Genomic DNA, 56,467 nt, shown 5'->3' with positions numbered 1-56,467 from the left:
AGTTCACCCGGCGCGTCGGGGCGCCCGAGGTTGACTCCCACGGGCAGTGTCCCGGCGGCCACGGCGCTCTCGGCATACCGCTTGGGCAGGTCCGCCCACCAGGTCAGATCGGGTGCGCACAGGGCGGCGCCGGGACCGAAGACCAGCAGGACGCCGTGCGTGGGCCGCTCGACGGCCGGCGGACCCTCGAACAGGTCGGCCATCTCGAACCCGGCGAGCGGGAGGAAGAAGGCGTCGGCACCGCCGTGCGGGGTGCACAGCCGCTCGACGGCCGCCGGTGACCAGCGCTCGCGCACGTCGAGGACGCCGACCTCCACGGACCGCGCCCGCAGGGCCGCGGCGATCCCTCGGGCGGCCTCGTCCCAGTCCAGGGCCGCGGGCCCGTCCACGGCGAGCACGGTCGGCCGGCCGGGCAGGGTCGCCACGGCGTCGTTCCACCCGCTGGTCACGGCGGCGGTGGCCGGGTAGCGGGGGTCGCGTTCGTACGGTCGGGGATCTGAGAGCACAGGTACTCCTGGAGAGGTGAGCGGGGCAACCGCCGGGATGGTATCGATAACCAAACGAGGGAACAAGGGGAGCACTTCCTCATGATGCGTAATGCCAGATCGGAGGGGGTAGCCCGAGGATTCTCGTCACGGAGGCTTGTTTCGACCAGATGGTGTCGTTAACATCCTCGCAATCCGAACCGCCACCGCCGTGCGGTACGGCGAGATCTCGCGGCGGACCCCGAGCTCTCCACCCATCGCACCCCCCAGAGCCAGGGATCTCCGCCGGGATCCGCAGGGAAGGGAACCCATGAGATCAATCGGCGGGGCGACACACTGGTCGTCCCACCCACTCGGCCGCCGCACCGTCCTGGCCGGCGTCGGAGCGGGCGCCGTGGCCTCGCTGGCCGGCTGCGCCCGGGGAGACAGCACCGCGGTGCAGCCCGGCACCACCTCGCTCGCCAACGACAACGCCACCTGGGACCAGGGCTACGTCGCGGCCGGGCGCGAGCTGAAGAAGCTCACCGGGTACGCGCTGCGCCCCCTGTCCAACCCGAACCCCACGTCGTACAAGCAGGTCACGCAGATCTCGCTCCAGACGACCAAGGCCACGGACATGATCAAGTGGGCCTCGGGCTACTTCCTCAAGTCACTGGCCCGCACCGGGGAACTCAGCGATCTCTCCTCGATCTGGGCCGACTGTGAACGCAAGGGCTGGATCACTCCCCAGACGCGTGAGGCGATGTCGTACCGCGGCTCCGTGTACGGGATACCGCTCTACGAGTCGTACTACGTGCTCTTCTACAACACGGCCCTCTTCCGCGAGCACGGCCTGAGGGCGCCGGACACCTGGGACGAGCTGCTGCACAACGCCGAGGTGCTGAAGAAGGCGGGCGTCGTCCCGTTCGTCGCCACGCAGACCGGCAACTGGCCCGCCTACGAGTGGTTCCAGGAGCTCGTCAGCAAGGTGGACCCGGAGTTCTACGCGGAGCTGATCAGCGGCAAGGCGCAGTACACCGACCCGCAGGCGCAGCAGGCGATGCAGATCTGGCAGGACTTCATGGACAAGGGCTGGATGACACCGGCCGACTTCGACCAGAACAACGGGCCCGCCGCGCTGAAGACCGGGAGGGTCGGCATGTTCCTGCACGGTTCCTGGCAGTCGCAGGGAATCGCGGCCACCGGCATGAAGCCGGGCACCGACTTCGACGCCTTCGTCATGCCTCCCGTCGACCGCTCCACCCGCCGCTCCGTGATCACCGAGTCGGGTGTGCTGGCCGTCCCGCGCAAGGCCGTCTCGCACGAGGCGGCGATGGCCAACGCCGCGCACTGGCTCGACCCGAGGGTGCAGAAGGTGTGGACGGACTTCCTTCAGGACGCCTCGGCCAATCCGCTGTCCGAGCCGGGCAACCCGGTGATGGCAGGTCTCAAGGACCGTGCGCTGAAGGAGCGTTGGACGCTGCTGCCCCGCTACGGCGAGTCGGGTCCGCCCAACCTCGTCCAGGGAAACACCGATGACCTGGGGAGCTTCATGACCGGTGCCGCTTCTCCGCGCGCCACGCTGCGCAGCATGGCGGGGCGGGCGTCGAAGGAGTGGGCCGCGTGGGAGAGGGACGAGGCATGAGTTCTTCCGTCGGACAGCGGCGCTCGCCGCTCCCCGCGTCACTGGCCCCGGCCCGCCAGGGGCCCGGCCGTTCCGCACCCGGGCGGCGTCCGGGGAGGCGGATACGGGAGAGGCTGGCGGGGGCAGGGTTCCTGGCTCCCGCCGTGCTCCTGGTGAGCGCGCTGCTGCTGTTTCCGTTCGTCTCGACCGTCTACCGGAGCTTCTTCGACGACCGGCGCGTATCGGGTTTCGCCGGTCTCGACAACTACGGCCTCTTCCTCAGCGATCCCGTACTGACGCGGTCGATCCAGAACACCCTGATGTGGGTGGTCGGCACGGTCGCGCTCCCACTCCTGCTCGGCCTGGCCATCGCCGTGCTGACGCACATTGGTGGCTGGTCCCGTGTGGCCCGCCTGGTCGTCGTCCTCCCCTACGCCCTGTCCGGCTCGGCCGTCGCGGTGGTGTGGAACTTCGTCCTGACCACCGACGGCGCCGCCAACCAGATGCTCACGGCACTCGGTCTGGACTCCCTCGCCCAGGGCTGGCTCCTCGAATGGCCCGGCAACACGCTGGTCATGATCGCCGCCAATACGTGGCAGTCGGCGGGCGTCGCCGTGATCCTCTTCCTGGTGGGGCTCCAGACCATCCCGCCCGAAACCCTTGAGGCGGCCTCGCTCGACGGTGCGGCGGGCTGGCGGAAGTTCTGGTACGTCGTACTGCCTCAGCTGCGGACGGTCTCGGTGATCGTCGTCGGCACCAGTCTGGTCAACGGGCTCAAGTCGTTCGACCTGATCTGGGTGCTCACCCAGGGCGGGCCCGGCCGGGCCTCGGAGACGCTCGCCGTCTCGATGTACCAGGAGACCTTCCTGGCCCTGCGCCCCGGAGCCGGCGCGGCCGTCGCGGTCGTCCTCACCACGATCGTGCTGGTCGCCTCGTGGCTGTATCTGCGCCGTCAGCTGACCCCGAAAGGCAACTGATCATGACCACCCCCGGCACCACACGGAGGTCCGCTCCCCGGGCGCGGCTCACGCCCGGCCGGATCCTGCGCAACGCGACCCTGGTGGTCATCTCCCTGGCCTGGGCCCTGCCCACCTGGCTGCTGCTGGTCAACGCCCTGGTGCCGGCCGCCGACTACGGCGGCACGCCGCACTGGTGGCCGCAGGGCTTCGGCCTCTACGACAACATGTCCCAAGCCTGGACGCGGGCGAACCTCGGTCCCGCCATGGGCAACAGCCTGCTGTACGCCGTCACCAGCGCCGGAGCGGCCATCGTGGTGGCCACTACGGCCGCGTTCGCCACCGTGATCATGCCGGTCCGGCACAAGGCGCTGTGGTTCTGGCTGATCTACTCGGGCACCCTGCTGCCGCTCCAGGTCTTCCTGCGGCCCCTGTTCCTGGCGTACGCCGATGCCGGGCTCTACGACGCCCAGTTCGGACTGTTCCTGGTGTACGTGGCCATCGCCATCCCGTTCGCCTACTTCATCATGCGCAACTTCGCGCTGACGCTGGCACCGGAGATCATCGAGGCGGCCCGGATGGACGGGGCGTCGTGGTGGCGGATCTTCTGGCAGATCCATGTGCCGCTGTCCCGCTCCGCCATGGTCGCCGCGTTCGTCTTCCAGTTCGTCGCCGTCTGGAACGACCTGCTGTTCGGCATCACCTTGTCCACCAGCGGCAACATCCGTCCCGTCATGGCCGCCCTCGCCGAACTCCAGGGCAACTACTCCAACGTCGGGCCGCCCGTCGTACTCGGTGGCGCGCTCCTCGTCTCGCTGCCGACCGTCGTCCTGTTCTTCTCCGCACAGCGCTTCTTCGTCAGCAGCCTCAAGCTGCACGGCTGAGCCGCATCCCGGCCGCCCCTCACCGATCCACCTTCCCGAAAGGCAGACCATGGTGAAAACACCCGCACGCGCCGCACTTGCCCTCGCCCTTCTGACCGGAGCGCTGTGGGCGAGCCCCGCCGCGGCGGCCGGCGACGAGCGGCGGGAGACCACGCCCGCCACCTGGGCCCACCGCGCCGAGGCCGGCTACGACGCCTTGCAGCGCCACCTCTACCAGGGCCCGCGGGAGCACGGCCTGTACCTGGAGAAGACACCCCGCGAGGAGGGGGAGAACGCCCACTCGTACCTGTGGCCCCTGCGGGAGGCCGCAGCCGCCACCGTCGACATGTCAGAACTCCCGGGCGTCGGCGCCCGCTACGACCGCGATGCCGCCGAGCGTTTCACGGCCCTGCGCCTGTACTTCAACCCCCGCGACGGCAGGCCCGGTTACGACTCCTACCTGCCCGCACCGCTCGGCCAGGGCGGCGACGTCTTCTACGACGACAACGCCGTCGTCGGGCTCACCTTCCTCGACCAGTACCGGGCCACCGGCGAGAGGCTCTACCTCGAGCGGGCGGCGGAGACCTTCGACGTCGTCAGCCGCGGCTGGGACGACGACCCCGCCAAACCCTGCCCCGGCGGCATGCACTGGGTCGACTCCCCCGGCAACTACATGCGCGCCGCCAACGTGACGGGCCTGTCCGCCCAACTGGCCGCAGAGCTCTACGCCACCGGCCACGACGACCGGTACCTCGCGAGCGCGAAGAAGTGGTACGAGTGGAACTGGTCGTGCCTGCGCAGCTCCCCGGGCCTGTACAGCAACAGCCGCGACGACGACGGCACCGTCAACGAGACCCTGTGGACCTACAACTCCGGAGCCATGATCGGCACCGCCGCCACGCTCTACCGCGCCACCGGTGACCGCGCCTATCTCGACCGCGCTGTCGAGGACGCCACCGGCTCGCTCGGCTACTGGAAGCAGGGCGACCGGCTGCACGACCAGCCGGCGATCTTCAACGCCTTCTACTTCGACAACCTCCGCATCCTGGACGAGGTGCGGCCGAACCGCGCGTACCGGGAGACGGCCGCCGCGTACGCCGAGCAGACCTGGAAGGACAACCGGTCGCCGTCCGACGGCCTGTTCCGCTTCCAGCCCTCCGGCGGCGGCGACCACGACCCGGCCGCACAGGCCGAGACCCTCCACCAGTCCGCCATGGTCCAGATCTTCGCCGGGCTCGCCACCGACCGTTCCTGAGCCCCACCCGCCCCCGACCAGCACCGCACCGCAGCACACCGCAGCGCACCGCACACGAGTGGAGACCTCTCCCATGCCCCGCCCCGCACTTGCCCGTCCCTCCTGGTGGGACTCGAACACGGCCCGCGACATCCTGCGGGACCGCGCGGTGTCCGCCGAAGGGGTCCTCGGCGGACACCGGATCCGGCTGGCCCCCGAGCCGCTGCTGCGCCACGACGGCGCGGGCGGCCTGCTCCAGTCCGTCCGCGTCACCACGGGCGGCCGAGCGGTCACCCGTGCCCGCGTCACCACCGTCGCGGGCGGTGCGCTGCGGTGCGACGTCCTGCCGGGGCCCGGCGGAGACGTCCGGCTCCTCGTCCCGGAGGTGGAGTCGCCCACACCCGTCCTGGTCGAGCTGCCGGAGCTGGCCGACGGGGAAAGCGTCGAGGTACGGCTGACCCCGCAGCGCCACTGGACGCTGCACCTCGTCCAGCACGCCCACCTGGACATCGGCTACACCGACCCGCAGAGCACCGTGCTCGCCGAAGGGCGCAAGTACCTCGACTCCCTGCTCGAACTCTGCCGCAGCACGGACGACTGGCCCGACACGTCGAAGTTCCGCTGGGCGGTCGAGGGATTCTTCAGCTACGAGAACTGGTCACAGAACCGTCCGCCGCGGCAGGTCGCGGAATTCCTGGACCGGGTACGCGAGGGCCGCGTCGAACTGGCCGCGATGCCCTTCAACCTGCACACCGAGACCTGCTCCACCGACGAGTTGCACGAACTGCTGCGCCCCGTCCGCGAGCTGCGGGACCGGCACGGCATCGACATCACCACGGCCATGCAGACAGACGTACCCGGCCAGGTCGTCGGCCTCCCCGACGTCCTCGCGGGAAGCGGGATCCGCTACCTGTCGGTCGCCCACAACTGGGCGGGGCGCGCGGTACCGCACCACACCGGTGGCCAGGACCTGCCGCGCCTGTTCCGCTGGCGGGCGCCGAGCGGACGCGAAGTGCTCGTATGGCGCACCGACACCCCGCACGGCCTCGCCTACATGGAGGGGTCGATCCTCGGCTTCGACGAGTCCTTCGAGCGCGTCGACGACCTGCTGCCGAATTACCTCACCGCGCTGGCGAACCACCAGTACCCGCACGAGGGCCGCGGCATCCCCGGATTCCCCATACTGGACGAGGAGTTCAAGGGTGACCCCTACCCGTGGGACATCCTGCACCTGCGCGTCCTGGGCAAGTTCGCGGACAACGGCCCGCCGCGCCGCGTCATCGCCGAGACCGTACGCCGGTGGAACGAGGAATGGGCCTTCCCCCTCCTGCGCACCTCCCGCAACGAGGACTTCTTCATCGACGCCGAACAACGGCTCGGCGACCGGATCGAGACGTTCGAGGGCGACTGGACGGACTGGTGGGTCGACGGCGTCGGAGCGGGCGCCGTGCCGCTGGCCGCCACCCGCGACGGGCAGGCGGGGCTCGCCGACGCGCAGACCGTCGCGGGATACGCGGAGATCCTGGGGGCGCCGGACGGGGTCCGGATCACCGGGGCCGCCCCCGAGGTGTACCGCGCCGCCTCGCTGTTCAACGAACACACGTGGGGAGCGGGCGACCCCTGGACGCACGGCGACCACGGCCACGCGTCGGGCGAGCGGCAGTGGCACTGGAAGTACGCCCAAGCCCTCCACGCCCACGACGGGGCCCGCACCCTGCTCGACGCCGCGAGCGCCGCGCTGGGGGAACGGCTCGCTCCGCGCGAGGGAACGCTCGCCGGTTACTACGTCGTCAACACGTGCAGCTGGGAACGGTCCGAGACGGTGCGGCTCTTCCTGCCCGAGAGCACCGTGCCCCTCGCCGACCCGGTGCGGGTCGTCGACTCCCGGGACGGAACCGGGCTGGAGGCGGTGGAAGAAGCGCAGAGCAACGAACTCCACCGCGCGGCGGGACGCTTCCTGCTGTTCCGGCTGCCCGCCGTACCGCCCCACGGGGCGGTACGGGTGGACATCGAGCCCGCTGCGGCCCCGTCGGCCGAGCCGGCGGCGGAAGACAGCGTCCCGGCCGAAACCTCCACGGTCCTGGAGAACGAATTCCTGCGCCTGCACGTCGACCTGGCGTCCGCGTGCATCGACTCGATCGTGGACAAGCGGACCGGCAGCGAGCTGGTCCGCCAGGACGCCACGGTCGGCTTCAACGGCTACCTGTACGACGAGTACGCCACGGCCGGCGGGTTCAACCACCAGTCCAGCAAGACCACCGCCGACGCATCGATGCACCTGCTGGCCACACGGAACACGGCGCCCCCGGCGGCCCTGGTGGAACGGACCTCGGACGCCACCGGCGAGACGCTGGTCTACGAGTGCGCCCCGGCGGGAGCCCGACGCCTCCGGGTGAGGGTTCATCTGCCGCACGCGAGCGCACGAATCGACCTGGAGAACCGGATCGACAAGACCGCCACCCTGACGAAGGAGAGCGCGTTCTTCGCCTTCCCCTTCGCCATGACCTCCCCGGTCGTCCGGATGGAGGCGACCGGCGGAGCCACGGGAACGGGACTGCCCACGGTGCCGGGCTCCGCCCGGCACATGCGGGCGATCCGCCGCTGGGTCAGCCTCCAGGAGAACGGAACCGGCGCGGCGCTGGCCACCCAGGACGCGCCGCTGATCCAGGTGGGCGGCATCGCCATCCCCTATGCGCCGTATCCGCCGTCACTGGCCCAGGAAGAGCCCGGAACGGTCTTCTCCTGGGTCCACAACAACATCTGGGACACCAACTTCCCTTCCCAGCAGGCGTTCGACCACGTGTTCCGCTACAGCGTCGGCTGGGAGGAGGAGCCGGCCGGCGCGGGCGCCGTCCTCGGCATGCGCACGGCCGCCGTCACCAGCCGGCCCCTGGTGCCGGTACGCGCGAGCCGGGCACCCGAAGCCGCTCCCGCCACCGCCCACTCGCTGCTGACCCTCGACGACCCGCGCGTACGGATCGTCGGTCTGACCGTGCCGGAACCGGCGCGGGTCCTCGTACGCCTGCAGTCCTTCGCGGAAGAACCCGTCGTCTGCCGGCTCACCCCGGGGTTCTCCGTCACCGGCGCGGCGACCGCCGACTACCTCGGCACCGTGGGCGCCACGCTGCGCGTCGAGGCGGACGGTTCCCTGCCGGTGCCGCTGCCCCGGCTCGGCACCACCGCGGTGTCGCTGACGACGGAGCGCCGCCCGGACCCCCGGTGAGGTGGACCGTGCGTTCAGGTCTCCGAGATCGTCACGCGTTCGAGCCGGACCGCCGTCGGTGACGAGGCGATAGCGACGACCACGTCCTTGGACGGGTCGTCCGCCACCTCTCCGAAGATCGTGTACTGCCCGCTCAGATGGGGCGCCGGTGCGAGAGTGATGAAGAACTGGGACCCGGTGCTGTCCCGGCCGAGATTCGCCATGGCCAGTCGGAAAGGCCGGTCGAATCCGTGGTCCGGATGGATTTCGTCCGGTATCCGGTATCCGGCACTGCCCTGTCCGGTGCCCAGCCGGTCGCCGCCCTGGACGACGAACCCCGGCACACGGCGGTGGAAGACCGTGCCGTCGTAGAAACCGCCTTCTCCGGTGGCTCCGGTCAGGGGGTCGGTCCAGGTGCGGCGTCCGGTCGCCAGGCCCACGAAGTTGTCCGCGGTGTAGGGGGCTTCACCGGGGCTCAGCTGGAGGTGGACGCCGCCCAGCTCGGTGTGCAGGACCGCGGCGAGGGACCGGTAGGTCCTCAGGGAGGAGGAGAAGGGACGGCGGGCGGGCGTCTGGCGGACCCGTACCGGGGAGTCGCGCAGCGGGTCGCTCAGGGGGTCGAACGTGTTCCGGTCGCCGCTGTCGCCGCTTCCGACCGTGCCCGGTGCGCTCCCGTGCAGGCCGGTCGCGCTCCATCCCGGTGGGTCGTCGCGGACCTCGGCAGGCGCGGCCGTGCCCGGCCCGAGCCACACCGGGTGGCCGTGCGGCGGTTCGGGGCGCCTCGTGCGCCACAGCTCCCGCGTTTCGGCCGAGGCGTGGGTCAGCAGCGTGTCGAGGTCGGTCGCCGCCTGTGCGTCCAGCACCTCACGCATGGCCGTCGTGTCGTGGTACTTGTCGAAGAGCGAGCCGTTGTTGTGCTCAAGGGTGAAGCACTGGTCGACGAAGACCCGGTCGGGCAGCTCGTGCAGCACGTAGCGCCTCACCATGGCGGCGACGGGAGCCCACGCCTCTCCGCCGAACTCGACGCCCGGACCGGCGAACGCGTCCGTGGCGAGCCGCAGCGCCCGGCCGTGGCCGGTCTCGCGGCGCAGCCGCTGCCATGTGACGCGGCTGTCCCCCTGGTTGATTTTGGTGATGAAGTCCGCCAGTTCCCTCGGGTAGTGCTGCGTCCTGGCTCGTTCGTAGTGTCCGAGTTCGTTGCCGATCACGTTGTCCAGATGTCCCGCCAGCTCGGCGCACAGGTGGGGCAGCCAGCGGAACAGCCGTGCTCCGGCCGTGCGGTGGCCCGCCGCGGTCAGCCACTCCAGCAGGTAGAAGTCGGCGGCCAGCGAGGACGGGGCGACGGAGTCGACGAACCAGCGCGGGCTGTGGGCGGCGAGTTCCGCGGCGATCAGGTCGAGGGCTTCGGCGCGGTCGACATCGCCGTCGAGGTACCGGGGCCAGTGACGTTCGGCCACGGTGTACAGCCGCGCGTAGCGCCATTTGGTGCCGAGCACATCGACACATGGTCGGTGCGCGGAGTCGACCGCGCGGACCAGATGGCCGGCCGTCAGCTCCACCAGGATCTTGGTGAGGGTGACCCGCAGCCGACGCTGGTACGGAGAGCTGCCGGGCAGACGGCGGACCAGCTCGCTGGACAGGTGGTTCCCGGGGAGGGGCCCGGATTTCAGCTGCGCCCAGCCCAGCATGGTCAGGACGGCGTCGGCGAGCGTCGATCCGCGGAAGCGGCGGCAGTCGACGTAGACGCCCGTGATCCTGCCCGCGTCGATCAGGAAGCCGGTCGCGGGCGGGGCGGGTGCGAGCGGCACGAGGTGGAGGTCCAGCGTCCGCTCGGTCCCGGCGGTGCCCAGCGCCGCGCGGAGGGGAGCCAGGTAACGCCCGGGCGCCAGGAAGTCGTCGATCGCCACGGCCGCCTGCTTGCGGACGTCCTCGAACGGGGGGAGCGCCTCGGCGAGGGCCGGCGCCGCCGCGGTGAGCGCGGTGGTGACGAGTTCCGTTCCGGATCGGAGGCGGTCGTCGTCGACGAGAGTGGTGAGGTCCTCCGGCCGGCCGGCGGCGGCCAGGAACGCGGGCAGGCCGGAACCGACGGTCCGCGCCCAGGACCGCAGTCCGTCGACGAACAGGTCCGTCTCCGGGGTGACCGGCCTGGGCAGGAAGTTGGGCTCCCAGGAGCCGGTGCGCCCGATCAGCTCGCGCTGCAGCGCCAGCGCGAGGTCGAGGACGGTGCTGCGTCGGTGACGGAACCTCACATCGCTCCCCACTGGCCGCCCTGTTCGGTGAGCAGACCCGCTTGCCGCAACTCGGTGGTGACGCGCCGGCACCGCTCCTCGGTGAGCCCGGCGAACGCGGGCGACTCCTTCGACAGCCGCAGCGCGTACTCGGTGACGGTCCGCGGGGAACGCCCGTCGCTCAGGCCCCAGACCAGCGCCGTGCCGGGCGGCAGGCGGAAGTGCCGGCCGGCGGGCTGGACGAGCGTCACCATGTCGTCGTAGGCACGAGGCAGGAACGCCGGGGACCTGCGCAGCGGACCGCTCCCCGCCGGCCAGGCGGGCCAGCGGGAGACGTCGACGCCCTGCCAGCCGAGGGTGGCCGTGGCGATCAGGCAGGTCTGGGCGAACGACGTCAGAGCGGTCAGGCCCGCTTGAGGGTCGACGGCCAGGGGGTCGTCCCGCAGGAGCCGTTGGAACTCCGGGAGGGGGAACCCGTCGGGACCACTGCGGGCGAGCTGCCGCCACACCCATTTCTCGCCGAAGTAGAGGTCCCCGCCCGCAGCGGCCAGTGCCTTGCCCGCGCACACGAGGGCGCGCCGGCCGGCGAACGCGGCCGGGTCCAGGTCGGACGGGTCGTCCGACCGGCGCAGTCCGAGGCAGTCCTCGGCCGCGAAGAACGCGGCGAGCATCCAGTTGTTCATGACGAGTCGGGACAGGCGCAGCGGGTGCTCGTCGAGTCGTCGGCGCAGCGCGGACAGCGCGCCGGAGTCGGTCACGACGTCACCGGTGCGCAGCCGGACGCACAGCGCGATCTCACGCTCCGACAGTGTCTCTCCCGCCTGGTCCGAGCGCAGTCCCGTACCGAGGACCCGGTCGACGAGCGACTCCAGGGTGCCCAGGGAGAGATGCTGTACGTCGACACGGATGTCGTCGGCGAACATCTGCCGCCGCTTCTCCCCCGCCGGGGCGCCGACCAGATAGACGTCGATGTCGCTGGTGGCGCTGCCCAGCCCGACCGACGAACTCCCGGCGAGGAACGCGGCGTCCGCGTGGGTCGACGCGGCCAGACGGGACGCCACGCTCCTGCCCAGGCGCACCCTGTCCCGGGCCGATACGACTGCTGTCATCCGCTCATCCCTCCTTGGCACATCCCTCTCCGGCACGGGGCCACGGCGGCTACCAGCCGGGGTTCTCCGGCAGTGCGAGCCCGAGGTACTTGCCGTCGTCCGACACCATCACGCCGGCGCGACAGCACTGTTCGAGGAAGGCCGTCACCTCGCCCTCGGAGACCGGCACGTCCCGTACCGCCGGCAGGCGGGCGATCACCGCCGCCGAGCGGGGCGCGTCTCCACAGGCTTCGTAGGCTTCCGCCTTCCAGCCCGTGAGGACGGCCCGCTTGGGCTGGTCGGTCCTGCGGTCGATCAGCGTCAGCTTCCCGGGCAGCCGCTGGTAGACGAGGCTGGGCTTCGACTCGGCGAAGCGGGTCCGCCAGGTGGCGACGGCGGCGTTCAGCAGGGTGACCGTCTCGTGGGACACGGTGCCGGACGCCTCGTAGTCGAAGAAGTACGCGATCTTCTCGGGGTCCAGCGAGGCCGGGTAGACATGGGCGTAGCTGGCCCGGGGCCGGACCTTGTCGATGGGGAACGACGGGTCGGTGAAATAGGGGCTGAAGCGTTCCAGCCAGATCCTTCCGCAGCCCCCGGGCGGCTGCAGATGGTGGAGAAGCGGGAGCAGGCGCAGCTGCTCGGCGTAGTCCTCCTCGGTCTCCCCCGGGAATCCCGCCAGGATGTTCCAGGCCACGTCGATCCCGTAGTAGCCGGCCCATTTGAGGAGCCGGATGTTGATCAGCTTGCTCGCGCCCTTGCGCATCAGCCGCAGCACATGGGTGCTGAGGCTCTCGATGCCGGGCTGGATGCGGAGGATCCCCGCGCTTCTCAGGGTCGCGAGCTGCTCCCGGGTGAGATTGGCCTTCACCTCGAAGAAGAGGTTCACGTCCCAGTGCTCTCGGGCCAGCAGCGTGCAGAGCGACGAGAAGTACCCCATGTCCAGGATGTTGTCGACGGTGTCGACATGCACCACCGGGTAGTCGCGCAGCAGCGCGCCGAGTTCGGTGAACGCGCGCTCGCCGGACTTGGAGCGGTACGCCATGCCGAGCGCGTTGAGACCGCAGAAGGTGCAGTGGTGTTTCTGGCCCCACCAGCATCCCCGGGAGAACTCGACCGGCAGTCGTACCGGCTCCCGGCCGAGCAGCCGGGCGCGGTCGAAGCGCTCCAGCCAGGCGAAGTAGTCCCGGTAGTCCGGGGTGGGAAGGTCGTCGAGGGCCTGCGGGCGCTGCGCGTCGGCCGCCTGCGGCGGGTGCGCGGCGGCGTGCCGCAGGACGCCGGCGATCGGGCTGTCCGTGCCGTCGGCGATGTTCCTCAGCAGGGCGGGGAACACGATGTCGCCCTCGCCGGCCACCACGTAGTCGAGCCAGGGCAGCTTCCTCACGTACTCGGCGCCCATCTCCCCGTCGAAGTTGGCGCCTCCGTAGACCAGGGTCACGCCGGGGTGGAATTCCTTGATCCTCCTCCCCAGCGCGAGGGACGCCGTGTTCTGCATGAACGTGGAGGTGAACCCGATGACGTCGTACTCGCCCCACACCGGTCTGGCCGCGCATGCGGCGATCCAGTCCGGCATCGTCTCGCGGCGCATCTCCACGAGGTCCTCGAGGCCCTTTCCGGTGAGCTCGTCCCAGATGGACTTCACTTCCGGATATTCGGCGAAGTAGTCCTCGTCCGGGGTCACTTCGCCGAACGCGGCGTAGGAGAAGAGCCACTCCCCCATCAGATGCAGCCGTTCCGAGGCGACGTTGGCGACGGTGTCGTAGGCCTTGCTGCCGAAGAAGGAGGCGAACTCGATGTTGAGGTAGTGGCTGTCGCACTCGTGCCCGGCCTCGCGGGTGATCGACTGCAACAGTCCGCACTGGATGGAGGGCGCGTGGATGCGCGCCCAGGGCATGTTGACCAGGGCGACACGCAGAGCCCTGCCGGGCGGTGAAGGGGACGCCGTGTGGTCCGCCCCGGTCCGCACGGCCAGGGGCAGGCGGATGATGCTCATCGGTTCCCCCTCGGGTCTGGGCACATCGGTCACTCGAAGTCGTCGTGGCCGTGTCTGCTGGCACGCCGGGCCTGGAGGAGGATCGACAGCGCGGCGAGGGCGGTGAACCCGAGACCGGCGGCGATCTCCAGGCCCAGGTCGCCGAGCCATGGCCGGCCGTCCATCCCCGCGCGGACGGCGTCCAGGCCGTGCCGGGCCGGCAGTACCTGGCCGATCGCGTCCACCCATCCCACCCTGCCGGGCGGGACGATCGCGCCGCTGCACAGCATGACCAGGTAGGACAGGACGTTCGGGGCCACCACGTCGGCCCGTTTGCCGACCGTCATCGTCGCCCCGGCCAGCCCCAGCACGCTGAGCGTGAGCGCGATCAGCGCGTACACCCACGCCCAGGGCAGCAGCCGCATGGCGAAGTCCGTCATGCCGAGCAGCGGCGCCGCGATCGCGCCCTGGACGACCAGGAGGACCCAGCCCATGACGGGGTAGGGCAGCACCCGGGCGATCTGGGTGACGGTGGGCGACAGCGCGCCGGTGCGGACCCGCGCGAAGGTGGCGTACTGCTTGTCCAGGACGGGCACGGCGACCACGCCGTGGACGTTGGTGCCGCTCAGCGCCAGCACCAGCGATCCGGCGAAGGCGTACTCGCGGTGTCCGGGACCCGCGAGGACACCCGCGAGCGTCGTGAAGAACAGGATCTGCAGGACCCCGCGCGGCAGGGTCGCGCCGAGCAGACCGGCGGGCGTCTGGAGCGCCCGGTACTCCAGCCAGCCCATGCGGGCCGCCTCGGCCGCCCGCCAGGCCGGGGAGCCGCGGGCGGGCTCCACGGCGTGCGAGGGGGCGGTGTCATGCGAGGTCAAGCGTCCCCTCCTTCCGGGACCTCTCGACGGACCGGCGGTAGGCGAAGCCGGCGGCGGAGAGGTAGGCGAGGGTCAACAGCGTCGCGACGCCCAGCGGGGCGAACGTGACGTCCCCGGTGCTCGCACGGACCAGACAGTCCTTGATCCAGTGCAGGCTGAGCAGTTCGGGCGCCCAGCGCAGCCACTCGGGCAGCGCGCCGGTGGGAATGAGCAGTCCGCCCAGGGCGAAGACCGGGTACATCAGCGCGTGCGACCACACCAACCCGTTGCGGGTCACCAGGAAGAGGCAGGACACCAGCGCCCCCAGAGCGGTGCCCGAGCAGACCAGCACCACGAGCGACACGACGGCCCACGCCGGGTGCGACACGCTCAGGGGCAGCCCCAGCGCCGCCGCGGTGACGCCGGTGCTGACGAGGATCGCCACGACGCTGGTGACGGTGGCACCCAGGCTCTTGCCGAGCAGCACCAGGTAGGGCGACCAGACTCCGGAGACACAGCGGGCCAGGGTGCCGAAGGTGCGCTCGCGGCGCAGGACTCCTCCGCTCATCCACACGGTGGAGCCCCACAGCGCGGTGAGCATCACGGCCACGACGAGTTCGGCCGCGCCCTGGGAACGGGGGCGGCCGGTCTCCACCGCGATGACCAGGAACACGGCGGGCAGCATGCCCGAGTTGACCAGCAGCAGCGGATTGCGCTGCATGGCCCGCTGCTCCATGCGGAACGCGGTCAGGAACATCCACGCGGCGCCCCTCACCGCGCCCCACCGACCTGGCGGCCGTCGGCCAGGAGCGCGGCCACGTGCGAGTAGACATCCTCGAGCCGCACCGGGTCGATGCGCACGTCCACCACGCTGACGTGCGCCAACGCCTGTTCGAGCAGGCCGAACGAGCCGATGCTCCAGTCGCGGACGTGCAGCCGGAGGGTCCACGACTCGTCGGCCACCTCGACGCCGCCGACGGCGATGTCGGGGGACGACAGGCCGCCGCCGTCGGGCGGGCTGCCGGTGCCGCGCACGGTCACCGTGGCGGTGTAGCCGGCCTGCCGGGCGAACTCCTCGACCGGCAGGTCCGCCGCCAGGGTGCCGTCCGCGAGAATGATCACCCGGCCGGCGAGGCGTTCGATGTCGAGCAGTTGGTGGCTCGTGAGCAGGACCGAGACTCCGGTGTCGCGCAGCCGGGCGACGGTGCCGCGCAGCCGTTCGGCCTCGACCGGGTCGAGGCCCACGGTCGGTTCGTCGAGCAGCAGGACGCGCGGCTCGGCGATCATGCCGATGGCGATGTGCAGGCGCTGGCGCATGCCCTTGGAGTACGTCTCCACCGCGCGGCCCGCCGCGCCGGTCAGGCCGACCTCCTCCAGCGCGGCGTCCAGCTTCGCGCTCAGGCCGCGCCGGCCCACGCCGGCGAGCATGGCGAAGAAGCGCAGGTTGTCGCGGCCGTTCAGCTTGGCGTAGAGGCCACGGTCGCCGCCCAGCACGACGCCGGTCATACGGCGTACCTCGCGCAGATCGCGGGTGACGTCGTGGCCGAAGACCCGGGCGGCACCGGCCGTGGGCAGCAGCAGGGTGGCGAGGATCTTGGTGAGGGTGGTCTTGCCCGCGCCGTTGCTGCCCAGCAGGCCCACGATCTCGCCGGCCCCGACCTGGAAACTGACGTCCCGCAGGGCCACGAGTTCGCGTCCGCGGTCGATGAAGGTACGGCCGAGCCGTTCCACGACGATCGCCGGCTCGCTCAACGCCCGGCCCCCGTCGGATGAACGTCCGCCGCTCCCTGTGCGACGGCGGCCCGCGCGGCGGCGAGTCTGGCCAGTGGGATCCGTGGCGGCGCGCACGAGACGTGGTCGAAGCCCGCCTCGGCGAAGAACCGCACGGCCGCCGCATCGGCTGCCTGCTCGCCGCAGACGCCGAGCGTGATGCCGGGGCGTACGGCCCGTGCCTCGGCGGCAACCTGGCGTGCCAGGGTCCCGACCGCCTCGACGTCCAGCCGGGCGAAGGGGGATTCGGCGAGGAGGCCCACATCCTCGTAGGCGGGCAGCAGGTGACGTTCGGCGTCGTCGCGGGACAGGCCCCAGACGAGTGCGGTGAGGTCGTTGGTGCCCAGGGACAGGGAGTCCGCACGGCGGGCGATCGACCCGGCCAGCAGGGCGGCCCGCGGGGTCTCGATCATGGCGCCCAGGGAGATGGCCGCCTGCTCCCGGGAGGTTCCCAGACGGGCGCAGACATCGTCGAGCATGCCCCGGACGAAGTCCAGTTCCGCCGGCACGCCGACCATGGGGACGAGGAGTTCGGGCCGCGGGTCCCGGCCGGCGCGGCGCAGCGCGAGGGTCGCTTCCACCAGCGCCTTGATCTGTACGGCCGTCAGTGCCGGGAGCAGGACGCCCATCCGCACGCCGCGCACTCCGAGCATGGGGTTGTGCTCGTGCAGGCGGCGCGTGATGTCGAGGCGGTCCCGGTCGGCCGGGGCGCCGGTCGCGGCCGTGGTCAGGGAGAGTTCGGTCAGGTCGGGAAGGAACTCGTGGCGCGGGGGGTCGAGCAGACGGATCGTGACCGGCCGTCCGTCCATCGCGGCGAGTATGTCCGTGATCTCCGCCCGCAGGAGGGCACGCACGGTGGCGAGGTCCTCCGTCATGTCGGGGCCGGGCCGAGCCATCAGGACCCGTTGGAGCACCTGGTGGCGCTCGCCGAGGAACATGTGCTCCAGTCGGCACAGTCCCACCCCGTCGGCGCCCAGTGCCCGCCCGGCGGCGGCGTCCGCGCCGGTGTCGGCGTTCACCCGTACGGAGATGCCGGGCAGCCCCGACAGCGCGTCGTCCAGCCAGCCGGGCAGCTCCGGGGCGGCCCGCAGTCCGGCGGTGTGCCCCGTGCGGACACCGAGGTGGATCACTCCGGCGTGGCCGTCCACCGTGACCAGGTCGCGGGCGCGGACGGTGTCGCCGTGCGTGGTGCGCAGGACCTCGGCGTCGGCGTCGAGGACGCCGTCGACGAGGGCGGCGACGGCCGGCAGTCCGAGTCCGCGCGCCACGACCGCGGCGTGCGACGTCTGTCCGCCCCGCTCGGTGACGACGGCCGCCGCGGCCAGCAGGCCAGGAAGATCCTCCGGCCTCGACTCGGTGAGGACCAGCACCGGCTGTTCGCCGTTCGCCTGCGCGGCGACGGCGTCGGCCGCGCTGAAGACGACGGCGCCGCCGGCGATGCCGGGCGACACGCCGAGGCCGCGCGCCGCCACGGGCAGATCGAGCGATCGCGCCGCCCCGGAACGCGCCTGTTCGACGTCCGGCGGCTCCACCAGTGACACCGCCTGCGCGGGGGTCAGCCGGCCGTGTTCGTACCGAGTGGCCACGGCACGCAGGAGAGCGGCGCCGCGCAGGGGTGCTCGGGTGCTTCTGACGATGTGGGGCCTGCCCTCTTCGACGAGGAACTCCACCCTCGCCGGCCAGTCGAGTTCGGCCTCGGCGGCGTGGACCGCCTCCCGTACCCGCGGGCCCCAGGGCCGATCGTCGATCAGTCGGGCGAGATCCTCGCCGCCCGCTGTCAGCAGCTGGGCTCCGGATCCCCCGGCGAGAAAGGAGCCGGTCACGCCGGGCCGACCGGTCGACGGATCGCAGGAGAAGGCGAGGCCGCTGCCTCCGTCGGGGCCGCACCACAGCGGCTGTCGCCCGAGCCCGAACTGGGCCGGACCGGTCACGCCCCTGGTCAACGCCCTTACCAGCGCGACCACTTGCTGGACCGGCTCGTCCGGCAGAGCGGCGCCGGGCTGCACCGTGGCCAGGGCGGCGGACAGTTCGGCCCTGCGTTCCGCGGCGAAGCCGCTACCGGCGAGCCCTGCCAGCCATCGCCGGCTGGCAGGGCTCATTCCGAGAAATGACAGGCAGCTTCCCTTAGGGCAGGGGAGCCACGCTGTCAGGAAGACGGGGTCGTCCGCGCTCCCGAGGCGATGGCCGGGATCGAGCGCGGCGATCGCCTCGGCAATGGTGTCGTCAGCGGCGCCGACCGGCAGCCACACCACTGAATCAGCGGAACAACCGGCCGGCAGACGCTCCATGACCACGCGCTGAATCCCCCTCCCCCAAGGGCGAGGTCCGGCACCGTTTCCGGTGGTGAACCTCTGGTGGCAACCCGCCACCGGCAGGCGGGGACGGGTCGACGAGCGGAACCTACCGGCTCACGAACTCCGCCCGGACACCGAGCAGGTACACACGGTCGTCCAGATCGGCGGCGTCCTCCGGGGTGATCGGAGAGAATTCCAGCTCGGCCAGGTCGGCGAGCTCCTCGACGTTCGAGTTGGTTTTGTCCATGTTCCGACGCTAACAGCGAACACTTCTGACCACAAGGTGAACTCCTGTTGTCCGAAAGGTAGTTGTCGACACTACGACTCCCCGGAACGCACGGGACTCCGGATGTCGCCGCCCACCCGGGAACACGCAGGGTGCGCCCGGCCGACATTTCCAGCCATTCGCCGAAGGAATGAGCAAAACCCCCGGACTATGATCACGCGAGTGCGGATCACCAAGTACACCCATTCATGTGTCCGGTTGGAACACGACGGCGGCGGCACGCTGGTCATCGATCCCGGCGTCTGGAGCGAGCCCGGGGCCCTCAGCGGCGCGGACGCGGTCCTGGTGACCCACGAACACGAGGACCACGTGGACCTGTTGCGGCTGAAGGGACTGGGCGTGCCCGTCTACGCCCCCGAGTCGGCGCGTATCCCGGGCCTGGACTTCACCGGCGTCGTCGCCGGCGAGGAGTTCACCGCGGCCGGCTTCCGGGTGACCGCCCACGGCGGGCGGCACGCGCGCATCTACGGCGGCCTCCCGGACTGCGCCAACCTCGGATACCTCGTCGATGACGCCCTCTACCACCCCGGGGACTCCCTGCACCTTCCCGACCGGCCGGTGGAGACCCTGCTGGTCCCCCTCCAAGGATCGTGGATGAAGACGGACGAGGCCATCGACTTCGTCCGTGCCGTCCAGCCGGAACGGGCCTACGGCATCCACGACGGGCAGGTCAACGAGCGGGGTCTGCGGAGCCTCAACGGCTGGATGGCCGACGAGTGCGGCGGCTGCTACCGCCGGCTCCCGCCCGGCTCGTCCGCCCGATGACCGGGTCGTCCGCCCCCGTCCTGTTCACTGTCGCCGGCCCGCCCGCGCCGGGGCGTCTGAGCACCATGGTCCGGCCCCGCGGTCACGCGGACCTGGCAGCCGACATGGCTGCCCTGCGCGGAGCCGGCACCGACATCCTGGTCTGCGCCCTCCCCGACGCCGAACGCGCCGCACTCGGGCTCGCCGACGAGCCCCGCCTCGCCGAGGCCGCCGGGCTGCGGTTCGTCGCCCTGCCCATCCCCGACTTCGCTGTCCCGTCGATCCCCGTCGTGCTGCCGGTACTCCGGGATCTCGCCGCGCAACTGCGGGCCGGAGCCCATGTCGTGGCGCACTGCCGCTGCGCCGTCGGACGGTCCTCCCTGACCGCGGTCTCCCTCATGATCCTCCTGGGCATCACGCCCGGGGCCGCCTGGGCGTCCATGGAGCGGGCGCGGGGGGCAGCGGTGCCGGACACCGAGGAACAGCGCGCGTGGACGCTGGAGCTGTTCCGCGTCGTCTCCACCGGCGGACAGCGCCCCGAACCGAATCGCGCGGTACGGCCCTCGGACCCTCGGTCTCCGCCGGCCCCGTGACCACCGGTCTGCCGGCCGCCCTCGGCCGTGGCCCGGCATCCGGTGATGCCGTTCCCGGGCACCGTCAGGGACAGGTGGACCCGCGTGCGGAAGGCAGGGCGGACAGGTGGCCCGCCGCTCGGATCCGGTGGTGCAGCGTGGCGGCGTCGGCGTCCAGTCCCCGGTCGGTGTAGATGGAGGCGGCTTCCTGCCAGCAGTCGATCGCCTCGTCGACGCGTCCGAGGCTGAGCAGCGAGGTGGCGAGGACGGTGAGAGGCCCGGCGAGCGTCTCCTCATGGCTGCCCAGGGACGCGCGGCCGAGGGCGATGGCGCGTCGGCAGTGAGCGATCGCCGTGTCGTGGTCGCCGATGCCTTGCCGGCCCACGGCGATGGCCGCGAGGGCGCACGCTTCGCCGTCCGTGTCGCCGAGCCGGTGGCGCAGTGCCGCGCTGCGTGTGCCGCAGTCGATGGCTTGCTGGTGATTGCCGAGGTCGGAGTGCAGACCGGCGAGGTGGCCTTCGGCCACCGCTTCCCACCGTCCGGTGTCGAATCCTTCGCTGAGCAGGCGAGCCTCGTCGAAGTGGTGCCGTGCTTCGACGAGGAGCGTCTGCCGGCGCAGCAGCCGGCCGAGTTCGACGCGGGCGGCGATCTGGATGTGGACGTTGCCGGCGTCCTGGGCGATTCGGCAGGCGTCGGTCAGGTCCGCCCGCGCGTCCGGATGTTGCAGGTGCGCCAGCGCTTCTCCGCGGGCGAGCAGGGCGTTGGCCTCGTGCTCGGTCCGGCCGGACCGCCGCGCCGCACGCAGACCCGCGGTGGCGGTGTCGACGCGTTCCTCCCAGCCACCCATGAGCACGAGGAAGCCGAGGGCGTCGAGGAGGTGCAGGGCGTGGCCATCCATGGCTCGGTCCACGGCGTGGTACAGAGCGGCGATCAGGTTGGCCCGTTCGGCTGTGAACCAGGCCCAGGCATGGTCGCGGTCGGCCACGGCGAGGGGGTGGGCGGGCTCTGCGAGGGTGGTCACCACGCGTGTGCAGGTCGGGTAGAGCCGGCGGTCGGCGGTGCGGGCGGTGTGGCTGTACCAGGTGAGCAGGGAGTCGAGGGCGTCGTGGCGCTGGTTCTCGGTGTCGTGTTCGTCGGCCAACTCCTCCGCGTAGGCGCGCAGGAGGTCGTGGAAACGGTATCGGTGGGGTGCGACCGGTTCGATGAGGTGTGCGTCGGCCAGCGCGTCGAGCAGCTGCCGTGTCTCGGGTGGTGGTCGGCGCGCAAGGGCCGCGGCCGCGGGGGTCGAGATGTCCGGGCCCGGATGCAGGCCCAGACGCCGGAAGAGGTTCGCCTGTCCGACGGTCAGCTGTTCGTAGGACCAGTCGAGTACGTTGCGGACCGCGGCGTAGGGGTCTCGGCCCCAGCTCAGTGCGTCGAGTCTGGAGTCGCCGTCGGCGAGTTCGGCGGCGATGCCGGCGACGGAGACGTGTGCGTACGCGGCCGCGCGCCCCGCGGCGATCCGCAGCGCCAGGGGCAGGCGGGCGCACAGCCGGATGAGGTTCTTCACCGCGGCCGGCTCCGCCTGGGCCCGGGTGGGGCCGAGGATGCCGACGACCAGGTTCAACGCCTCGGCCGGGGAGAGCACGTCGAGGGTGAGCCGGTGCGCGGCCTCCGTGACCACCAGGCCGGTCAGACTGTCACGGCTGGTCACCAGCACCATGCAGCCGGGTGCTCCGGGCAGCAGCGGGCGGACCTGCTCGGCACTGTGGGCGTTGTCCAGCACGATCAGCATGCGCCGCCCCGCCGCGAGTGTGCGGAAGAGTCCCGAGCGGGCGCCGGTCCCGGCGGGTACCGCCGCCGGGTGTACGCCGAGCGCGACCAGGAAGTCGTCGAGTACCTCGTCCGGGGTCGCGGGCTTGCCGGGACCGTACCCGCGCAGGTTGGTGTGGAGCGTGCCGTCGGGGAACCGGTCCTGGACGCGGTGGGCCCAGTGCACCGCGAGCGTCGTCTTGCCCACTCCGCCCGATCCGTCGAGCGCGGAGATCACCACGGCCTGCCCGCCGGCGGGCGGCAACAGGGTGTCGAGCTCGGCCAGGTGGTCGGCGCGGCCCGTGAAGTCGCGGATGGTCTGGGGAAGTTGCCTCGGTACCGGCGGAGCGTCGTGCCAAGACTGTCTCGGGGTGGGCACGGCGTCGGAGAGCCGGGCCCGGTTGACCGGGCGGGGGCGCGGCTCACCGCGCAGGATCTGCTCGTGCAGACGCTGTACGTCGGATCCGGGGCCGACTCCGAGCTCTTCGGCAAGCCGGGCTCTGAGGCAGCGGAAGACGTGCAGCGCGTCCGCGCGTCGGCCACAGCGGTCCAACGCCGTCATCAGCTGGGCGTGGAGTCCTTCGCGCAGTGGATGGTCGTGGACGAGATCAGTCAGGTCGTCGACGACTTCCTGATGCTCACCGAGTTCCAGCCGCCATCCGGCCGACAACTCCAGCGCGCCGAGCCGCTGCTCGTCCAGCCGCGCGGCGGATCTGGTCAGTGCCGCGGTACCCAGTCCGTTGAGCGCGGGTCCACGCCAGAGGTTCAGTGCCGTCCGGATCACGCCGCCCGCCCGCTCCAGCCGCCCCTCAGCGGCGTGACGGCGGCTGTCGGCGACCCCGGCGGCGAACCGAAGGGAATCGAGATCCTGTTCACCGATGCGGATCAGGTAGCCGGGCTCCTCGGTACGGATGAGCCGCTGCTCGGTGTCGCCCAGCCGTTCACGCAGTGCCGAGACGGAGTTCCGCAACTGCTTGACGGCGGTGGCGGGTGGCTCGTCCTCCCAGGTCATCTCGGCGAGCCTGGACAGCGGCACCACCGAGTTCGGTGCCAGCAACAGTGCGGCCAGCACCCGCTGCCGACGCGCTCCGGGTACCGGCGTCCGCTGCCGGCCGGTCCAGACCTCAAGCGCGCCGAGTACGCGAAAGTCCATCCCCCGAACTTCCCTCATCACTGAAAGCAATCGGACCACAGCATAGCGTTCACGGGAATGTCCTCTCAACGCCCTTGATGACGCGGTGATGACGCCGTGGGGACGGCGCACGAGAGCGTGAACCTCGGAGCGGGATCGCTCCCGAGCGTCATCAACACGGAGGGCGAAGAAGAATGAGAAAGCTCAGGATTACGACAGGCGCCGGTCAGGGCCGGGCCACGTCGGCGAGAACCGCGCGGTGGCGCTCGGCGACGACCGCCGCGGCTCTGGCCGCGGCCAGTGTCGTGGGTCTGGTGACCGCGACGCCGGCGAGTGCCGCGGTGAAGCGGACGTGCGGAACCCACATCTGTGTGGCCACCGCCTACCAGGGCACCCGTTACGTCCAGGACATCACCGTCTCCACCAGGGACGGACTGCCGGGAACGCTCCGGGCCTTCGCCGGCGACTTCCGGGCTTCCAAGGCCAACGACGACAGCAACGTATTCACCGTCAACCGGGAACTCGGCCAGCCCGGAAGCGGCCGGCTCGCCGTCTGCGGGGGCCTGGACCGGAGCGGCAGGGTCATCGAGAACCACTGTGTCCTGATTCCCTGAGTCGAACAGCGCCGGTTCTGCCGTCGGTGGGTGTCCGGGCGGAGACCCACCGACGGCAGGCCGCGCTACCGGCTGCGGCCCGGACGTGCGGCAGATCGTCGGCGATCCGGTCCTTGTCCGGCTTCGGGCGCGGCACCGCGGTCGCGGTCCCGTTGAAAACCGTCGCGCGTGGCGCCCGCTGGAGCCCGCGCCACGCGCGGTCGAGCCCGGCCGCGGGGAGGGCCGGGCCGTGCTCACTCGTCGTCGCCCGTGCGCCGCCCGGTGGCGGAGGTGTGCGCCTCGATCGCCGCGTCGGCGGCGGCCAGATGACGTACGACCGGGCCGAAGGAGACCAGGCCGCTGCCCGCGCCTGCGTACTCGGCTTCGGCGGGGGCGAGTGCTTCCCGGGCGCGGCGCAGTACCGGCAGATGCCCCACGGACGCGGCGGCCCGGGCGAGTACGCACCACAGGGCCTCCTGGAGCAGGTCGTGCGGCGGCCGGGGCACGGTCCCGAGGGCCTGCCGGGCCCGCTCGGTGTCGCCGGAGGCGGCCAGCAGCAGGGGGTCGAGCCACGGCCGGTACGGACCCGGGTCCAGGCCCGCGAAGTCGCCGGGACCGGGCAGGGCGTCACCCCGCATGACGGGAACCAGCGCGACGAGGGCGGCGGCTCCCCGGGTGAGGCCGGGCATGCCGCGGTCGGCGGTCTCCGCCAGGACACGTGCGTACCGGTGGCGGGCGTCGGGCCAGCCGTCCGTCTCGCAGCGGCGCAAGGCCCGGTACCAGGCGGTGAAGACGCCCGCGAGCGGCCAGTCGTTGCGGTCCGCGAGCCGGTCGGTCTCCTCCGCCTCGGTGTCCGCTTCCGTGAAGTGGCCGAGTCCGGCGAGCGCCTGGAGGCGGACGATACGGCCGAGCACCTCGTGCCCGGGGAGCTGGTGGTCCACGGCCAGCCGGGTCAGTTCGGCGCCGAGGGCGTCCCGGCGGGCGGCCGACCCGCAGCCGGCGAACGCCTGCATGAAGGCGCCGTTGAGGGCGAACGCCAGGAGCGCGGGGTCGCCGAGGCGACGGGCGGTCCGGACGGCCTCCTCGGCGGCGCGTTCGGCGCGCAGCCGCCACGGTTCGCCGGCGGGTGCGCCGGAGGCCCGGGGAAGCGGGGCGTCCGCGGCGGCGTCGCCCCGTGACTCGACCGCCACGACCGACAGCAGCCGGGCCCGCAGCGCGGGCGGCCCCTCCGGGCCGAGCCGGGCGGCGGTGCGGGCGGCGGCCCGGGCCAGTTCGTGGGCGCCCTCGGGGTCGTCGGCGCGGGTCCACACCGCCGGGACGTCGTAGGAGCCGATGATCCGGGCGGCCAGTTCGGGGTCGCCGGTCGTCTCGGCCGCCGAGACCAGATCGCGTCGGTGCCGGTGAGCCTCCTCCAGGCCGTCGGCGCCGGACACCGCCAGGTCGCGCAGGAGGCCGGCGGTGGCGTGCAGCCGGGCCCGGGACCGGGCGGGCACCGAGCGGTCCCAGGAGGCCGCGGCCCGGTCCCAGACGCTGCCGGCCGTCCCCGCCGGTTCGGCCGGGGAGTCCGCCGCCGCACCGAGGATGCGTGCCTCGGTCCGTACCAGGGCGCCCCCGCCTCCGCTCAACGCGTCACGGGCCCGGGCCAGTGCCCGCAGGGCCTCGCCGCGCCGCCCGGCACGGTCCAGCGCGGTGGCGAGCAGCACCCAGCCGTCCTCCCGGCCGGGATGCTCGGCCACATGCGCCCGCAGGTCCGCCACCGCGTCCCGCGCGGCACCGGTCGCCACCAGGGCATCGGCGCGCCGCTCCACCGCGTCCAGGCGCAGGGCCTCAAGCCGCGCCCGCTCGGCGGCGGCCCACGCGGCAGCGGGGAAATCGGCGAGTACCGGCCCCCGCCAGCAGGCGAGCGCTTCGTCCCAGAGGGGGACCGCCGCGTGCGGCGGCGCCTCGGCTGCTCGCGCGGCGGTGTCCGCGAACCGCCAGGCGTCGACCGCCTCGCGTCCGGCGCGCAGCGCGTAACCGGGACCGTCGGTGACCAGCAGCCGGGACGGCTGCCGAGCGGGGCGACCGGGTTCCAGCGCCCGGCGCAGGGCCGCCACGAAGGTGCGGACCGCGCCCACCGCGCCCGCCGGGGGCTCCTCCTCCCACAGGTCGGCCACCAGCCGGCCGACCGGGACCACCCGGCCCCGGGCGATCAGCAGCCGTCCGAGGACCTCCCGGTGCCGGGGCGCGCCGAGCGGGAGCGGCGAACCGTCGGCTTCCCAGGCGGCGACCGGTCCCAGCAGTCCGAACTCAACACCCACGGCAGGTCCTTTCGCGGGCGAGGCGGCGCCATCGCCGTCGCCGTCGCCGCCGGAGGGTGCCGCGTCCACTCATCGATCGCTGATCCGGGGCCCGCAACCTGGGTGACGTCCCCGGACGGCCCGGACGACCGAGGTCGGAGGTCCGGAACGTTCACTCTGCCACGAACCCCAGGAGTCACCGTGACAACCCCGAGCATCCCCGGATTCACCGAACACCGCGTGACCGTCGACGACGGTGTCACCCTGCACGCCGCCGTCGGCGGCAGCGGGACGCCCGTCGTTCTGCTGCACGGCTTTCCGCAGACCCACCTGATGTGGCGGCACGTCGCCACCGGCCTCGCCGCCGACCACACCGTGATCTGCCCCGACCTGCGCGGTTACGGCGCCAGCGACAAGCCCGCCGAGACCGGGCCCGACGTCTACTCCAAGCGGACCATGGCCCGGGACGTCGTACGCCTCGCCGCCGCGCTCGGCCACGACCGCTTCACCCTGGCCGGTCACGACCGCGGCGCCCTGGTCGCCTTCCGCGCCGCGATGGACCACCCGGACACCGTCGCCCGCGCCCTCTTCCTCGACGTCCTGCCCACCCTCGACATGTGGGACGCCCTGCACGGCGTCAACGCCGCGGTCGGCTTCCACCTCTATCTGATGGCCCAGGCCCCCGGCCTGCCCGAGAAGATGATCCAGGGGGCCGCCGACACCTTCTTCGGCTACTTCCTCGACGCCTGGACCAAGGATCCGGACGCCCTCCCCGCCGGCGTCCGCGCCCACTACCTCTCCGCCTCCGCCGCGGCCGTCCCCTCGATCGTCGCCGACTACCGCGCCTCGGCCGGTGTGGACGTGGACCACGACAGCGCGGACAAGGAGGCCGGCAACAAGCTGGCCATGCCGGTCACCGTCCTCCAGCAGGACTGGGGCGCCGCCCTCGGCTACCACGCCCAGGGCCTCTGGAGCGCCTGGACGGACGACCTCCGCCACCGGACCATTTCCTGCGGGCACTTCATGGCCGAGGAGGACCCGCGGCTGATCGCTTCCGAGATCCGGGCCCTCACCGACCGCTGAACGGGCCCCGCACGGCGCTCCTCCCCCACGTCACCCGCTTCGTCGCCCGTGAGGCCGGGGCGGTGGGAGAGGGGGCGACAGGTCGCGAGAGGTCCGCCGCCTCAGTCGGCGGCGTACCTGGCCGCCATCATCAGGACGGCCTCGTCGACGACCGACTCGACGGCCGCGCCGTCCGGAGCCCAGTGCGGCAGGAGCATCCGGGGCCAGAAGACGTAGTTGGAGATCATGCCGAGGAACTGGGTGGCGGCCAGTTCCGGATCCTCCAGCCGGATCGTGCCCGCCTCCCGCTCCGCCTCCAGGTAGCGGCGCACGGAATCGAAGTAGGGCATCTTGCCGCGGTGGAACTGCGACTCGGCCAGTTCCGGGAAGCGCGGCAGCTCGGCGATGACGATCCGGAAGAGGTCGGCCATGCCCGGACGGGTGAGCAGGGTGACGTAGCGCCGTCCGATCAGGGCGAGGCCGGCCCGGAGGTCGCCGGGCGGCGGGGCGTCCTCCGGGTCTCCCGACTGCCAGGACGTGGTGACGATCGCGTCGAACAGCGCCGCCTTGGTCGGGAACTGCTTGAACAGGGTCGCCTTCGACACCCCGGCGGCCTCGGCGATCTTCGCCAGCGACGTCCGGTCGTACCCGGAGTCCAGGAAGAGACGGGTGGCCGCACGCAGGATCGCGGCCCGCTTCTCCTCCGCGACGCGCTGGTGGTAGGCCGACGGCTCGGTGGTCATGAGCGCCATCATAGGCAAGGTGAGTCACTTGACTCACCTCTCACCACTCTCGTACGGTCGACGGCGAGGCGAGTCACTCGACTCGCCATCTGGAAAGGAACCATCCCCATGGGACGCTTCGACCACCACACCGTGCTCGTCACCGGCGGCAGCGGCGGCCAGGGAGCCAGTCATGTGCGCGCCTACCACACCGAAGGCGCCGACGTCGTGATCGCCGGCATCGACGACGACCGGGGCCGGGCACTCGCCGCGGAACTCGGCGCCCGCGCGCTGTACGTCCACCTCGACGTCACCGACGAGAGCTCCTGGAGCGCCGCCGTCCGGACCGCCGAGGAGCACTTCGGCCCGCTGTCCGTCCTCGTGAACAACGCCGGCGTGCAGAACCCCGCCGCCCCGATCGAGACCACCGACCGCCGGGTCTGGGACCGCGTCCTCGGCGTCAACCTCACCGGCGCCTTCCTCGGAATCAAGGCGGCGGCCCCCTCGCTCCGCCGGAACGGCGGCGGCGTCATCGTCAACATCGCCTCCACCTCCGGCGTGGGCGGCACCGCGATGTACGCCCCCTACGTGGCGAGCAAGTGGGCCGTCCGCGGCCTCACCAAGACAGCCGCCCTCGAACTGGGCCGCGACCACATCCGCGTCAACGCCATCCACCCGGGTGTCATCGCCACACCGTTCATCACCGAGCCCGCCGCCGGCAGCGACACGGCGATCTCCGACTTCTACTCGGCCGAGCCGTTCGCCATCCCCCGGCTGGGCGAGCCCGCCGACATCACCCGGGCCCTGCTCTTCCTCACCTCCGACGAGGCTTCCTTCGCCACCGGCTCGGAATTCGTCATCGACGGCGGGCTCCTGCTCGGCCCCGCCCTCAAGCACGAAGCCGCCTGACCTCCACCCGCCACCCGGCCCTCGGGAAGCGAGCCGGCTGAAGCACCGCCATCAGAACGGCTGTCCCGGCCCGGACCACCGCGTGCTCCCGGGAGGGGAGTCACAGCTCCCGCGAAGGGGCTCAGCCGGAAGGAGTCAGCCTCTTGGCCGTGCCGCAGTGAGCCGCCCTCTGATGCCGCCACAGCTGCACCACCGCCAGCCCGAGCAGCACGGAGAACGCCACCACCAGCACAGCGGCGATCTCCGACTGCCGGCCACTGCCCTCCCTGCCCGACTGGAGGACCAGGCCCAGTACGGACAACATCATCCCGACCAGGTACACCGAACGGACACGGCGCAGCTGCCGCACCGCACGAGGAGCAAGAGCAACGCGCACACGCTTCATAGAGGCCATACCCGCCCGGTACCCCCACCCGCCAGGAACAGACATCGAACATTCCCGGCCCGCGAGCGGCCTGGAGGCAGAGGGGGTTCGGTCGCGGCCGGCACTCCCCCGCGTCCGACCGAGGACATCGAGCGGTCGGGTGTCCTGACTGGTCATCACGGCGCCCGGAGGGAAGTGACTCAGGGCATGCGACGTCAGCCCGTCGGCGGTTGCGCCACGGGTGTGCCACGGGGTGCGTCGCAGGCGTGGCCGGCCGTCGCCCGCCTCCAACTCCCCAGGGCTTTACCTGGTTTACCACTCCGTGAGGTGTTCTTGACAAGGGCTGCGAGTAACGCCACCCTCATGCCTTTCCGATCGGTACCACGAAGGAGAGGCAGACCCCCACATGAGTTCACGTACTGTCCGCCGGCTGGTGTCGGTACTGGCGGGTGCCGGCTTGGTGCTCGCCGCCCCCACAGCCCTGCCCGCGGTCGCGAACGCCTCACCGGCCGCCGTCGCCGAGGTGTCCGCCGCCGACGGCTGCTACACCTGGAGCGGGACGCTCAGAGAGGGTTCGTCCGGCGAAGCCGTGCGACAGCTCCAGATCCGGGTCGCCGGATACCCGGGCTCGGGCAGCCAGATCGCCATCGACGGCCAGTTCGGCCCCGCCACCAAGGCCGCGGTGCAGCGCTTCCAGTCGGCTTACGGTCTCGGCGCCGACGGTATCGCGGGTCCGGCCACCTTCGGCAAGATCTACGAGCTTCAGGACGACGACTGCTCCCCGGCCAACTTCGACTACAGCGAGCTGAACAACTGCAACTCCGACTGGTCCGGCGGCAAGGTCAGCGCGGCCACGGCCCGCGCCAACGCGCTGGTCACCATGTGGAAGCTGCAAGCCATGCGCCACGCCATGGGTGACAGGCCGATCACCGTCAACGGCGGCTTCCGCAGCGTCACCTGCAACAGCAACGTCGGCGGCGCGGCCAACAGCCGTCACATGTACGGCCACGCGGCCGACCTCGGCGCGGGCTCGCAGGGCTTCTGCGCCCTGGCTCTGGCGGCCCGCAACCACGGCTTCACGGAGATCCTCGGCCCGGGCTACCCGGGTCACGACGACCACACGCACGTCGCCGGTGGCGACGGCCGCTTCTGGTCGGCCCCGAGCTGCGGCATGTGATCGATCCGTTCGCGCACCGCGTGTGCCTGCGACGCCCGCTCCGGCGCTTCGGCCCCGGGGCGGGCGTTCGCCGCGCTCGGCGGTCGCTTCCCGCGGCGACACCCGCACGAGCCCACTCACGGGCCGGCGGGCCCGAACTGGCCGAAGGCGGACACCTTCGGGGCCCTCCGGCGCGCCGTAGCCGTACGGTCAGGACGTGTCCCGGGGATCTTCACATCTCCATCCATTGACATGCGCACGTCACGATTGGAGAGTGGCCCGTCTCCGTGCCCGCCGGAGCGGCACACGCTTCGGCCGGGACCGGTAGGCAGACCGTCGAAAGGAGCACGATGAACCGCTTAACCCGAACTCTCCTGCCCCTCACCATGGGTGCCGCCCTGCTGGTGCCGCTGACCCACTCCGCCACCGCGGTGGAGACCGGCACCCGTAGCGTCTCCCCCGCCGCGGCCGGGACGAAGGCCGCCGGCGATGTCGACGCCAAGATCAGCCGCGACTCCGTCATCCAGCGCGCCAAGACCTGGCTGACGGCGAACAACGGCAGTCAGGTGCCCTACAGCCAGACCGCGACGTTCGGTGGCTACCGTGCGGACTGCTCCGGATACGTCAGCATGGCGCTCCAGTACGGCAAGCCCGGCGCCAACACGGTGATGCTCGCAGGCTCGGACTTCACCACGCCGATCAACATGTCGCAGCTCACCAAGGGCGACCTGATCATCGACGCGACGGGCAGCAGCACCACGCGCCACGTCGTGATCTTCGAGAAGTGGACGAGCAGCGCCCACACCAGCTACAAGGCGTACGAGCAGCGCGGCGGGCACGGTACGGACTACCGCACCCTCAGCTACGGGATCGGGGCGGACCAGTACGACGCGTACCGTCCCAACAAGTACTGACACACCCCGTACGCACGCGGCCCGCGGCACCCCCACCGCCGCCGGAAGCGTGACGCGGAAGTGAACAGTGAACAGAACGCCCTCCGGGTCCGCCCGGAGGGCGTTCCGCCGTCCGCCGTCCGAACGTCCCATGACACGGGACCGGCGGCAGCGGTGGGCCCGTGACGGGTGATCAGTGGGATGCTGTGGGCGCCGCGCTGACGGCGCGGCAGTACGGCAGAGACCAGGAGGGGGCGGCGCCATGGCAGCCGGCGGAACGGCGGCGGACACATCACCGGGGCCGGACAGGGCGGTTGACCTGGCCGCGGGCTTGCCCGGGCGTACCGCGGTGATCGGCGGAATCGAGTCGCTGCTCCTCGACGGGCGCCGCCTCTTCTTCGGTTTCGACTTCTCCTCCGACCAGGTGCTCTCACCGCTGATCGACGACCCGGAGGCGATGGCGCGGTTCGCCGCGCAGCACATGCGCCAGCGGACGGGCGCCCATGACGCCCTCTACTGGGCGCGGTTGGTCCGGGCCTCCGTCGACGGCTCGGACCTGGTGTGGCGCGACGAACAGCGCACCTTCACCACCCGCGCGCTGGAGACCGGCCACGCCGGCGCCGCCCACGGGCACCTGCTGTACCTGCGGGACGCGGCCACGGTCGACACCGCCGGCCACCTGCCCGCCGGCGCCCGCCCCACCGTGGCCAACTGGTCCCTGCTCTTCGCGCCGTACGCCCGTAGCGGCGATCCGCACGCCAGCCACTGACCGCCCCGCCCGGGACACGGAGGCGGGGGGCCGTTCCGTGTGGGGGTCAGCCCGCGAAGCGGGCGCCGAGGCCGCCGTCGACGGGGATGTCGGCGCCGGTGATTCCACGGGCGCCGGGGCCGAGGAGGAAGGCGACGACCTCGGCGACGTCGTGGGGCTCGCACAACCGCCGCATCGGGTGCACGTCCACCACCTGGCTCTCGGCCGCGGCCGGGTCGGGCTGGGCGGCGAAGTAGTCGCGGACCAGGGCGGTACGGGTCCAGCCCGGGCTGACCGCGTTCACCCGCACACCGTGCGGCGCCAGTTCGAGGGCCAGGCTGCGGGTCAGCCCCACCAGTCCGGACTTGGCCGCCGCGTAGGGGAAGTACCCGGCGGAGGTGAGCCGGGCGTGCAGGGACGCGACGTTGACGATGGCACCCGTGCCCCGCTCGCGCATGGCGGGAATCAGCTGCTTGGCGACGAGCCACGCGCCCTTGAGGTCGACCGCGAAGACCCGGTCCCATTCCTCGGTGGTCATCGTGGCGGGGTCGAAGTAGGCGTTGATCCCGGCGTTGTTGACCAGCAGCGTCGGCGGGCCGAAGCGCTCGGCGACGGCCGCGGTGGCGGCGACGACGCCCGCCTCGTCGGTGATGTCGACGGCCAGCGGCAGCATCCGGTCCGTGTGCGCGGCGTGCCGGGCGGTGGCGCGGTCGAGTGCGGCCTCGTCGCGGTCCAGCACGCCGACGGCGGCACCCGCCGCCAGCAGGACGTCGACGACGGCCTCGCCGATCCCTTGCGCGCCGCCGGTGACGACGGCGGTTCGGTCCTGGAGCGGGTTCACGGTGCCTCCCCGTGGGTACGGCCGGCGGGCTGACGCGCGGCGGCGGTGGGTGGAACCCCGGGCGTTCCCGGGTGCAGTACGGCGGCGTGGGCGGGCGGGGCCGACGCACCCACGCGGGCGGCCAGCACTCGCCCGTCGTGTCCGGAGCCGCCGTCGGACCGCGGCCCGTCGGCGCCGCCGGGCGGAAGATCGAGACCGATCGTCGCGGTGGCCACGAACAGGGTGCCGTCCACGAGCGCGGGGCTCGCCGGCTGGACGGCGGGGAGCGGCAGCACGGCGTCGAGCGCGCCCTCCCGTGTGTACCGGTGGACCTCTCCGGCACCCCAGACCGCTACCCAGAGGTGGCCGTCGTCGTCCACCGTCATGCCGTCCGGACTGCCCGCGCCCGGCGCGAACGTGAGGTGGGCGGTCCGGTCGTGGAGCTCTCCGCCGGGGTCCACCCGGAAGCGGTCGATGCGGCCCTCGGCGCTGTCGGCGAGGTACATCACCGTCCCGTCCGCCGTGAAGGCCGGACCGTTGGGGATGGTGAGGCCGTCCAGCACGGTGGTGACCGCGCCGTCGTGCCCGACCCGGTGGAGCCGGCCCAGGCCGCGCTCGGGACCGCGGGGCATGGTGGTGAACCAGAAGCGTCCGGCCGGGTCGCAGCAGCCGTCGTTGACCCGGCTGGGCACGGGGTCGGTGTCGCCGGGCCGGTCGAGCCAGGTGAGGCCCCCGTCGGGGGCGAGTACGGCGGCACCGGTGTCCGCCGCCGCCAGCCAGTGGCCCGGCCGGCCGGCCAGGGGTGCGACGGCGCCCAACGGGACGTCCAGGCGCAGGAGTACGGTTCCGTCGCCGGGGGCCGCCGGGTCGAGGGCGGTGAGGGTGCCGTCGAGGATGTCGACGGTCACCAGGTGGCCTCCGGTGTGGCGCAGGCCCTCGCCGAGTTCGCGCCGGGAGGTGGTCCAGGGGCGGAACGCCGGTGGGGCGGTCGCCCGGTGCGGGTGACGGGTCACGGTTTCTCCTTCCGGTTCCGGCGCGCCCGCCGGACGGGCGCGGTACGGAGGCGGGGTGCGGGCGGGCGGGCAGTGCGATGGCGCCGGGTGCGCCCGCGAACGGGTCCGGCGGCCGGGTGTCTCCGGACGTCTCCGGGCGGTGTGAACCGTTGGGCCGGCGGAAGTCAGCGCAGCGTGGCGCCGTCCTCCCGCTCCAGCAGGGCCAGTTCGCGGCGCTCGGGCAGTCCCTCCCAGTCGCCCGCGGAGGCGACGGCGAAGGCACCCACGGTGTTGGCGCGTTCCAGGCGTTCGCGCGGAGCGAGTCCGTCCAGCAGGCCGGAGAGCAGACCTGCGGTGAAGGCGTCCCCCGCGCCGACCGTGTCGCGGACGGTGACCCGCCGGGCGGGCGCGCGTTCCCGCCCGTGCGGGGTGTGCAGCTCGGCGCCCTCACCGCCGAGCTTCACGGCCACCTCCCGGGTGTGACCGCCGGCCAGCAGGGAGCGGACCCGGTCCTCGGTGGTGCGCGCCGACGGGTCGGCGGCCAGGGCGAGTTCGTCGTCGGACGCGATGACGATGTCGGCGTCCCGGGCCAGTGGGCGCAGTACGTCGGCGGCCTCGGACGTACCCCAGAGCCGGGCGCGGTGGTTCACGTCGAGGCTGACCAGGACGCCGGAGGCCCGGGCCGTGTCGACGGCGGCGCGCACCGCGGCCAGCGGCCCGGGGCCCAGGGCGCAGGTGATGCCGGTGACGTGCAGGACCCGGGCGCCGTCGAGCAGTTCGGGCGGTACGTCCTCGGGGCAGAGGCGGGAGCCGGCCGAGCCCGCCCGGTAGTAGTGGATACGAGTCAGGCCGGCGATCCGCGGTTCGGACAGCAGCAGTCCGGTCGGCGCGTCCGGGTCGGTACGGGCGCCGGAGGTGTCGACGCTTTCGGCGCGCAGGCTGCGCAGGATCAGGGTGCCCGGTTCGTCGTCGCCGACGCGGCCCACCCAGCGGGCCCGGTGGCCGAGCCTGGCCAGTCCGACAGCCACGTTGGACTCCGCGCCGGCGACCGAGAGGCGCAGGTCACCGCCGAGCCGGAGCGGCCCGCCGGCCCTCAGCACGGCCATGGTCTCCCCGAGGGTGACGACGTCGGTGGCCGCCCCGGCGGTCACGGCTGATCCCGGTGGGCGGCGAGGGCGGCGAGGAAGGCGCGGCACCGTACCCGCAGTTCGTCCGTGTCGCCGCCGCGCGGGGCGTCCCCCACGATGGGCGAGCCGACACCGACGGCCAGCGCCCCGGCGTCCAGGTAGGCGCGGGCGGCCTCGGCGTCGACACCTCCGGTCGGCACGAACGGGACGTCCGGCAGCGGGTCGCGCAGGGCGCGCAGGTAGGCCGGGCCGCCGACGGAGGCGGGGAAGAGCTTGACGGCGGCGGCGCCCTCGGAGACCGCCCGGACGATCTCGGTGGGGGTCAGCGCACCGGCCACGACGGGCAGGCCGAGCGCGTGTGCGGTGAGGCTTCCCCCGGCCAGTGCCGGGGTGACGACGAAGGCGGCTCCGGCCTGCTGGACCGCGCGCGCGTCATCGCCGGTGAGGACGGTCCCGGCGCCGATGAGCGAGTCGCCGCCCTCCCGCGCGCAGCGCGCGATGATCCCGGCCGCGTCCGGGGTCGTCAGGGACACCTCGATCAGGGCGACGCCCTCCTCGCGGAGGGTGTGCACGGTCCTCTCGGCGGCCCGCGGATCGGTGCCGCGGACGATGGCGATCACGCGTTCACGGCGGAGACGGTCGGTGAATGTCATGCGGTCTGTCCTCGGGTGGGTGCGGGACGGGGTGGTACGGGGCGGGCGGGGTTCGCCCGGCGCAGCCGGGGGCCGGGGCAGCCGGGGGCCGGGGCGGTCACCACTCGGCGAACGAGCCGTCGGGGTGGCGCCACAGGGGGCTGCGCCAGGGGGCGTTCGCCGCGGCGTCGGCCCGTCGTACCGCGGCCTCGTCGACGGTGATGCCCAGCCCCGGTCCCGTCGGGCGCGCGACGTGGCCGTCGGTGAAGCGGAAGACCTCGGGGTCGACGACGTAGTCGAGGAGTTCGGCGCCGTCGTTGTAGTGGATGCCGATGCTCTGTTCCTGGATCAGGAAGTTGGGTGTCGCGAAGGCCACCTGGAGGGAGGCGGCCAGCGCGATCGGCCCCAGGGGGCAGTGCGGCGCCAGCTGGGCGTCGAAGGTCTCGGCGAGGGCGGCGATCCGGCGCAGTTCGGAGATGCCGCCGGCGTGGGAGGGGTCGGGCTGGGCGACGGCGACACCGGCGGTGAGCGCGGGCAGGAAGTCCCAGCGCGAGTAGAGGCGTTCGCCCGTGGCGACGGGCACGGTGGTGGAGCGGACGAGCGGCTCCAGCAGCCGGGTGTGCTCGGGCGTGACGGGTTCCTCCGCGAACAGCGGGTGCAGCTCCTCCAGCGCGGCGAGCAGGCGGCGCGCCCCGGCGGGTCCGAGGCGGCCGTGCAGGTCGACGGCGACGTCCCGCTCGGGTCCGAGTACCTCGCGTGCGGTGGCCACGCGGGCGTGCGCGGCGGCCACGTCGGCCGCGCCGGCCAGACGGCCGCTGAGGCCGGTGGCGTTCATCTTGACGGCGGTGAACCCGGCTTCGACCTGGGCACTGACGGCGTCGGCGATCTCGGCCGGCTCGTCGCCGCCGACCCAGCTGTAGACGCGTGCCCGGTCGCGGACGGCGCCGCCGAGCAGGTCGTGCACGGGGACGCCGAGGGCCTGGCCCCGGATGTCCCACAGGGCCTGGTCGATACCGGCGACGGCGCTGGAGAGGACCGGTCCGCCGCGGTAGAAGGTGCCGCGGGTCATGACCTGCCAGTGGTCCTCGATGCGCGTCGGGTCCAGCCCGACCAGGTAGTCGGCCAGTTCGCCGACGGCCGTGCGGACGGTGTCGGCACGGCCCTCGACGACCGGCTCCCCCCAGCCGATGAGCCCTTCGTCCGTCTCGACGCGGCAGAAGAGCCACCGGGGCGGCACCCGGAAGGTTTCGATGCGGGTGATCTTCACGGTGTTTCCCGGTCCTCCGGTTCGGTGTCGTGCCCACGGCCGGCACCCGTGCGGTCCTTGTCCGCCCCCGGTGTGGTGCGGGCACGGGAGAGGCCCGCGGTGCGGGCGAGGTCGGCGTCGGCTCGGGCGAGCAACGCGCGCATGGCCCGTTCGGCGGCGGAGGGGTCCGCGTCGCGGACGGCCCGCAGGACGGGCTCGTGCGCGGGAACCGGATCGTCGGCCTCGGCTGCGTGGACGAGCCGGTCACGTTCGGCCAGGCCCGGGCCGATGAAGACGTCCATGCGCTGGAGCAGTTCGTTGTGGGTGGCGCGGAGCAGGGCGCGGTGCCAGGCGAGGTCGGCCTCGGCCGCCGCAGCGGGGTCGCCGGAGCTCTCGCCCATGCGCACCAGTGCCTCCTCCATCGCGGTGAGGTCCTCATCGGTGCGCCGTTCGGCGGCGAGGCGGGCGGCGGCGGGTTCGATCACCAGGCGGATTTCGGCGAGGTCCCGCAGGACGAGTTCCGGTGCGTCCGCGACGAGTTGCCAGCGGATGACGTCGGCGTCCAGCAGGTTCCAGTGCTCGCGTGGGCGGACGAACGTGCCGCGCTTCTGCCGCGCGTCGACCAGGCCCTTGGCGGTGAGTACCTTGACGGCTTCCCGCAACACGGTCTGGCTTATGCCGAGTTCGTCGATGAGGGAGGCCATGTCCAGGGTTTCCCCGACCCGCAGACGCCCCTGCACGATGCGGGTGCCGACCGTCTCCACGATCTGCCCGTGCAGGCCCCTGCCCACGTACTCGGCCATGTTCCGTTCCTCCTCCGCCGTGCGCTCCGCGCGGTGCGCACGGCACCACTCTATATTATTTATGAATTAAAAGTGGTGGGTTCTCGCTCTCCGGGCGTGAGACGGAACACGGCCACCGTGCCGCCGCCGGGCAGTGGCGCCGTCAACTCCCAGGTCGCGCCGGGGTCCTGACCGTCCGGCAGACGGACGGGACAGGCGCGGCCCGGCTCCAGCCGGCCGAGCGTGAGCGGCGGCGTGCCCGAAGGACCGCGGGCCTCCAGCCGGCCCGCCGCGTAAGGCACGAAGACTCCCACGGTCCGCCCGCTCTCCCCCGCGCGGGGCAGCCCTGCCCAGTAACCGGCCGGGGTCGCCGCCTCCACCGGGCCGACGGCCGGGCCGACACCGAACTCCACGTCCAGGGAGGCCGACGCGCCGGGTGCCAGGGTCGTCAGCGGTCCCAGCGCCTCACACTCGACGACCCGGTCGCGCGGCAGCAGGCCGCCCAGATGGGGCAGCCCCTCCGCAAGCGGGCACTCCAGCCAGACCTCGGCACGCGACCCCCCGTCGGGGTAGGCGCCGTCGTGCACGGCGAAGCGCTGCACCAGGGTGCGACCGGGGCCTACGTGAGCCAACCACCCCGCCGAGTCGGGGAATCCGACCTTCCCGACGACGTCCTGGTGCGGCACGTGCAGGACACCCGGCGCCGCCTCGCGCACCCGCGGCCGGCCGTTACCGGCGACCAGCGGTACGGTGGCCGGCCGCCCGGAGCCGGCACGGCCGAGGTACACGCCCTCGACGCCCGCCGGATCGGCCGGCGCCCCGGCGAGCTGCGTGACGTTCCACAAGGCCCAACGGCGTCGTGTGGCCGCGATGTTGGTCATCGTCAGGCCCAGGCTGAAGGCCGTACTGCCCGGCCGCAGCAGGATCCGGCGCTCCAGCCGCAGGCCGGTGCGCGGATCGTCACCGCTGGTCATGACGAGGGCCGCCGCGCCGTCCCGCCGCTCGAAACGGGCGGTGTACGGGCCGGAGTCCAGGACCGGGTCGGGCGGCCCCGCCCACTGCGCGGGGCCGTCCCAGCCCTGCGGCGCGGGCCAGGTCTTGTCGCCGCCCCAGTTGAGCCAGTCGGCCATCGGACCGTCGTGCGGGCCGGGGCGCACGCCGGGCAGCGGCGCGAACGCGCCGTCCAGAAGACGGGGATTGCGGTACAGGAACTCCGCGCCGTCCAGGGCCACCGAGAGCAGCCGGCCGCCCAGCCCGGGGGCGGCGGTCACCGTCAGGGCGCCGGCGTCCAGCGTGATCAGTTCCCCGTGTGCGGCCGGTGCGCGCCGCACCCGTACCGACCCGTCGGCGGAGGCCACCGGTCAGCCGTCCAGGCCTGGTTCGTCCAGGCCGGGTTCGAGGACCACTTTGCCGCGTGCCGCGCCGGCGGCGAGCGCGAACGCCTCGTCCGCCCGCGACAGGCCGAAGCGGTCGCTGACGATCCGCTCCGGCCGGATGCCCCAGCGCACCAGGTTGCGCGCCAGTTCCGCCATGACCGGCACCGAGGTGACCCAGGAGGCGTACAGCGTGACCTGCTTGTGGAGCAGGGCGTCGGAGACCTCCGTCTCCAGGGTCCCGCCCTCGCCCACCAGGGAGATCCGCCCCCATTCCGCGATGTGCGCGATGGCGGTGGAACGGCCGGCGCGGCTGCCCGAGCAGTCGATCGCGGTGGACGCCCCGCGCCCGCCGGTGAGCGCGGCGACTGCGACGGCCGCGTCCTCCGGCGCCACCGTGGCGTCGAAGACGTCCAGTCCGTCCGCCCAGCTCCGGCGCTCGGGCGAGACCTCGACACCGATGACCCGGCGCGCCCCGCGTCCCCGGCCGGTCATGGCGGCGGCCAGCCCCACCGGGCCGAGGCCGACGACGAGCAGGTCGTCGTCACCGCTCACCCCCGTGCGCCGGATGCCCTCGTAGGCCGTACCGAAGCCGCAGGCCACGAGCGCGCCGTCGACGAAGCTCAGCTCGTCGGGCAGCGGCACCAGGGTGTGCTCGTCGGCGAGGAGGTAGTCCGCCGCGCCGCCGTCGCGCTGCCAGCCGTAGGCGGCGCGCCCCGGGTCCGCGCAGCTGATCTGGTAGCCGCGGGCGCAGTTGTCGCAGAGCCCGCACCCGGCGATGTGGTAGACCACCACCCGGTCGCCCGGCCGGTGCCGCCGCACACCCGGGCCCGTCGCCACGACGGTGCCGCTGGGTTCGTGGCCGGCGACCACGCCCCGGTACGCGGGACCGTCCACCCCGCGGTGGGTCTTGTGCTCGCGGTAGATGTAGCCGATGTCGCTGCCGCAGATACCGGCCGCGCCCACGCGCAGCAGTACCTGTCCCGGACCGGGCACCGGCACCGGCATCTCCCGCACCTCGGCGGTGCTGTTCCCCGGCAGGTGGACGCCGCGCATGGTGGCGGGCGGGGTGGTGGTCTCGCTCATGGTGTGTCCTTCGTGCGGGTCGGGCAGGGTCGTGGCGGGCAGGTCAGGTCGCGCGCGTCGCGAGGCCCTTGCGGGAGATGACGACGTTGATGAGCACGGCCCCGACGATGATCACGCCGCGCACGACGTCCTGGAGGAAGGAGTTGACCCCCAGCAGGACCAGACCGTTGGCGATGACGGAGATGAACACGACGCCCAGCATCGTCCCCACCAGGCTCCCCCGGCCGCCGGCCAGCGCGGTGCCGCCGATGACGACGGCGGCGATGACGTCGAACTCCAGCCCGGCGGCCGCGCCGCCGTTGCCCGAACCCAGGCGCGCCGCCATCAGGATGCCCGTGAGCGCGGCGAGGAGCCCCGTGGTCGCGAACAGGATGACGCGTACCCGGCCGATCGGGATACCGGCCAGCCGCGCGGCCGGCGCGTTGCCGCCCACCGCGTAGACGGAGCGCCCGTAGGCGGTCCGCCGGGCGATGTACCAGAACGCCAGGAACAGCAGCACCAGCACGATCGCCGGGGTCGGGACGCCGAGGATCTTGCCGCCCAGCGCGTCCATGAATCCGCCGCCCGGGGTGGCGACCGGGAGCGCGTTCGTGGTGTACAGGGCGAGACCGCCCAGCGCGCTCCACAGCCCGAGCGTCGCGATGAAGGACGGCACCCCGAAGCGGGCACGCAGCCAGCCCGCCGCCGATCCCCACAGCGCCCCGGCGACCAGGGTGAGCAGCAGAGCGACGGGCAGTCCCAGGCCCCACTCGGTGGCGCCCTTGGCGAACAGCACCGAGGCGAAGGCCACCGCCGGACCGATGCTGATGTCGATCTCCCCGGCGATGATCACCAGCGTGACACCGAGCGCGGGGATGCCCACCATGGCGGCGTCCCGCAGGATGCCGAGCTGATTGTCCGAGCTGAGGAACCCGCCCGCGGTGGCGCCGAGCGCGATGTACAGCACCACGACGGCGGCCAGCAGCCCGAGTTCGTTGAGATGGCGCGTCCGGCGGACGCGGGCGGCGCCGGCGGCCGGTGACGGGGGGCCGGACTGCTTGCCGGCCACAAGGGTCGAGGACATGGTTGTCTGCCTCACACTTCCACCGCCATGGTGGCGGCCATGATGTCGTCGAGAGTGATGTCGGGTGCGAGGAACTCGCGGGTGAAACGGCCGTTCTGGAGGGTCAGGACCCGGTCGCAGACGAGCGGCAGCTCCTCCAGTTCGCCGGAGACGAAGACGACGGCGGCGCCCTCGTCGGCCAAGGCCCGGATCAGGGCGTAGATCTGCTGCTTGGCCTCGACGTCCACACCGCGGGTGGGTTCGTCCAGGAGCAGCACCCGGCTGCGGGCGTGCAGCCAGCGGCCGATGACGGCCTTCTGCTGGTTGCCGCCGCTGAGGTTGACGATGGGGGTGTCCAGGCCCGGGGTCTTCACCGCGAGGCGCCGCACCAGGTCCTCACCGGCCTCAGCGGACCGGCGGGGCGAGAGGCCGGTCCGGCCGCTGATCCCGGCGAACCAGGACATCGTCATGTTCTCGCCCACGCCCAGCAGCGGGACGATGCCCTCGCCCTTGCGGTCCTCGGGCGTCATGCCGACGCCGAGTCGCTTCATCGCCGCCGCCGTGGGGCGGGCGACCGGCCGGCCCTCGAAGGTGATCGTGCGCCCGGCCGCGGCCTCGAAGCCGGCCACGGAGCGCAGCAGTTCGCTGCGTCCCGACCCCAGGAGCCCGCCGATGCCCAGCACTTCCCCCGCGTACAGGTCGAACGTGACGTCCTCCAGCTTCGGTGGCAGCGTCAGCCCCCGGACGGAGAGCAGCGGGGTGCCGGTACGGTCCACGGCGCGCGGCGCGAACGGTTCCCGCTCACGCGCGGCCGGGCCGAGCATGAGTGCGACGATCTGCGCGGTCGTCGCCTCCCGTACGTCCACGGTGTCCACCACGCTGCCGTCCCGGACGACGGTGACGCTGCGCGCCACCTGCCGGATCTCGTCCAGCCGGTGGCTCACGTAGATCACCGCGACGCCGGAAGCGGAGATCCGGCCGACCGCGTCCAGGACGGTGCGCGCCTCGCCCGCGGCCAGCGCGCTGGTCGGCTCGTCGAGGATCAGCAGCCGTGGCCGGCGGCGCACGGCCCGGGCGATCTCGACGAGCTGCTGCTCGGCCAGTGAGAGGGAGACGACCGTGGCCTCCGGGCTGACGCGCACGTCCAGTTCGGCCAGCACCTCGGCGGCCTCGCGGCGCATCCGTGGGTAGTCCACGCCGGACACGCCGCGGCGGGGCCACTGCCCGAGGAACAGGTTCTCGGCGACCGTCATCTCGGGGACCAGGCTCAGCTCCTGGTGCACGGTGGCCGCGCCCAGTTCGGCCGCCCGGCGCACCCCGCCGCCGCCGAGGACCTCCCCGCCGATGCGAACGTCGCCGCTGTCGGGGACCTCGACACCGGAGAGCATCCGGATGAGCGTGGACTTGCCCGCTCCGTTGCGCCCGAGGAGAGCGCGGACCTCGCCCGGCTCGATCCGGAAATCTACGTCGACCAGGGCGCGGACGCCCGGGTACTGCTTGTTCAGGCCGCTCGCCTCGGCGGCCGGCACGGGGCCGGCCTCACCGGGCTGCGATGGGGAGGTCGTCATGCTCGCTCCACGGGAACCGGAGGGACGGGAAGGGGGGCGGGAGGCGCGGTGCCGGCGGCTGCCGGTGCCGCGACATCCGTCACGGCAGGCCGTCCGGGTGGGCGCGCAGCCATTCACGGGCCTGTTCGGGTGTGGAGTAGAGCGTCACCGGGGCGGGGACGACGGGGTCGTCGAGCTTCTCGCCGCCGATGACCCTGGCGGTGGTGCGCGCAGCCAACTCGCCGACCTCGACACCGGAGATGTCCACGTCGGCCTTGAGTACCTCGTGATCGGCCAGCTCCCGGGCCAGGTCGGTGGTCATGTCGCTGCCGAAGACCACCGTCCGGCCGGTGAAGCCGCGCTGGCGGACGGCGCGCACCGCGCCCATCGTGGCGCCGCCGGACTCGCCGTAGAAGGCGTCGACCCGGGGCTGGGCGCTGAGGATGCGGTCCGCGACCTCGACGGCCTGGTCGATCGTGGTGCCCTGCTGATTGGTGACGATCTTCGCCTCGGGCAGTTCCGCGAACAGCGCCTTCTCGAAGCCGACCCGGCGCTGGATGCAGACCTCGACCGTCTCGCAGTTGAGCACGGCGATCCGGGGGTCGTCGACACCCTTCGCCCGGAAGTACTTCGCCGCTTCCGCGCCGGCCAGCTCACCGAACTTCACCGGGTCGCCCAGCACCCACGCGCTGACGTACTTCTTCGTCGCCTCGTCGGTCAGGCAGGTGTTGTAGCAGACCACCTTGACACCGCTCTCGTGAGCCAGGCGCACGGCCGGGATCGATGCGGTGGTGGAGACCGGCGACAGCACCAGGGCCTCCACCCCGGCGGCGCTCACGGCGTCCACGAAGGTGCTCTCCTTGGAGGCGTCGCCCTGGGCGTTGAGCTCCAGCAGCTGGACCCCGTCGCCGAGACGGCCGGCCGAATCCTGCATGCCCTTGCGGACGCCGGCGTAGTAGCCCTGGGCGTCCATGTAGACCAGCCCGACCCGGCCGCCCTCCCCCGCCCGCGGCACACACCCGGCCAGCGCGACCATCGTCAGCGCAAGGCCGAGGCACAGGGCGAGCGCGGTGCGATGCCGCTTCCTGCCGTCCGTCATGACACCACTCCGAATCACATACAAAAGCTGCGTACGACCGCAATCGGTGCGGATCGCCGCCAAGGCGTGCTCAGAGTATGGAAGGTTCACCCGAGTAAGGTCAAGATTAATTGCTAATTAATGATTTGATTGACGTGGCCGCCGACGCCCAGCCCGCGCCGCGCCCCCGGTCCGGGTCCGGGTCCGGGTCCGGGTCCGGGTCCGGGTCCGGGTCCACCCCGCGTCCGTTGCCGAACGGGCCCCGGAGACACCGACCGCACGTGAATCGGGCAGTGTTCGGGTGTGGGTGGGGTGTTGAAGACTGTCCGAGCCGTTGCGGGAGGGGGAGGGAAGAGAGAGATGATCACCCGGCCGCGGACGCGACCGTTCGCGGTCGACTGCGTGAAGGTGGCCCGGGAAACGGGGCGGGACCGTCCCCGAGGTGGCCGGCGGTGGCGCCTGCCGCCGGCTGACGGGGTTCCGGCGGTGGCCGTCCACTACCGGACGTACCCCGCCGTGCGACAGCGCGCGCCGCTGTCCGGTGTCCCGCCTGCGACGGTGTGTGCCGGGGGATTCGGCGGCTACGGCCGCTTCCTGCGGTCGAGACCGCGTCCCGTCCCGGCTCGCTGACGCGGTCGAACGGCTGGGGATCGCGGACGGCGCTCGGTCGAGTCAGCCGAAAGGCCCCACGCCGGTCACTTCGGGTCCGGCGTGCGCCGACCGGTGAGCGGCAGGGGCCTCCCATGCCTTCGCAGAACTACGGCCCGAGGGGGCCCGGCCGGATCAGCGGGCCGGGGTGCGTGACCCGTGGCGCACCAGACCCACGATCCCGGTGATCACGACCGCCACCGCGGCAAGGCCGGAAAGCAGGGGCAGCACGGCCATCCCGTCCATCAGCCGACTCGCGGCGCTGATGGCGAGGACGACGCCGACCACCAGGTAGAGGGCACTCATACCCATGCTCGACGGGATCATCTGCCACCTGCGACTGCCCATGCCGTCCTCCAACCAGACCAAACCGTAACGCGGTTCACGTTCCCGAAGATCCAGAATCCATGCCCGCATCGGCTCCGCCGGCACCCACGGACTCGCCGGTCGGGGCAGTGCGTCGAGCGCGTTCCATCCCGCACGCAGGTCAGGGCATTGTCGCCGTGGACGAAAGCCTGTTGGATCGACGGAGCGCGGTACACATTTCGAGGAGGCGTTCATGAGCCGCAGTGGAGGCGATGCGACCGCTCCCCCTTTCACCGTCCGGCCACTGGACGCGGACACGTGGCCCGCGTTCGCCCGACTGGTCGAGGCACATAACGGCGTGTGGGGCGGCTGCTGGTGCATGGGCTTCCATGTCAAGGTCGGAAAGGGGCGCACTCCGGAGCAGAACCGGGCCGAGAAGGAGCAGCGAGTCCGGGAGGGCCGGACCCGTGCGGCACTGGTATTCGAAGGCGACGACTGCCTTGGCTGGTGCCAGTTCGGCTCGCCGGCCGAACTGCCGGAGATCAAGAGCAAGCGCGCATACGAGAAGGACCTCACGGCGCTGCCGGACTGGCGCATCACCTGCTTCTTCACCGGAAAGGGCCTGCGCGGGCGCGGCGTCGCTCATGCCGCTCTCGGCGGTGCGCTGGCAGAGATCAGGGGTCAGGGCGGTGGCCTGGTCGAAGGCTATCCCGAGGAAACCGACGACCGGTCGGTGTCGGGATCGTTCCTGCACACCGGCCCGATGGCTGTCTTCGAGGACCACGATTTCACTCGGACACGGCCGATCTCACCGCACCGCTGGGTCGTCACCCGCGCCCTCGCTCCGGCCTGAGTGCTTACGTGCTCCGCGGTCGGACGGTGGACGTTCTGGTATTCGACTGACCGGCCGTCCCTTCGGGCTTCCCGCCATTCGGTCAGCGAGGCAGCGGTCAGCGCCTCGCTTCCGGGCTCCCGTGACTCACCTTGCCGGATCACGCAGCCGTCGGCGTCCGGTTCGAAGCGGAACCAGACGCAATTCCGGGTCCGGCTCACGGCAGGTTCCCGCCTCGCCACCCACCCCCGTAATCAACTCCGTCCGCTTCATTGACATCTCACCCGGAATCCCTATGTTGGGAGCGCTCCCACAACAGCCCTGCAACTGGAAGGAGTCCCCCACCATGCGCAGAAAGAGTCCGTTGACCGGACGTTCGCGATCGTCCCTCCGCCAGCCTCTCCAGGCGCTCGTCATGCTGTTCGCCGTGGTCGTCGGAGCCCTCGCCTGGTCCACCCCCGCCCAGGCTCACGGCACCGTCGTCGGCCCCGCCACCCGCGCGTACCAGTGCTGGAAGACCTGGGGCAACGACCACACGAACCCGGCCATGCAGACCCAGGACCCCATGTGCTGGCAGGCCTTCCAGGCCAACCCCGACACCATGTGGAACTGGATGAGCGCGCTCCGCGACGGGCTCGGGGGTCAGTTCCAGGCACGGACCCCCGACGGGACACTGTGCAGCAACAACCTTTCGAGGAACGCCAGCCTGGACAAGCCCGGACCGTGGAAGACCACCACCATCGGCGACAACTTCTCGGTCCACATGTACGACCAGGCGTCCCACGGTGCCGACTACTTCAAGGTCTACGTGAGCAAGCAGGGCTTCGACCCCAAGACCCAGACCCTGGGCTGGAGCAACCTCGACTTCATCACGCAGACCGGCCGCTTCGCCCCGGCACAGGACATCACGTTCCCCGTCCGGACCTCCGGCTACACCGGACACCACATGCTGTTCGTGATCTGGCAGGCATCGCACATCGACCAGGCCTACATGTGGTGCAGCGACGTGAACTTCGGCTGAGCCGCAACGCACCGCACGCGGCACCGGCCTCGGCCGGGCGCCGATAGCCGCCGCCGGGCCGACCGAGCCCCGTCGGGGCAGGGACCCCGATGGGGTCACCCTGCCCGACGGGGCTTTCCGCGTTCCGCACTTGACTCACCGCTCGCGGACACGGGCGAGAACGAGCCTTCATGCCCGGGGCCCTACCACCGCCCACCTCGCGGATGCCGCAGTCGCCACGGTCGCCGCAGTCGCCGCAGTCGCCGCAGCACGGTCCGGCTTCGTTGCCGGGCACCCGTCGGCCACGGCGTTGCCGAGTCCGGGACCTGGTCCGGGTCTCCGTGCCCCGGCTCATGGTGCGAGCCGGACGGAGTGGGGTGAGGATCGAGGTACGGGCGGCGGTTCGCCCGCCTTGTTCTCCCTACTGGCGGCCCGGCCGCCGTCCGGCCACGGAGGGTCGCATGCCATCAGCCGTATGGAGCGGTGCCATCTCGTTCGGCCTGGTCACGATCCCGATCCGGCTGCTCCCCACGACGGAGGACCACAGCATCCGCTTCCGCCGGGTCCATCTGGAGGACATGGGCCTCGTAAGGAACCGGAAGATCTGCGAGATCGACGGCGAGGAGGTCACCTCGGACGAGATCGGCAAGGGCTACGAGGTGGCCAAGGACAAGATCATCCCCATCTCGGACGACGAGCTGGCGGCCATGCCGTTGCCGACCGCGAAAGCCATCGACGTCGTCGCCTTCGTCGACCGCGGCACGATCGACCAGATCCGCCTGGGAGACACCTACTACCTCGAGGCCGCCGGCGAGGTCGCCGCCAAGCCGTACACCCTCCTGCGGAAGGCCCTGGAGCGGTCCTCCAAGGCGGCCATCGCCAAGTACGCGCTCCGGGGACGGGAGCGGCTGGGGCTGCTGTCGGTGAAGGGGGACGCGATGGTGCTGCACCAGATGCACTGGCCCGACGAGGTGCGCGACCCCTCCGAACTCGCGCCGGCGCCGGTCGAGCTGGACGAGAGCGAGATCGAGGGCGCACTCGCGCTGATGGACACCATGCAGCTGGACGGGGTGTCCGGCTTCCGCGACACCTACACCGACGCCGTCGAGAAGCTGATCCGGGCGAAGGCCGAGGGCAGGACCCCGGCCGCGCCGAAGGGCGAGACGAAGCGCAGCGGCCAGGTGGTGGACCTGATGTCCGCGCTGGAGCAGTCCGTGCAGCAGGCCAAGAAGTCCCGGGGCGAGACCGGCGAGGACGCCACCGTGCACGACATGCCCGCCCGCAAGAAGAAGACCACCGCGAAGAAGGCCCCGGCCAAGAAGACGGCGAAGAAGGCGTCTGGCCGTAAGCCGCGCTCGGCGTAGGGCTCATCTGCGGCTTCTCCCTCCGGATGCGGTAGGGGCCGCCGGTCGCGGGCGGCGCCCCGGCAGCGTCCCGGCCGGCGCGCGATCTGGTGGTCCGGTTACTTGATCAGGGCATTCGCGACGATGATCACGAGGCCGATCAGCATGTCCAGGGCCCCCGCCCGGCACGAGGACGGCCATCCGTGCCCGGCCGTACGGGCGGCCCAGGCGCCCCAGCAGAACAGGGCGACGGTGTTGAACAGCAGGGCCGCGTCCACGGCCGTGGCTTCGGCCCACCACTCCGCGACCGCGGCGAGCAGGATCCCCACCGTAGGAAGCACGGCGGCGACCAGTGGCCACTCGGCGAGCACCAGCCTCAGTCTGCTCACGGTGGCCGCCCCGTCGGCGGACGCGCGCTGGGCGATGACACGCGCGTACCCGTGCGCGGCGCCCGACGCAAGCGCGGTGAGCAGCACCCACAGCGCGTCCGGACCCGGATCGGCCGTGTCTCCCGTCGCGTCCAGCGCGGCCACCAGGGCACTGGCCAGCACCAGGCCGTAGATGACGCTGAACAGCGACTGCTCCGGCGGTCGGTGCGGCAGGTTCAACCTCGCCGCGACGCTCTTACGGCGGGCATGGTCGGCACGCTCGGGCATGTCATCGCCTCGGTGCGGAAGGAGGGCCAGGGTCCGCACATCCTCACCCGCCCGACGTGAAGCAGGGCAACGCCACGCGCAACGGGCGCCGAACCCCGGAGAAGGCTGATCAGGTCCGTAACCGCATGAAGCCGGGTCCTCGCGGCGGCTGTCCCCGAAGTGCGACAGAGCCGATGACAGGTGACCACGAGACACGAGATGCGACGAACTCGCCACCCGCCACAAGGCGATCGTGCTGATGGCAACACCCATGAACGGCTGCGATCGGTCCGGTCGTCCCTCACCAGTCCCGGGTGGCGATCAGTTCCTCCACATCCGCGTCCGCGAATCCGTATGCCGACGCGACAAACCAGAAATCCTCAGCGATCACCTCGCGCGCAACCGTCTCGATCTCACTCCCGGCTGCCTCGAACTCCGCCTCCAAGCGGTTGAACTCCTCCGTGGCGGCTTGGGCCAGCGCGTACAGGGCCTTCAGATCCGACGGCTGCTCAGCCTCTATCCGCTCGCACAGCCGCAACAGGATCACCCTGCCTTGGTCGACGACGTGATCGGGGAAGTAGGAGTCCGCATACATCTGCCGCAGAAACGCGTGCCCTGATACCTGCTCGTTCGTGATCGACATGGCGCTCCCCCATCCCTGGAAACAGTGACGCGCCGATCATGCACGACACCACTGACAACGGGCGCGACTGGACCGAGGCTCAACAGGCTCCCGGTGTGTGACCTGGTGCCGGTCGACACCGGCCTCAAGTCCGTTCGAACTTGGGCCGAGGAGCTCCTCAGCCGACTCCTGGGACCACTGGTCACGGTGAGCCGGTGGCGCCGGGCGACGTCAGCCGTAGAGAACAGGGTGACGTCCTTGTCGACGCGGAGCCGCAGGAAGACCACGAACTGGCGAGCCCCGCGCCGTGGCCGGTTCCGGCCATCAGTCACCGCCTGCCCACCAACCAGGTCCGTGCCCAGAACCGCCGCACGTACGGCCGCGAGGGCCACCCCACACCTCCCTGGAGCCGGGGGGAGACCTCCGCCACGCCGACCGGGTGGGCGCCCTGGCCGGGCGAGGTGTGATTGACGGGGGCATGACTATTGTCTAGGTTGCCGTGCGGCCGCGGTGTCGCACGGACCCCCGCCCTCGCAGGGAGGATGCACATGGTCACATCGTTCGTCACTCATCGTGCCCTCGACGGCGGGACGTACCACCTGGAAGGCGACCTCGATCTCGGATCGCCCTCCACCTCGGCCGTCGAAGTGGTGGCCGGCGGCCGGCTGGTCGAGTTCACCGCCGGGACGGCGTCCCTGGGGGACGATGTCGCCGCTTCCCTCGGTCTCGTGTCACCCGAGTCCGAACTCACCTTCCAGAAGGGCACGTTGCGCATCTTCCGGTCGGTCGAGCGCGAGCCGCGTTCAGGGCTCGTGGAACGGCCGTCGCTCGTCGTGTGGCGGGGCAAGCGCCACGCACTCGTGACCCGGCTCTACGGGCTGAGCGATGCCGAGGTGCTCGGGCTGCTCCGGTCGGTGCATGTCGCGGAGACCGAGCACGGGCTCACCCTGCGGCCGGACCGGGCGGCCGGGAGCGCCTTCGCGCGGCCCGCGACGGTGATCAAGGAGGTGCCGGGGCTCGGGCTGCTGGAGCTGTCCCGGCGGACGAAGGAGCACACCGCCCAGCTCCCTCCCTGGAAGGGGGTCAGGGTCGCTTCGGGTGAGCTGTTCCGCGACACGCTCTCCGACGGCAGTCCGTTCTTCGTGCTCTCCTCCACCGAGATCTGGGCCACGCTGGTGCCGCTGACGTCGACTCGCGTCGAGCGGGTGCCCGAGCTCGTCGGGCGGCTCGCGCTGCGGCACACGGGATGAGCCCGCGGTGAGCGGCTTCTACGGCGCACTGACCGCCTCGATCGTCGTGCTGAGCCTGTTCCTGGGTGTGGCGTCGCACGCGGTCCGTCCTGCCGCCCTGGGTGAGGCGCTGCGGGCGCACGGTGTGCTGGGCACCCGGCTCCGCCGGTTCGCCGCCGCCGCCGTGCCCTTCGGCGAGGGCGCCCTGGCGGTGGGTGGCGCGGTCGCCCTGCTGACGGGTCACCAGCGGGGTCTGCAAGCCGTACTCGCCCTGGGGACCGTCCTGTTCGGGCTGTACGCCGGCTACACCCGGCACGCTCTCGCCCTGGGCCGCGGAGGGCCGTGCGGGTGTTCGCACCAGGATCTGCCCCTGAGCCGCTGGGTGACCCGGCGGGCCGTGGCCCTCGCGGGGCTCGCACTGGCCGGCGCGGCCCTGGCGGTGGCCGGGCCCGTACAGCTCTCCGCACCGGAACTGGCCACACTGCTGCTCGCGGCTCCCGCCTGCACCGTGCTGCTGTGGTCCCTGCCCGCCGCCATGCACGAGCCGGGCGCGGCATCCGTTCCCGCGTCGGCCGGGGCCGCCGTTCACCACCCGATCGGGACCACTGTGCATCGGACTGCCGAAGGAGTGTCGACGCGATGGACTTCACCACCAGCGCCGTGATCGCCTCGTGGGCGGCGATCGCGCTGCTCGCGCTGGTCGTCTCGGGGTTGATCAGGCAGGTGCACCAGCTGTCCCGAACGCAGGGGCACCACCCCGGGCGGGTGGGCATCGCACCCGGCGCGTCGGCGCCCGGTCTCGATCCCGCCGCGCTCGACGGCCTCCTGACGCCGGGCCGCGCCGCGCTGCTGCTCTTCCTCGACGCCGACTGCCGTACGTGCGGCGAGGTGCTCGCGGAGGCCCGGTCCTGGACGGCCCGCCAGGGCGCCGGTGCGCCGCCGGTGCTCGGGTTCTACGCGGGCGCCGGGCCACAGGCCGAGGAAGGCGCCGTACCGGTCAGGGACCACCGTCCGGAGCTGTTCGCCGCCTACGACATCCCCGCCACCCCCTACGCGGTGGCCATCGACCCCGAGGGCCGGATCGCCCGTTCGGAGCCGCTCGGTTCACCCACCGCGCTGTTGCGGCTGCTCGACGACATCCACCCCGCAACGCCGAGGAGCCTGCCGTGACTTCACTGGACGACGTCCCCACGCTGCGCCACTCCGGGAGCGGTGGCCGCGGACCCCGGACCAGGCGCGGGGCCCTGCCGTCCTTCGCGCCGCGCAGGCGCACGGTGCTCCAGGCGGCGACCGCCGCGGGCTTCGCCGCGCTGGGCGTGTTCACCGCCGCCCGGCAGGCGTACGCCGACGGCTACGACATCTGGACGGGTGACTGCCCGAGTTACGCCGCCGACCACAACTGCTCCCCGGGCTGCGGGCCGAGCACCGTCTACGCCGACGCGTGCGTGACGTCGGGGGCCAACACCGGCTTCCACCGGTCGGACGGTGTCACCTGGACGCTGCGGCCCAACCAGTGCTACGCCGGTACCTACGACGGCTGGCTGTGGCGCTACAGCGCGGCGTGCGGCAGTTGCGGTTGCGGCATCGAGCGGCGCTGCCACGACGGGTACCGCGACACCGGCTCCGGCTGGGTGAAGTCGATCTGCCGCTGGACCACCGACTGCGACTGCCCCGGCTCCATCAGCTGGCCCACCCTCGGCCGCGGCGCCACCGGGCCCGACGTCCACACCGTCCAGCACCTGCTCACCCACCACGGTCATCCGGCGACCGCCGACGGCATCTTCGGACCGGACACCGAGGCACAGGTCGACGCGTTCCAGTCGGCGAAGGGACTGAGCCCCACGGGCAGCGTCAGTCCGGCCACCTGGCCGGTGCTGGTCGTCACCGTGCGCCAGGGAGACGTGAACGACGCCGTGCGCGGCGCGCAGCGGCAGCTCAACAAGCACGGCCACGCGCTGACGGTCGACGGCAACTTCGGTTCGCTCACCCGGCAGTCCGTCGTCTCGTTCCAGTCCCTGCACGGCCTGACCGCCGACGGTGTGGTCGGTCAGAACACCTGGCTCACGCTGACCGGAACGGTCTAGATGAGCGGGTCCGGCCGTCCCGCGGCCCGGCCGAACGGCGCCCGTGCCGTACGGGCGCTCACCGATCCCGCGCTGCCGCTCGCTGTCCTGGGGATCGCGGCGGTCGCCGCCGTCCTCTACTCCCCCATGCTGACCTGGGCGATCACCGGCGGTCTGGCCGGCTACTCGCTCTCCGGCTCCGTTTGAACGCGCAACAGCGCGTTCGCGCTGGCCTCGCCAGGTTGGCGGGCGACGTACAGACAGGCGCTGGTCCTCGGCGTGTTCACCCTGGGCCTGCTGGCCGGCGGTGTGCTCACGGCCGGAGTGCTGTGGCTCCTGTCCGGTCTCTTCACACCGCTTCCGGCCGGGGTGCGGCAAGGGCTGATCGTGGCCGTCGCGCTGCTCGCCGCGCTGCGTGACGCGGGCAAGCTGTCACTCCGGCTGCCGCAGAACGCCCGGCAGATACCGCAGGACGTGCTGCGCCGTCATCTGGCGCGCGGCGCCTTGCAGTTCGGCTTCGAGCTGGGTACGGGCGTGCGCACCTACGTCTCGGCGAGCGCGCCGTACGCGCTGGCGGTCGCGGTGCTGCTGTCCGGTGGCTCCTACGTGCCCGCGCTGGCGGCCGGGCTCGGCTTCGGAGCGGGGCGGGCGCTCACCCCGACCCTGCGCAGGCTGTCGGGGGACGGGGAGCGCTGGGACGACCTGCTCGCGCGGCGGCTGAGCGGCGTGACCGTCCTGTGCTCCGTGCTGATCGCCGCTGCCGCCTGTGCGGTGCTCTCCTAGGGATCTGCCGGGGCGTGCCCGGAAAGGGGCGCCGTCCGCCCACGAGGCGGGGCGGGCCCCGGCGTCCGGTGCGGTGCGTCGCGAGGCGGGCGGCCCCGTACCGGGCGTCCTCGGCCGGCTCCGGCAACGCGTGGGCAGCTCTGTGCGCGCCCTCGGAGGCGAGGTGCCGTGCCGGGGGTCGAGGGCCGCCGGGCGGGACTTTCCGGACATGCTCCAGGGGGTGCAACCGTCCGGTGTCATGACAGGGCACAACGGCCGTGGCCTGCGGGGCAGTTGTGTCGGAGGTCTGGTCCTGTGGCAGATGGTGGCGGTGTGGACACGCAGGGGTCATGGAGGCCAAACTCGCCTCGGCCCGTACGCGGGGACGCGGGAGGGGGCTCGTCACGGAGGTGCGACGGTGAGGCGTTCAGGGCGGCTTGTTCACGATTGTCATGCGCATGCCGGTCATCTCGCACGGCGCGCCGCCCCCACGCGCCGACGCACCGGCCACTCCTGGCCGGCGCCGCCCGATCACGGCGTCTGAACGGCACGTTCGCAAGGCACGCCCTCCCCACACCGCTCCCCCCGCCCCCTCGTCCCCACTTTCGAGTAGGAGTGCTCCGATGTCGTCCCGCACCCCCTGGCGCGCCCGCGCCGGAACGGCCCTGCTGGCGGTGCTCGCCAGTATCGGCGCGTTCGCCGTCCCCGGCTCCGCCGTTGCCGATTCCCCGTCCGAGAGCCTGCGGACCGTCACCTACCAGGGCTACCGCATCGAGGTGCCCGCCGAATGGCAGGTGGTCGATCTGGCCGAGAACCCGCGCGCCTGTCTCCGGTTCGACAGACCCGCCGTCTACCTGGGCGAGCCCGCCGACCAGAACGACTGCCCCGCCGGAGTCGTCGGCCGTACGGCGGGCATCGTTGTGGAGCCCATCACCGCCCGCTCCGCGGGCCAGGCGACCGCGGCGACCGCGCGGACCCAGCGCGGCAGGGCGACCGCCCCGACCGCCGCGTCCAGCAACGACACCATCCAGATCGCGGTCGAGGACGCCGGCGTCCTCGTGACCGCCGCCCACACCCCCGAGACCGAGGGCGTGGTGCGCGAGGTTCTCGCCTCGGCCCACCTCACCGACGACGCCGAGCGCACCGCGCTGCCCCGCGCGGACCAGCGGTCCGAGGCCGCGGCGCCGGCCGCGGCGGGGCCGCAGCCGGGCAGCTACCTGGGCAAGGGCTTCGACGCCTGCGCCGCGCCCTCACAGGCCGCCATGAACGCCTGGCAGTCGAGCTCGCCGTACAGCGCGGTCGGCGTCTACATCAGTGGCTCGTTCCGGGCCTGCTCCCAGCCGAATCTGACGGCGAGCTGGGTGACCGCCCAGACCAACAACGGGTGGCGGCTGTTCCCCATCGACGTCGGCCGCCAGGCGCCGTGCACCAGCTACTCGCTGAAGATCTCCACCGATCCGGCCACGGCCAGATCCCAGGGCGTCACCGCCGCCGCGAGCGCCATCACCGCCGCGTCGAACCTCGGTGTCCCGGCGGGCAGCGCCATCTACAGCGACATCGAGGCGTACACCTCCACGGCCTCCTGCAAGGCGTCGGTGATGTCGTACCTGTCGGGCTGGACCGAGCGGCTGCACACCAGCGGCTATCTGTCGGGGCTCTACTCCAGCGCCGCCTCCGGCATCAGGGACGCCGCCAGCGAGTACGACAACAGCGCCTACACACGGGTCGACCACCTCTTCTACGCGTGGTGGAACGGCGCGGCCGACACCGACACCGGCTCCTACGTGCCGGCCGGCTACTGGTCAAACCACCAGCGGATCCACCAGTACGCGGGTGAGGTCACGGAGTCCTACGGCGGCTACTCGATCAACATCGACCGCGACTACCTGGACGTGGGCAACGGCACCCCGCCCCCGGCCAGTTGCACGGGGGCGAACTACAACTTCACCGGATACAACACCGTCCAGAGCGGGTCGTCCGGAGACCAGGTCAAGGCGGCCCAGTGCCTGCTGAAATCCGCCGGCTTCGACCCGGGCGCCCCGGACGGGATCTTCGGGTCCGCCACCGCCACCGCCGCCCGGAACTTCCAGAGCAGCAAGGGACTGGCGGCGGACGGTGTGGTCGGCGCGAAGACCTGGACCGCTCTGCTGTCCCGCGGCTCCGCCCCGACCGTCCAGAACGGCTCGACGGGAGAGGCCGTCACACGGGTGCAGCGCGCGCTGACCGCCGCGCTCGGGCGGACCGTTGCCATCGACGGCGTCTTCGGCTCGGGCACCGCCCAGGCCGTACGCGACTACCAGTCCTCGCGCGGGCTCGGCGCCGACGGCATCGTCGGGCCGGCCACCTGGAGCGCCCTTCAGTCGGGGAAGTGAGCAGGCTAATGGGCCCGGAGACGGACAGGAAAGTGAGGCAGGAAATCGTGGGACGACTCGCACGCGTCATCACGCTGTTCACGGCGACGGCGGCCCTGCTCCTGGGACTCGGCGTCCCCGCGCACGCTTTCCCGCAGGCCGCGTTCCCGCCGGCGAGCAGCGGCAGCCGGGGCTCCGACGTCGTCGCGCTTCAGCACCTGCTCGCCGCGCACGGCCGGACCGTGGCGGTGGACGGCGTCTTCGGTTCGGGCACACGGAGCGCCGTGGTGGGCTTCCAGCAGTCCAAGGGGCTGGCCGCGGACGGCATCGTCGGACCCGCCACCTGGGGCGCGCTCGCCGTCACCGTACGGCAGGGCGACAACGGGCCGGCGGTGAAGGCCGTCCAGTCGCTGCTGAACGCCAAGAGGGGCTCGGGACTCACGGTCGACGGCGCCTTCGGACCCGCCGGCGAATCCGCCGTCCGTACCTTCCAGTCCCACGCGGGAATCGGCGCGGACGGCGTCGTCGGGCCGACGACCTGGCGGAACCTGCTGTGGCACTACGAGAACATCGGCTTCGGCGGCTCGATGTGCGCGCAGAGCCCCGACGGCAACGCGGGCGCCCACTGGGCGACGGCCGGTGCCGTCGGTCAACTGGAGGCCGCCGCCGCGACGTTCGCCACCACCGGCAACGGCAAGCTGCCGGTCGGTGACGCGGGCTTCGAGCACGGTGGGCCGATCCCCGGCCACGCCAGCCACCAGGTCGGGGCGGACATCGACGTGTGGCCGATCCGCACCGATTCGGCGCAGTGCACCGCGGGGCGTATCACCTGGCAGTCGAGCACCTATGACCGCGCGGCGACCCGCAGGCTCGTGCAGGAGATCCGGGCGAAGGCCCCCGGCCAGGTCCAGCTGATCTTCTTCAACGATCCGCAGCTGATCGCGGAAGGGCTGACCACGAACTACCCGAACCACGACAACCACCTGCACATCCGCTACAGGTAGCGGCCGGGGGGGGGGGGGGGGGGGGGGGGGGGAGGGGGGGGGGGGGGTGGTGGGGGGGGGGGGGGGGAGGGGGGGGTGGGGGGGTGGGTGGGGGCGGCAGACGCAAGCGACGAGTTGGATCGCCATGTGTGCGGGTGGCGGCCGGCGGGG

At 72.3% G+C, this 56,467-nt stretch carries 52 protein-coding genes (1 of these 52 cut by a window edge); 25 read left to right on the top strand and 27 right to left on the bottom strand.

Annotation, left to right across the window (positions count from 1 at the left end):
- Positions 1-506 carry the 5' end (the start) of a class I mannose-6-phosphate isomerase gene (locus ACZ61E_RS23490; protein ID WP_469701814.1) on the bottom strand. Its footprint begins 1,204 nt before the window's first position, so 506 of the gene's 1,710 nt are visible here — the first part of the coding sequence; its start codon is at positions 504-506; its stop codon lies off the left edge, out of view.
- A 289-nt stretch (positions 507-795) separates the two neighbouring features.
- On the opposite strand from ACZ61E_RS23490, the gene ACZ61E_RS23485 reads away from it, so the two are divergent.
- From ACZ61E_RS23485 to ACZ61E_RS23465, 5 genes are all read left to right on the top strand, one after another.
- Positions 796-2,109: an ABC transporter substrate-binding protein gene (locus tag ACZ61E_RS23485; RefSeq protein WP_469701813.1), complete on the top strand. Its 1,314-nt coding sequence runs from the start codon at positions 796-798 to the stop codon at positions 2,107-2,109.
- The gene (locus ACZ61E_RS23480; protein ID WP_469701812.1) at positions 2,106-3,065 is read left to right on the top strand and encodes a carbohydrate ABC transporter permease; all 960 of its coding nucleotides are present in this window, start codon (positions 2,106-2,108) and stop codon (positions 3,063-3,065) included. Before ACZ61E_RS23485 ends, ACZ61E_RS23480 begins: the two co-directional genes overlap by 4 nt.
- A gap of 2 nt (positions 3,066-3,067) precedes the next feature.
- Positions 3,068-3,928, top strand: coding sequence for a carbohydrate ABC transporter permease (locus tag ACZ61E_RS23475; RefSeq protein ID WP_469701811.1), 861 nt, complete (start codon positions 3,068-3,070; stop codon positions 3,926-3,928).
- Positions 3,929-3,977: 49 nt separating this feature from the next.
- The gene (locus tag ACZ61E_RS23470) at positions 3,978-5,162 is read left to right on the top strand and encodes a glycoside hydrolase family 76 protein (protein ID WP_469701810.1); all 1,185 of its coding nucleotides are present in this window, start codon (positions 3,978-3,980) and stop codon (positions 5,160-5,162) included.
- A 73-nt stretch (positions 5,163-5,235) separates the two neighbouring features.
- Complete coding sequence (locus tag ACZ61E_RS23465) at positions 5,236-8,364, top strand: glycoside hydrolase family 38 N-terminal domain-containing protein (RefSeq protein ID WP_469701809.1); 3,129 nt, start codon at positions 5,236-5,238, stop codon at positions 8,362-8,364.
- A gap of 14 nt (positions 8,365-8,378) precedes the next feature.
- Here the strand turns inward: ACZ61E_RS23465 and ACZ61E_RS23460 are convergent, their stop codons facing one another.
- The 8 genes from ACZ61E_RS23460 to ACZ61E_RS23425 form a co-directional block, all read right to left on the bottom strand.
- Positions 8,379-8,885 carry a peptidylprolyl isomerase gene (locus ACZ61E_RS23460; protein WP_469701832.1) on the bottom strand — a complete coding sequence of 169 codons (507 nt, stop codon included), beginning with the start codon at positions 8,883-8,885 and terminating at the stop codon, positions 8,379-8,381.
- A gap of 1,703 nt (positions 8,886-10,588) precedes the next feature.
- A complete protein-coding gene (locus ACZ61E_RS23455; RefSeq protein ID WP_469701808.1) occupies positions 10,589-11,680 on the bottom strand; it encodes a hypothetical protein in 1,092 nt (363 codons plus the stop codon).
- Positions 11,681-11,729: 49 nt separating this feature from the next.
- Positions 11,730-13,649, bottom strand: coding sequence for a RiPP maturation radical SAM C-methyltransferase (locus tag ACZ61E_RS23450; RefSeq protein WP_469701807.1), 1,920 nt, complete (start codon positions 13,647-13,649; stop codon positions 11,730-11,732).
- Positions 13,650-13,678: 29 nt separating this feature from the next.
- A complete protein-coding gene (locus ACZ61E_RS23445; RefSeq protein ID WP_469701806.1) occupies positions 13,679-14,503 on the bottom strand; it encodes an ABC transporter permease in 825 nt (274 codons plus the stop codon).
- Positions 14,490-15,239 (bottom strand): ABC transporter permease, encoded by a 750-nt coding sequence (locus ACZ61E_RS23440; protein ID WP_469701805.1) that lies wholly within the window; start codon positions 15,237-15,239, stop codon positions 14,490-14,492. The genes ACZ61E_RS23445 and ACZ61E_RS23440 overlap by 14 nt, the downstream gene beginning before the upstream one ends.
- A 14-nt stretch (positions 15,240-15,253) precedes the next feature.
- On the bottom strand, positions 15,254-16,234 hold the full coding sequence (locus ACZ61E_RS23435) for an ABC transporter ATP-binding protein (protein WP_469701804.1): 981 nt from the start codon (positions 16,232-16,234) through the stop codon (positions 15,254-15,256).
- A complete protein-coding gene (locus ACZ61E_RS23430) occupies positions 16,231-18,351 on the bottom strand; it encodes a putative PEP-binding protein (RefSeq protein ID WP_469701803.1) in 2,121 nt (706 codons plus the stop codon). The genes ACZ61E_RS23435 and ACZ61E_RS23430 overlap by 4 nt, the downstream gene beginning before the upstream one ends.
- A 301-nt stretch (positions 18,352-18,652) precedes the next feature.
- Positions 18,653-18,793: a hypothetical protein gene (locus ACZ61E_RS23425; RefSeq protein WP_405817455.1), complete on the bottom strand. Its 141-nt coding sequence runs from the start codon at positions 18,791-18,793 to the stop codon at positions 18,653-18,655.
- A gap of 189 nt (positions 18,794-18,982) precedes the next feature.
- Between ACZ61E_RS23425 and ACZ61E_RS23420 the strand changes: the two genes are divergently transcribed.
- The gene (locus ACZ61E_RS23420) at positions 18,983-19,597 is read left to right on the top strand and encodes an MBL fold metallo-hydrolase (protein WP_469701802.1); all 615 of its coding nucleotides are present in this window, start codon (positions 18,983-18,985) and stop codon (positions 19,595-19,597) included.
- Positions 19,594-20,169 (top strand): phosphatase domain-containing putative toxin, encoded by a 576-nt coding sequence (locus tag ACZ61E_RS23415; RefSeq protein ID WP_469701801.1) that lies wholly within the window; start codon positions 19,594-19,596, stop codon positions 20,167-20,169. The genes ACZ61E_RS23420 and ACZ61E_RS23415 overlap by 4 nt, the downstream gene beginning before the upstream one ends.
- Positions 20,170-20,233: 64 nt before the next feature.
- Here ACZ61E_RS23415 and ACZ61E_RS23410 read toward each other — a convergent pair whose 3' ends face one another.
- Positions 20,234-23,092, bottom strand: a complete 2,859-nt coding sequence (locus ACZ61E_RS23410; RefSeq protein ID WP_469701800.1) for an AfsR/SARP family transcriptional regulator — start codon at positions 23,090-23,092, stop codon at positions 20,234-20,236.
- A 173-nt stretch (positions 23,093-23,265) separates the two neighbouring features.
- Here ACZ61E_RS23410 and ACZ61E_RS23405 point away from each other — a divergent pair, with 173 nt between their 5' ends.
- A complete protein-coding gene (locus ACZ61E_RS23405) occupies positions 23,266-23,685 on the top strand; it encodes a hypothetical protein (RefSeq protein WP_469701799.1) in 420 nt (139 codons plus the stop codon).
- Between the two features lie 233 nt (positions 23,686-23,918).
- On the opposite strand, the gene ACZ61E_RS23400 is transcribed toward ACZ61E_RS23405, so the two are convergent.
- Positions 23,919-25,964, bottom strand: coding sequence for an AfsR/SARP family transcriptional regulator (locus tag ACZ61E_RS23400; RefSeq protein WP_469701798.1), 2,046 nt, complete (start codon positions 25,962-25,964; stop codon positions 23,919-23,921).
- A gap of 180 nt (positions 25,965-26,144) precedes the next feature.
- Between ACZ61E_RS23400 and ACZ61E_RS23395 the strand changes: the two genes are divergently transcribed.
- Positions 26,145-27,026, top strand: coding sequence for an alpha/beta fold hydrolase (locus ACZ61E_RS23395; RefSeq protein WP_469701797.1), 882 nt, complete (start codon positions 26,145-26,147; stop codon positions 27,024-27,026).
- A 101-nt stretch (positions 27,027-27,127) separates the two neighbouring features.
- Here the strand turns inward: ACZ61E_RS23395 and ACZ61E_RS23390 are convergent, their stop codons facing one another.
- A complete protein-coding gene (locus ACZ61E_RS23390) occupies positions 27,128-27,748 on the bottom strand; it encodes a TetR/AcrR family transcriptional regulator (RefSeq protein WP_469701796.1) in 621 nt (206 codons plus the stop codon).
- Between the two features lie 108 nt (positions 27,749-27,856).
- On the opposite strand from ACZ61E_RS23390, the gene ACZ61E_RS23385 reads away from it, so the two are divergent.
- On the top strand, positions 27,857-28,636 hold the full coding sequence (locus ACZ61E_RS23385) for an SDR family NAD(P)-dependent oxidoreductase (RefSeq protein WP_469701795.1): 780 nt from the start codon (positions 27,857-27,859) through the stop codon (positions 28,634-28,636).
- Between the two features lie 121 nt (positions 28,637-28,757).
- On the opposite strand, the gene ACZ61E_RS23380 is transcribed toward ACZ61E_RS23385, so the two are convergent.
- Positions 28,758-28,943 (bottom strand): hypothetical protein, encoded by a 186-nt coding sequence (locus ACZ61E_RS23380; protein ID WP_469701794.1) that lies wholly within the window; start codon positions 28,941-28,943, stop codon positions 28,758-28,760.
- A 463-nt stretch (positions 28,944-29,406) separates the two neighbouring features.
- Between ACZ61E_RS23380 and ACZ61E_RS23375 the strand changes: the two genes are divergently transcribed.
- The 3 genes from ACZ61E_RS23375 (at position 29,407) to ACZ61E_RS23365 (ending at position 31,818) form a co-directional block, all read left to right on the top strand.
- Positions 29,407-30,177 (top strand): D-Ala-D-Ala carboxypeptidase family metallohydrolase, encoded by a 771-nt coding sequence (locus tag ACZ61E_RS23375; protein ID WP_469701793.1) that lies wholly within the window; start codon positions 29,407-29,409, stop codon positions 30,175-30,177.
- Positions 30,178-30,506: 329 nt separating this feature from the next.
- Positions 30,507-31,070 (top strand): NlpC/P60 family protein, encoded by a 564-nt coding sequence (locus ACZ61E_RS23370; RefSeq protein ID WP_469701792.1) that lies wholly within the window; start codon positions 30,507-30,509, stop codon positions 31,068-31,070.
- 241 nt (positions 31,071-31,311) lie between these two features.
- Positions 31,312-31,818 carry a hypothetical protein gene (locus ACZ61E_RS23365; RefSeq protein WP_469701791.1) on the top strand — a complete coding sequence of 169 codons (507 nt, stop codon included), beginning with the start codon at positions 31,312-31,314 and terminating at the stop codon, positions 31,816-31,818.
- 46 nt (positions 31,819-31,864) lie between these two features.
- Here the strand turns inward: ACZ61E_RS23365 and ACZ61E_RS23360 are convergent, their stop codons facing one another.
- The 12 genes from ACZ61E_RS23360 to ACZ61E_RS23305 all read right to left on the bottom strand — a co-directional run bounded on the left by ACZ61E_RS23360 (position 31,865) and on the right by ACZ61E_RS23305 (position 44,518).
- On the bottom strand, positions 31,865-32,638 hold the full coding sequence (locus tag ACZ61E_RS23360; RefSeq protein WP_469701790.1) for an SDR family NAD(P)-dependent oxidoreductase: 774 nt from the start codon (positions 32,636-32,638) through the stop codon (positions 31,865-31,867).
- Positions 32,635-33,630 carry an SMP-30/gluconolactonase/LRE family protein gene (locus ACZ61E_RS23355; protein WP_469701789.1) on the bottom strand — a complete coding sequence of 332 codons (996 nt, stop codon included), beginning with the start codon at positions 33,628-33,630 and terminating at the stop codon, positions 32,635-32,637. Before ACZ61E_RS23355 ends, ACZ61E_RS23360 begins: the two co-directional genes overlap by 4 nt.
- A 164-nt stretch (positions 33,631-33,794) precedes the next feature.
- On the bottom strand, positions 33,795-34,760 hold the full coding sequence (locus ACZ61E_RS23350; RefSeq protein ID WP_469701788.1) for a sugar kinase: 966 nt from the start codon (positions 34,758-34,760) through the stop codon (positions 33,795-33,797).
- The gene (locus ACZ61E_RS23345) at positions 34,757-35,389 is read right to left on the bottom strand and encodes a bifunctional 4-hydroxy-2-oxoglutarate aldolase/2-dehydro-3-deoxy-phosphogluconate aldolase (protein WP_469701787.1); all 633 of its coding nucleotides are present in this window, start codon (positions 35,387-35,389) and stop codon (positions 34,757-34,759) included. The genes ACZ61E_RS23350 and ACZ61E_RS23345 overlap by 4 nt, the downstream gene beginning before the upstream one ends.
- A gap of 97 nt (positions 35,390-35,486) precedes the next feature.
- Positions 35,487-36,635, bottom strand: coding sequence for a galactonate dehydratase (dgoD, locus tag ACZ61E_RS23340; protein WP_469701786.1), 1,149 nt, complete (start codon positions 36,633-36,635; stop codon positions 35,487-35,489).
- Positions 36,632-37,417 (bottom strand): FadR/GntR family transcriptional regulator, encoded by a 786-nt coding sequence (locus tag ACZ61E_RS23335; protein ID WP_469701785.1) that lies wholly within the window; start codon positions 37,415-37,417, stop codon positions 36,632-36,634. Before ACZ61E_RS23335 ends, dgoD begins: the two co-directional genes overlap by 4 nt.
- Positions 37,418-37,476: 59 nt before the next feature.
- Positions 37,477-38,754, bottom strand: a complete 1,278-nt coding sequence (locus tag ACZ61E_RS23330; RefSeq protein ID WP_469701784.1) for a DUF4380 domain-containing protein — start codon at positions 38,752-38,754, stop codon at positions 37,477-37,479.
- Positions 38,755-38,757: 3 nt separating this feature from the next.
- Positions 38,758-39,855, bottom strand: coding sequence for a zinc-dependent alcohol dehydrogenase family protein (locus tag ACZ61E_RS23325; protein WP_469701783.1), 1,098 nt, complete (start codon positions 39,853-39,855; stop codon positions 38,758-38,760).
- Positions 39,856-39,898: 43 nt separating this feature from the next.
- The gene (locus ACZ61E_RS23320) at positions 39,899-40,918 is read right to left on the bottom strand and encodes an ABC transporter permease (RefSeq protein ID WP_469701782.1); all 1,020 of its coding nucleotides are present in this window, start codon (positions 40,916-40,918) and stop codon (positions 39,899-39,901) included.
- 11 nt (positions 40,919-40,929) lie between these two features.
- Positions 40,930-42,465 carry a sugar ABC transporter ATP-binding protein gene (locus tag ACZ61E_RS23315; protein WP_469701781.1) on the bottom strand — a complete coding sequence of 512 codons (1,536 nt, stop codon included), beginning with the start codon at positions 42,463-42,465 and terminating at the stop codon, positions 40,930-40,932.
- Positions 42,466-42,544: 79 nt separating this feature from the next.
- Positions 42,545-43,543 carry a substrate-binding domain-containing protein gene (locus tag ACZ61E_RS23310; RefSeq protein WP_469701780.1) on the bottom strand — a complete coding sequence of 333 codons (999 nt, stop codon included), beginning with the start codon at positions 43,541-43,543 and terminating at the stop codon, positions 42,545-42,547.
- 762 nt (positions 43,544-44,305) lie between these two features.
- Positions 44,306-44,518 (bottom strand): hypothetical protein, encoded by a 213-nt coding sequence (locus ACZ61E_RS23305; protein ID WP_469701779.1) that lies wholly within the window; start codon positions 44,516-44,518, stop codon positions 44,306-44,308.
- Positions 44,519-44,729: 211 nt separating this feature from the next.
- Here ACZ61E_RS23305 and ACZ61E_RS23300 point away from each other — a divergent pair, with 211 nt between their 5' ends.
- The 3 genes from ACZ61E_RS23300 to ku all read left to right on the top strand — a co-directional run bounded on the left by ACZ61E_RS23300 (position 44,730) and on the right by ku (position 47,672).
- Positions 44,730-45,329: a GNAT family N-acetyltransferase gene (locus tag ACZ61E_RS23300; RefSeq protein ID WP_469701778.1), complete on the top strand. Its 600-nt coding sequence runs from the start codon at positions 44,730-44,732 to the stop codon at positions 45,327-45,329.
- A 325-nt stretch (positions 45,330-45,654) separates the two neighbouring features.
- Entirely contained in the window at positions 45,655-46,329 is a 675-nt protein-coding gene (locus tag ACZ61E_RS23295; protein ID WP_469701777.1) for a lytic polysaccharide monooxygenase auxiliary activity family 9 protein, read from the top strand.
- A 440-nt stretch (positions 46,330-46,769) separates the two neighbouring features.
- On the top strand, positions 46,770-47,672 hold the full coding sequence (ku, locus tag ACZ61E_RS23290) for a non-homologous end joining protein Ku (protein WP_469701776.1): 903 nt from the start codon (positions 46,770-46,772) through the stop codon (positions 47,670-47,672).
- Positions 47,673-47,770: 98 nt separating this feature from the next.
- Here the strand turns inward: ku and ACZ61E_RS23285 are convergent, their stop codons facing one another.
- Both ACZ61E_RS23285 and ACZ61E_RS23280 read right to left on the bottom strand, forming a co-directional pair.
- Positions 47,771-48,307 carry a hypothetical protein gene (locus ACZ61E_RS23285; protein WP_469701775.1) on the bottom strand — a complete coding sequence of 179 codons (537 nt, stop codon included), beginning with the start codon at positions 48,305-48,307 and terminating at the stop codon, positions 47,771-47,773.
- A gap of 280 nt (positions 48,308-48,587) precedes the next feature.
- Entirely contained in the window at positions 48,588-48,929 is a 342-nt protein-coding gene (locus ACZ61E_RS23280) for a DUF5713 family protein (RefSeq protein ID WP_469701774.1), read from the bottom strand.
- Between the two features lie 194 nt (positions 48,930-49,123).
- Between ACZ61E_RS23280 and ACZ61E_RS23275 the strand changes: the two genes are divergently transcribed.
- From ACZ61E_RS23275 to ACZ61E_RS23235, 9 genes are all read left to right on the top strand, one after another.
- Positions 49,124-49,375, top strand: coding sequence for a hypothetical protein (locus ACZ61E_RS23275; RefSeq protein ID WP_469701773.1), 252 nt, complete (start codon positions 49,124-49,126; stop codon positions 49,373-49,375).
- An 81-nt stretch (positions 49,376-49,456) separates the two neighbouring features.
- On the top strand, positions 49,457-50,158 hold the full coding sequence (locus tag ACZ61E_RS23270; protein WP_469701772.1) for a hypothetical protein: 702 nt from the start codon (positions 49,457-49,459) through the stop codon (positions 50,156-50,158).
- A gap of 7 nt (positions 50,159-50,165) precedes the next feature.
- The gene (locus tag ACZ61E_RS23265) at positions 50,166-50,801 is read left to right on the top strand and encodes a MauE/DoxX family redox-associated membrane protein (protein WP_469701771.1); all 636 of its coding nucleotides are present in this window, start codon (positions 50,166-50,168) and stop codon (positions 50,799-50,801) included.
- Positions 50,777-51,307, top strand: a complete 531-nt coding sequence (locus ACZ61E_RS23260; RefSeq protein WP_469701770.1) for a thioredoxin domain-containing protein — start codon at positions 50,777-50,779, stop codon at positions 51,305-51,307. Before ACZ61E_RS23265 ends, ACZ61E_RS23260 begins: the two co-directional genes overlap by 25 nt.
- Positions 51,304-52,221 (top strand): peptidoglycan-binding domain-containing protein, encoded by a 918-nt coding sequence (locus ACZ61E_RS23255; protein WP_469701769.1) that lies wholly within the window; start codon positions 51,304-51,306, stop codon positions 52,219-52,221. Before ACZ61E_RS23260 ends, ACZ61E_RS23255 begins: the two co-directional genes overlap by 4 nt.
- On the top strand, positions 52,222-52,407 hold the full coding sequence (locus tag ACZ61E_RS23250; protein ID WP_469701768.1) for a hypothetical protein: 186 nt from the start codon (positions 52,222-52,224) through the stop codon (positions 52,405-52,407).
- 72 nt (positions 52,408-52,479) lie between these two features.
- A complete protein-coding gene (locus tag ACZ61E_RS23245) occupies positions 52,480-52,983 on the top strand; it encodes a hypothetical protein (RefSeq protein WP_469701767.1) in 504 nt (167 codons plus the stop codon).
- A 602-nt stretch (positions 52,984-53,585) separates the two neighbouring features.
- On the top strand, positions 53,586-55,334 hold the full coding sequence (locus tag ACZ61E_RS23240) for a glycoside hydrolase domain-containing protein (RefSeq protein ID WP_469701766.1): 1,749 nt from the start codon (positions 53,586-53,588) through the stop codon (positions 55,332-55,334).
- 47 nt (positions 55,335-55,381) lie between these two features.
- The gene (locus tag ACZ61E_RS23235) at positions 55,382-56,317 is read left to right on the top strand and encodes a peptidoglycan-binding domain-containing protein (RefSeq protein WP_469701765.1); all 936 of its coding nucleotides are present in this window, start codon (positions 55,382-55,384) and stop codon (positions 56,315-56,317) included.
- Positions 56,318-56,467 lie beyond the last annotated feature (150 nt).

It is taken from the genome of Streptomyces sp. NPDC104581 (assembly GCF_055583685.1).
The sequence above is the reverse complement of the archived record's forward strand: the minus strand, read 5'-3'. Positions and strand labels throughout refer to the sequence as shown.

Bases quoted from the DNA above. Each gene is read 5' to 3' on its own strand.
- ACZ61E_RS23485 (WP_469701813.1), top strand. From the start codon at position 796: ATGAGATCAATCGGCGGGGCGACACACTGGTCGTCCCACCCACTCGGC.
- ACZ61E_RS23480 (WP_469701812.1), top strand. From the start codon at position 2,106: ATGAGTTCTTCCGTCGGACAGCGGCGCTCGCCGCTCCCCGCGTCACTG.
- ACZ61E_RS23475 (WP_469701811.1), top strand. From the start codon at position 3,068: ATGACCACCCCCGGCACCACACGGAGGTCCGCTCCCCGGGCGCGGCTC.
- ACZ61E_RS23470 (WP_469701810.1), top strand. From the start codon at position 3,978: ATGGTGAAAACACCCGCACGCGCCGCACTTGCCCTCGCCCTTCTGACC.
- ACZ61E_RS23465 (WP_469701809.1), top strand. From the start codon at position 5,236: ATGCCCCGCCCCGCACTTGCCCGTCCCTCCTGGTGGGACTCGAACACG.
- ACZ61E_RS23455 (WP_469701808.1), bottom strand. From the start codon at position 11,680: ATGACAGCAGTCGTATCGGCCCGGGACAGGGTGCGCCTGGGCAGGAGC.
- ACZ61E_RS23450 (WP_469701807.1), bottom strand. From the start codon at position 13,649: ATGAGCATCATCCGCCTGCCCCTGGCCGTGCGGACCGGGGCGGACCAC.
- ACZ61E_RS23440 (WP_469701805.1), bottom strand. From the start codon at position 15,239: ATGTTCCTGACCGCGTTCCGCATGGAGCAGCGGGCCATGCAGCGCAAT.
- ACZ61E_RS23430 (WP_469701803.1), bottom strand. From the start codon at position 18,351: ATGAGCCCTGCCAGCCGGCGATGGCTGGCAGGGCTCGCCGGTAGCGGC.
- ACZ61E_RS23425 (WP_405817455.1), bottom strand. From the start codon at position 18,793: ATGGACAAAACCAACTCGAACGTCGAGGAGCTCGCCGACCTGGCCGAG.
- ACZ61E_RS23420 (WP_469701802.1), top strand. From the start codon at position 18,983: ATGATCACGCGAGTGCGGATCACCAAGTACACCCATTCATGTGTCCGG.
- ACZ61E_RS23415 (WP_469701801.1), top strand. From the start codon at position 19,594: ATGACCGGGTCGTCCGCCCCCGTCCTGTTCACTGTCGCCGGCCCGCCC.
- ACZ61E_RS23410 (WP_469701800.1), bottom strand. From the start codon at position 23,092: ATGGACTTTCGCGTACTCGGCGCGCTTGAGGTCTGGACCGGCCGGCAG.
- ACZ61E_RS23405 (WP_469701799.1), top strand. From the start codon at position 23,266: ATGAGAAAGCTCAGGATTACGACAGGCGCCGGTCAGGGCCGGGCCACG.
- ACZ61E_RS23390 (WP_469701796.1), bottom strand. From the start codon at position 27,748: ATGACCACCGAGCCGTCGGCCTACCACCAGCGCGTCGCGGAGGAGAAG.
- ACZ61E_RS23385 (WP_469701795.1), top strand. From the start codon at position 27,857: ATGGGACGCTTCGACCACCACACCGTGCTCGTCACCGGCGGCAGCGGC.
- ACZ61E_RS23380 (WP_469701794.1), bottom strand. From the start codon at position 28,943: ATGATGTTGTCCGTACTGGGCCTGGTCCTCCAGTCGGGCAGGGAGGGC.
- ACZ61E_RS23375 (WP_469701793.1), top strand. From the start codon at position 29,407: ATGAGTTCACGTACTGTCCGCCGGCTGGTGTCGGTACTGGCGGGTGCC.
- ACZ61E_RS23370 (WP_469701792.1), top strand. From the start codon at position 30,507: ATGAACCGCTTAACCCGAACTCTCCTGCCCCTCACCATGGGTGCCGCC.
- ACZ61E_RS23365 (WP_469701791.1), top strand. From the start codon at position 31,312: ATGGCAGCCGGCGGAACGGCGGCGGACACATCACCGGGGCCGGACAGG.
- ACZ61E_RS23345 (WP_469701787.1), bottom strand. From the start codon at position 35,389: ATGACATTCACCGACCGTCTCCGCCGTGAACGCGTGATCGCCATCGTC.
- ACZ61E_RS23335 (WP_469701785.1), bottom strand. From the start codon at position 37,417: ATGGCCGAGTACGTGGGCAGGGGCCTGCACGGGCAGATCGTGGAGACG.
- ACZ61E_RS23325 (WP_469701783.1), bottom strand. From the start codon at position 39,855: ATGAGCGAGACCACCACCCCGCCCGCCACCATGCGCGGCGTCCACCTG.
- ACZ61E_RS23320 (WP_469701782.1), bottom strand. From the start codon at position 40,918: ATGTCCTCGACCCTTGTGGCCGGCAAGCAGTCCGGCCCCCCGTCACCG.
- ACZ61E_RS23315 (WP_469701781.1), bottom strand. From the start codon at position 42,465: ATGACGACCTCCCCATCGCAGCCCGGTGAGGCCGGCCCCGTGCCGGCC.
- ACZ61E_RS23310 (WP_469701780.1), bottom strand. From the start codon at position 43,543: ATGACGGACGGCAGGAAGCGGCATCGCACCGCGCTCGCCCTGTGCCTC.
- ACZ61E_RS23305 (WP_469701779.1), bottom strand. From the start codon at position 44,518: ATGGGCAGTCGCAGGTGGCAGATGATCCCGTCGAGCATGGGTATGAGT.
- ACZ61E_RS23300 (WP_469701778.1), top strand. From the start codon at position 44,730: ATGAGCCGCAGTGGAGGCGATGCGACCGCTCCCCCTTTCACCGTCCGG.
- ACZ61E_RS23295 (WP_469701777.1), top strand. From the start codon at position 45,655: ATGCGCAGAAAGAGTCCGTTGACCGGACGTTCGCGATCGTCCCTCCGC.
- ku (WP_469701776.1), top strand. From the start codon at position 46,770: ATGCCATCAGCCGTATGGAGCGGTGCCATCTCGTTCGGCCTGGTCACG.
- ACZ61E_RS23285 (WP_469701775.1), bottom strand. From the start codon at position 48,307: ATGCCCGAGCGTGCCGACCATGCCCGCCGTAAGAGCGTCGCGGCGAGG.
- ACZ61E_RS23280 (WP_469701774.1), bottom strand. From the start codon at position 48,929: ATGTCGATCACGAACGAGCAGGTATCAGGGCACGCGTTTCTGCGGCAG.
- ACZ61E_RS23270 (WP_469701772.1), top strand. From the start codon at position 49,457: ATGGTCACATCGTTCGTCACTCATCGTGCCCTCGACGGCGGGACGTAC.
- ACZ61E_RS23260 (WP_469701770.1), top strand. From the start codon at position 50,777: ATGGACTTCACCACCAGCGCCGTGATCGCCTCGTGGGCGGCGATCGCG.
- ACZ61E_RS23250 (WP_469701768.1), top strand. From the start codon at position 52,222: ATGAGCGGGTCCGGCCGTCCCGCGGCCCGGCCGAACGGCGCCCGTGCC.
- ACZ61E_RS23240 (WP_469701766.1), top strand. From the start codon at position 53,586: ATGTCGTCCCGCACCCCCTGGCGCGCCCGCGCCGGAACGGCCCTGCTG.